We start from the raw sequence: 44324 nt of genomic DNA, 5'->3' as shown, positions 1-44324 counted from the left end.
GAAGATGAACCAGCTGCACCTTTCTTCTGTACACCCCGATGCCAAAATCGGGTCCAATGTGACGATAAGCCCGTTTTGTTTTATCGACAAAGACGTCGTCATTGGTGACAATACCTGGATTGGCCCAAACGTAACCATCTTTGATGGCGCGCGTATTGGCAGCAATGTCCGCATTTTTCCGGGAGCCGTTATTTCAGGGATTCCACAGGACCTAAAGTTTCAGGGTGAAGTCACTACCGCTACTATTGGCGATCATTCCACCATAAGGGAATTCGTGACGATCAATCGGGGTACTGCTGCTGCTGGAAGTACCAAAGTTGGTAAACATTGTCTGGTAATGGCCTACGCCCATATTGCACATGATTGTATTTTGGGTGATCATGTCATTTTAGCCAATAATGTAAACCTGGCTGGCCACGTCCAAATTGATGAGTGGGCGATTCTCGAAGGCCTGGTGGCCGTCCAGCAATTTACCCGCATTGGCGCCCATAGTTTCATAGCAGGTGGCTCCCTGGTACGCAAACATGTTCCACCATTTGTGAAGGCTGCTCGCGAGCCGCTTTCTTATGCAGGAGTCAACGTAATTGGTTTGCAACGCCGCAATTTTTCGCAAGAGCAAATCAACAACATCCACGAAATTTACCGCATTCTTTTTGTGAAAGGGGTACGCCTGACGCGTGCCATTGAGATCATCGAAGAACAGGTTGAACCTACCCTTGAGCGCAGCTATATCCTTGATTTTGTGCGCAACAAGCCCGAGATCATGAAAGGTTTGCGCCACATCAACGGCAGTGCCCTGACCAATGAAGGTTGAACTCAATCAGGTTGGTAAACGTTTCCGCCGCGACTGGGTTTTGCGCGGGGTAAACTTGCTCATCGAGCCAGGTAGTCGCATTGCCATTACCGGCCCCAACGGTTCTGGCAAGTCTACTTTGTTAAAAATGATTTGTGGGCACCTGACCCCGTCCAAAGGCAAAGTAGATTTTAGTGTAGATGATAAACAATTAGCACTCGATCAGGTGTATACCCAATTGGCTTATGCAGCGCCTTACATTGAATTGATCGAGGAATTTAACCTACAGGAAGCCATTGATTTTCACCGCAAATTCAAACCCTTTCAACAAAACCTGAGCACCAAAGACATCATTGCCTTGCTGGGATTTGAACGTTCCCGCACCAATGAAGTGCGCAATTTCTCTTCGGGTATGAAACAACGGCTCAAACTGGTGCTGGCCATTTGCTCGCAGGCCCCCCTCCTACTCCTGGATGAACCCACAACCAATTTAGATGCGCAAGGTACTGCCTGGTATGCAGATTTGATCAACCAGTTTGGGGGCCAGCGGAGTATTGTGGTGGCTTCCAATGTGGAGGCGGATTATGCATTTTGTACGGGGAAGGTGGATATTCGGGAGTATAAAAAAGGTTGAGGAGTTGAGAAGTTGAGGCTACCGCAGCGTTTTTGACATAGCCTATGTCTAAGTTGCTGCGGTAGCCTCAACTCCTCAACTTCCCTTCAGTAGATTTTCCAGAATCCCCGTCGCCACCTTCGGGTCAGCTTTCCCTTTCGAACGTTTCATCAATTCGCCCATAAAGAAGCCAATCAAGCCTTTTTTGCCTTTTTGGTATTCCTTTACCTTATCGGGAAACTGGGTTAAAATCTCAGCGGCTATTTTTTGCAAAAAGTCGCCGTCAGAAGTTTGGATCAAATTGAGCGACTCGGCCAAAGCGAGGGGGGCTTGCCCTGGATTGGCCAACATCGCCGGGAAAAGATTTTGGTAAGCAGCAGTATTGCTCACCTTCCCCTCTTCAATCAACTGAATTAAAGCGGCGAGCTGAGCCCCAACCAGTGGAAATTGGGCAATGGATACTTTTTGTTCCTGGCACCAGGGCAGAATGCGGTTGATCACCAAATTGGCCGCAGCTTTGTAATTTAGGCTGTGTTGCACCAAATTGAGGTAAAACAAGGCTGTGGCTTTTTCCTCAACCAGGATGCTGGCATCGTAATCGGAAAGTTGGTACTGAGTAGTCAACGTCTCATACAAAGCAGCTGGAAGCTGAGGCAATTCAGCTTTAACCCTGCTCAAATAAGCTTCAGAAAGTACTATGGGCGGCAAATCAGGCTCAGGAAAATAGCGGTAATCGTGAGCGTCTTCCTTTTCCCGCAACGGCGAAGTCACCCCTGTATTGGGGTCAAAATTGAGGGTTTGTTGTTTGACCTTTTGGCCAGATTCCATCAATCCAATTTGACGCCGCACCTCATAATCAATGGCCTGACGCGCAAACTTCATTGAGTTTACGTTTTTGACTTCGCAGCGGTCGTTCAAAATGGTGCTACCCCGCTCCCGGATGGAAATGTTTACATCACAGCGCAAAGAACCTTGTTCCATATTGCCATCAGAAACTTCCAGGTAACGCACCAACTGGCGCATGGCCGTCATAAACGCATCTACCTCCTCACCTGAACGCAGGTCTGGTTCAGTAACGATTTCCAGTAATGGTACACCCGCCCGATTCAAATCGATGAAAGAATGCCGGGGTGCCATGGTGTGGATCGATTTGCCCGCATCTTCTTCCATGTGAATATGGTGAATCCGAATCGATTTCCAGGTATTGCCCAACTTGATCGACAAAGTACCCCCAACACATATCGGCTGCTTATCCTGGGTAATTTGATATCCCTTGGGTAAATCCGCGTAAAAGTAGTTCTTGCGGTCAAAAGTATTGGTAGGGTTGATGCTACAGCCTAAAGCCAGACCAAGGCGGGTAGCCAATTCAATTTGTTGGCGATTGGCTTTGGGTAAAGTACCCGGATGCCCTAATGAAACAACACTGACCTGGGTATTGGGCTCGCCGCCAAAGCTGGCATCATCTGCACAAAATGCTTTGCTGTTCGTCGCCAATTGGACGTGTACTTCTAAGCCTATAATGGTTTCATAAATGCTGTTCGGCATAATTGAATTGGTTTTCGCGCCGCAAAGATAAAAAAAGCCGGATAAAGCGATCAGGAAGACTGGACAATGAAGTGAAAACGTAATTGTATTGTTGTGTTTATCTCAAAAAAAAACGCCCCGAAAGCAGGGCGCCAACAATAGAACACTGTAATACTTGAAATTTCCGTGCAAAAGTTTTAGCTTCGCACAATATCTTTCAGGGTTTGCTTTTGGAAGCATTAATTGTACTTGATAACGCTAAAGTAATCGTTAAATGAATGTAAGCCTACCTGTTTTTCTTAACTCAGGTAAATCTTTTACCAAAAGGGCTTATTTTTTATTAAAGACATTTTGCTTCTTGTTGCAAACTTTTTTGCAGGATTTTCCCTCCGCACTTGTTTTAAACGATAAAACAGGATCAAGGTGAAAGAATTGCGGCGCGGTAATGCCAGCAAATGCGTCATTTTGTGGATTTTTATACTTGCTTGCTGCATAGTAATAGTGCCAGTACAGGCCCAATCATTGCATGCCAAATTACCCACTGGTTCCTCTAAAGGAATAATCATCAAAACACAATTTACAACCATAGAAGCCTGCATCGATTCTGCCCCTCAAAGGGCGAACAAAGAACTTGCTGCAATACTTCCCTTACTTCAACAGACCAATTATGGGTTGTATTGGGGAAAATACCATGAACTGAAGGGAAAAATTGCCCAAAAAATGAATGAGCCTGAAAAAGCCATCAAAAGTTATTTCGAAGCTGCTGAAGCATTCAAAAAAAGCCGCAACTATTCAGCTCAAAGTGAGGTGTATCTGGCCCTGGGTGATGTTTTTCATCAACAATGGAACCATCAAAAAGCCATTGATTATTATCAGGCAGGGCTCAAGGTTTTGCACAACTACCCGAAGGAAGACCAGTCGGTTCAAATTCAAATCCTGGAGCAGCTGGGGCTTTGCAATTTAGAACTAAACAGTTTCCAGCCAGCCTTAAAATACCTAAAACAGGCTAAAGCTTTGGCCGAAAAAAACAATGCTTTACTTGATTTGTGCAAGATTTTGCAGGTAATGGCGCAAACCTACACTGAGCAACACCAATACGAACTAGCCCGTGAGGTCCTCCAACAGGCCCAACTTATTGCCGATCAGCAAAACCTTCCAGCTATAGCAATGGTTATTCTGGAAAAACTTTGCCAGGCCAGCCTGGAATTGGATGACCATCTTCAGGCAAAGGTTTTTGCATTCAAAAAAAGGGCTATTGCTCAAACACTTCGCGATACCAATAGTATCAACCTCAGCAACTACTTATTGGCCAAAGCATACCTTACGGAAAATTTGCTCGATTCCGCGCTCAACTACAATACGATAGCTTTAAATAGTGCCTTAAACCGAGGGCATGACACTACCGAACGAGACATTTGGATCCAGCAAGGAACAATTTTAGCAAGGCAAAATCAGGCCTACCCCGCCATCTTAGCCCTCGAAAAAGCACAAAATATAGAGGACAAAATTGCTTCTAATGCAGAACGTTTAAAAGCCGAGAGACTCCGTAACAAAATGAGCATCCGAAGGGCGGAAAAAGAAGTACAACAGTATTTTGAAACCCAATTCCGCCAGGAACGACTCATTCGTTATGGTATGTTTTCTGTCTTGTTTTTGTCTGCACTCGTTAGTTTGTATTTTTTGTTCAAAGTACGCTTTCGCCAAAAAGCCAATCGCTTGTTGAAAATGCAAAATGCCCAATTGGAATCTCAAAAAAACCAATTGGCACAACTCAGCCAGGTCAAAGACCAACTATTTGCTGTGATTTCGCACGATTTGCGTTCCCCCTTATGGGCCATTCAAGCGGTATTGGATACTTTGAATGAGCTTGACCTCTCTGCTGATGAACGGGCTCATTGGTGGGAGCGGCTCCACCAACAAACCGCCAAAACCAGTGTGTTGTTGGAGAACCTGTTGTATTGGGCAAAAATCCAAATGAACAGTTACCAACCGATCAAAGAAGAATTCAAACTTCGACCAATTGTAGAGGATCTAAGTGAATCGATCATATTCATTTTTGCAGAAAAGGAAGTCAGCATAAAAAATGACATCAGCCCAGGGTTTACCTTGTACAGCGACCCTGGAATGATCAGAATGGCGCTGCGGAACATCATTTCCAATGCCGTCAAATTTTCCCATGTCGGGCAGTCCGTCGAAGTTCACGCAAAAGAGGAAGAAGATGGTTGGGCGATTCAAATTGTGGATCAGGGCATTGGGATGAATGAAGACCAACTCAAAAAAGCATTAAATGGCCAGCTTTCGCGTTTTGGCACCAAAGGAGAGGTTGGTTCTGGAATGGGGTTATCCTTGGTGCGGCAGTTTATTGAAAATCAGGGCGGAAAATTGATTGGACAAGCCCAGGTGAATCAAGGTTGTGTATTTACCATCACCTTGCCATCACAAAGGGCGTAAAAAGTCCCCTAAACCCAAACGATAAACAACTTAAATTGGTGAAAACTGTACGCGTCTTGTCTCTATATAGTATCTACCTGCTTGTTCTTACTAGTGGGTTGATATTGTTTTGTGTAGAGGCTAGCGGCCAACTTACCCCATTTGACCCACAAAAGAGAGCCGACCTGGAAGCACGGCTGAACCAAGTGGAAATAAAGGCGGAAAGGGCTAAAGTGTTGCTGGATCTGCACGACCAATTGATGTACTCTGAGCCTATTCAAGCCTATACATACAATGACCAAGCTTTGAATTTGGCCAAAGCACTGCGCAATAATGTGCTTTTGTCCCGAGCTTACGGGAACAAAGGCAATCAGAGTTTTGATGTCGGAAACCTTGACCAGGCACTTCAATACTACCGCAAAGCCAGCAACCTGATCAAAATTGAAGAACATCCCCTCTTAGCTGCCCTCCACTATTCCAATATGGCCAACGTTCTTGCCCTAAAGGGGGATTATGCAACCTCGATGGAATATTCTTACACATCTATTGATTTGTGCAAAAAACATCCCGCTGGTTTAAACTTAAAGTGCCATACGCGTGCCAATTTAGCGGAAAGTTACACCAACCTCCAGCAATTTGAAAAAGCCGAATTTCTGCTACAACTCAATCTCAAAGAACTCCATTCGATCAGTTCCCCGACGGTATTGGCAATGACCCTGAATAACCTTGGGATCGTTTACCAAAAAAAAGAGCAACCTATCCAGGCCATTGATTACCTACAACAGGCCATTCAGGAATCAGACCCGATTGGCCTGCACTATTTCACCTCTGGCATTTGCGCCAACCTTAGTGAGCTCTACCTTGGCGAACAAGAACCCCAAAAGGCCTTACCTTTTGCCCGCCGTGCCCGTCAGATGAGCATTCAACACCGGGACGCACAAGTTCAAGCCGTTTCGAGTAGAAATTTGGCCAAAATTTTTTTAGCACTTAATCAATTGGATTCGGCCAAATATTATGCTCAATACGCGTTAAACATTACGATTTACAAGGGAATTCAAAGTCTACGCCCCTCAGTTCTGTCCACCTATGCCCAGGTTCTAAAACAACTTAAACAATACGATGCCAGCCTTAAGGCGCTACAGGAAGCCAGGCTGCTCAACGATAGTATTTTTTCAGAAGACTTAAAAATCGAATCCACTCAAAGGTTAGAAGCATTCTCCATGCTCGAAGCACAACAGAGCATGGACCATTTTTATGCCGACCGCATCAACCGGGCAAAATTAATCCGCTGGATTACTGGAATTGCCATTGTTTTGGCTTTTTTAATTGGTATTGGCATTTATTCCCTTTATCAACAACGCAAGTTGGTCAATAGAATTCTCACCAAAAAAATGGCCACAATCGAAGCGCAACGCAAAGAATTGTTTAACCTGAATTTGGTTAAAGATCAATTGTTTAGTGCCATAGCTACTGAGTTGCGTACTCCCCTAAGCACCATTCAGGGCGTATTGGCCAATCTAGGCCAGGGGGCCAATTGGGGCCATCAAAATCAAGAAATTTTATTGGGGCAACTGCAACAACAAACCATGCGGACCATCAATTTATTGGAGGATTTGATGTTCACCGCCCGGGTCCAGATGCAACAGTACCAACCCTTGCGGCAGGAATTTCAGCTCAAACCCCTTGCTGGAGATTTGGACAAAAACATTCGTTTGTTGAGCAACGGCAGTTATAGCCCCATTTTGTACCACATCCCACCCGATTTAAACTTGTATAGCGATCCCACTATGCTTAAAATGATCCTGCGCAATCTGCTCTTGATTGTAGCCGAAAGACCAGGCAAAAAAGACATGCCTGTTACCCTAAGTGCCTGGCGTGAAGGGGACAGGGTAAACATTCGAATTGCTGATGTTGAAGAAGTGGAGCACCGGCCGGATCATTCTTCCCATGCTGCCTCCAATCCAAAACCTTATTGGGATTTGCGACTTATCCGAACCTTTGTAGAAGGATTTGGCGGCGAATTAAAGGAGTGTCCGGAGGGGAAGGGGTATGATTTGGTGTTGTTGGATGCGCAAGGGGCGTAGACTGACCTACTTCAACTGCTCCAACAACCTCGACACATTATCCTTCGTAAAGGGCAACTGCGTCCCATTGCGCATCAACACCACACCATCTTCTTTCATGATGGAATTGACGTGCATAAGGTTGATCAAGTGAGAGCGATGCAGGCGGAAAAAGTTGTTGTTGCGCAGCAAGTCTTCGTAATGGCCAAGTGGCTTGCTGGTGATGTATTGCTTTTTATCGATGGTATAAAACTGTGAGTAGGGTCCAGAGGCTTCAATGTTGACAATTTCTTCCACGTCCAGCACGACTACCTTGTCCTGTGTATTCAAAACAAGGCGGTTAAAGCGGGAATTTTCAGACTGAATTTCCTTCATGGCGCTGCGCAATACATCCATTTGGGAAAACAGGTCTTCTTTTTTGACACGATTGATCTTGTTGATGGCCTCGCTCAATTCGTTGGCTTGTACAGGCTTTAGCAGGTAGTCTACGGCTGCGTAGCGGAAGGCTTTGAGTGCATAACCTTCGTGGCTGGTCACAAAAATGACCGGAGTGTCATTGGGGCGAAACAGGTCTAAAAAAGCAAAACCATCAATTTCAGGCATCTCCACATCCAGAAAAAGCAAATCCACCGAGTTTTGGCGCAAATAGACCAATGCCTCAATTGGTTTATTAAAAATAGCAGCTATTTCTATATCCGGGGCGACTTGTTGAAGTTTGCGCGACAGCAAGTCCGTGTACACTGGTTCATCATCTACGATTACCGTTTTCATCAAGTATTTTTAATGTATATGTAGTAGTAGGACAAAAATAAGCATCTTATTTGTAAAATGCAGCAAGCCTCTTCAGGATCCTGAAGAGGCTTGTATGTAAAAATATTATAAACCATTCAATATCAGTCCATAGATTGGTTTGCACCTTCTGCAGCTTTTACCAAAGTTTGATATTCTTTTGGTGAAAGACCATCCAAAACATAATGAATTGGGTTAACCTGTTTCCCTTTGAGGTGCACTTCATAGTGGCAATGTGGAGCAGTGGAAGTACCGGTGCTGCCTACTTTGCCCAGAGGTTGACCCCGTTTTACCCTTTGTCCGGCCCGTACTTCGATCGAGTTCATGTGGGCGTACAAGGTTTCGTAGCCGTAGCCGTGGGAAATAACCACACATTTGCCGTAGCCACTGTGGTATTCCGCTTTTTTGACCACCCCATCGCCAGTAGCCTGGATGGGGGTACCTTTGGGTGCAGTGAAATCAAGACCGTAGTGCATCCGGGGTACTTTGTACACCGGGTGAATCCGGTACCCAAAGCCTGAAAGCAAACCAACCATTTTGGCCAGCTTATCCGAACGTACAGGTTTGATGGAAGGAATGGAGGCCAGCATTTTTTCCTTGGCATTGGCCAGGTTGATGATGGTGTCCAGGGATTTGGACTGAATCACCATTTTTTGCTTCAAACTACGCACTTTGTCCAGTGCGTTGATGATCGAAGCTCCTCCATGCTTGAGGTCTCGGAAGCTCAGGTACTCATCATGACCACCGACCCCACCTTCCCAGATGTTTTGGTCGATTGGGTTCATTCCAAAAATAGTGCGGTAGGCATAAGCATCTCGATCGTTGAGGTGCTTCATTTCATCGTTGATGGCTTGTAGGTCACCCTCCAGTTTTTCGTAGTGGGTTTTCATCACCTCTATTTCTTGCAAGAGGAGTTTTTCCTTAGGGGATGGAAAGTACTTGTACAGTACGATCGAGAACAAAAAGGCAGTAAAAACTGCTGAACACAAAAATGTTAAAGCTCTTGATGCTATGGTAAGCCAGCTGATCTCTACTTTTTCAAATCGAAGTGTTTGAATGTTGTAGATGAACTTTTCTCTTTTTCCCATGACGCTAGTTATTGGTCAATGTGACTGAATTTGCGGAATTTTTCTCTTGATATGTTGCTCGAGATGGGACCGTAAAATAGCTTCCTTCGTGGTTCTTACTGGCGTGGAAATAGGATAAGCTGCGGCCAAATTAGTTCAGTGTGTTGATTCATCCAAAAATTTACATCTTTTTTTTTCCACATTATCAACACACCACTGTTGGTTCACACTTCTTTTTTCTGGCCATTGTAGGAACTTATGAAGGAAAATTGACCGTTTTTCAAAAAAATTTGCTTTTTTTTGCCTCACTTTTGGAGCAAGCAGAAGCAAATATCGAAACTGATTTCCAGATTGTGGCATTCTTTAAATTTTTTTTAACAGTTTCTTAACTAGAAAACGAGTTTAAAGAATTTTATATCTGATAATGCTCCATGTTTTTTGCTTTTAAATACAAAAACTTATGATGACCGCTCGCGAAATTCGCCAGGCTTTTCTCGATTTTTTCGCTTCCAAAGCACATAAGATTGTTCCCTCCGCTCCACTGGTGAACAAGGATGACCCCACTTTGATGTTCACCAACGCGGGAATGAACCAGTTTAAAGACTACTTTCTGGGCAATCAAACCCCGGAAGTTCGGCGCATTGCTGATACTCAAAAATGTTTGCGGGTATCCGGCAAGCACAACGACCTCGAAGACGTAGGCTACGATGGCACCCACCATACCATGTTCGAGATGTTGGGCAACTGGTCCTTTGGTGATTATTTCAAGGATGAAGCGATTGCCTGGAGTTGGGAGTTATTGACCGATAAATTGGGACTGGAGAAGGAGCGCCTTTATGCCACCGTATTTGAAGGAGATCCTGCCGCAGGTATCCCCGCCGACGATGAAGCCCTCGAATTCTGGTTGCGCGTTTTGCCTAAAGAACGGATCCTCTACGGCAATAAAAAAGACAACTTCTGGGAAATGGGCGACACTGGACCTTGTGGCCCTTGTACCGAAATCCACTACGATACCCGCAGCGACGAAGAAGTGGCCAAGACACCTGGCCGCGACCTGGTCAATGTGGATGGTTCAGGAGTAGTCGAAATCTGGAACAACGTATTCATCCAGTTCAACCGCAAAGCCGACAAGTCGCTGGAAGTACTGCCCGAACAACACGTGGATACCGGGATGGGCTTCGAACGCCTTTGTATGGTGATGCAGGGTAAAAAAGCAACTTACGATACGGATGTCTTTACGCATTTTATCCAATACATCGAAAAGGTATCTGGCAAAAAATACACTTTTAGTTACGAGCGCGACGCCAAGTCGGACATCGCCATGCGGGTCATTGTCGACCATATCCGCGCCATTGCCTTTACCATTGCCGATGGGCAATTGCCCAGCAGTTCTGGTGCCGGGTACGTGATTCGCCGCATTTTGCGTCGGGCTGTCCGGTATTATTATTCCTTTTTGGACATCAAGCAGCCCTTCCTACACACCCTTATCCCCATGCTGGCAGATGCCTTTGCCGATGCCTTCCCGGAATTGAAAGCCCAACAAGCGCAGGTGGCACGCATCATTGAGAGTGAAGAAACGGCGTTTTTGAATACTCTGGAAAAAGGTTTGAAACGCTTCGCTGATTTGGACAAATCTTCCGGCCAAATCAAAGGTGAAGATGCATTTGACCTCTACGACACCTTTGGTTTCCCCATCGACTTGACTCAGCTCCTGGCTCAGGAAGCCAACATACCGGTCGACATGGTGGGCTTTGAAGCTGCTTTGCAAAAACAAAAGGAGCGCTCCCGTGCCGATGCTGCCAAGGTAGTTGGCGACTGGGTAAGTGTGAACGAAGGTGAAGTGAAATTTGAAGGGTATGACACTTTGGTAGTCGAAAACACCAAAGTACTGAAATACCGTACTGTCAATGTCAAAAACCAGGATCAGTACCAATTGGTTCTGCAAACCACTCCTTTCTACGCCGAAAGTGGCGGTCAGGCAGGTGACCAGGGTTACCTCATCGTAGGCGCCGACCGCGTCAATGTACTGGATACCCAAAAGGAAAACGACCTGATCATCCATGTAGTAGACGAGTTCCCGGCCAACCTGCAACTGCCCGTCAAAGCGGTAGTGGATGCAGAGCTGCGTCAGGCCGTTTCCAGCAACCATACTGCCGTACACCTTATGCATGCGGCCCTGCACCGCATTCTTGGCCAACACGCGACGCAAAAGGGGCAAAACGTGGACAACCAGCGCCTGCGCTTCGACTTCAACCATTTTCAAAAGGTGAGCGATGAAGAATTGCGGCAAATTGAGGACATGGTCAACGAAAAAATCCGCGCCAATATTCCCCTCGATGAAAACCGCAACATGCCCATCGAAGAAGCCCGCAATTCGGGTGCGATGATGCTTTTTGGGGAAAAATACGGCGAGGTCGTGCGCATGATCACTTTTGATCCTACTTTCAGTCGCGAATTGTGCGGGGGGACGCATGTGCAGGCTACGGGTCAGATTGGTTTGTTTAAAATTCTCTCTGAAGGCGCCGTGGCTGCTGGGGTAAGGCGTATTGAAGCCATTACGGCCACCCATGCCGAAGCTTTTGTACGCAGTGAATTGCGCGAACTGGACGCCATCCGCAGCATCCTGAAAAGCAAGGGCGAAGCGGCCAAAGCCGTGGCAACTCTGCAGGACGAAAACAAGGAACTGCGCAAGGAAATTGAGCGCCTCGTGGCAGCTCAAGCCTTTGCCCTCAAGGATGGCCTGATTGCCAAAGCAGAAACACTTAATGGCGTACAATTCATCAGTGCCCGCTTATCGATCAACGATTCGGCTGCGCTGAAAAACCTTGCTGCTCAAATCGATAATGAACTAGGCAACGCTGTGATTGTGTTTGGTGCCGTGATCAACGATAAGCCTATGGTGATGGTTACCATCAGCAAATCGCTGGTGGAAGGCAAAAAACTACACGCGGGCAATATGGTGCGCGAACTGGCCAAAGAAATTGACGGCGGCGGCGGTGGGCAAGCCAATTTCGCTTCTGCTGGTGGAAAAAATACGGCTGGATTGGATCAGGCCGTGGCGAAAGCGAAGGAGCTGGTAGCTGGTGCTTAGAATCGCCAAAGACATACAAATAGAGCCCAAATGTGGAAATACTGCATTTGGGTTTTTTATTTTACTTCAACACCATCTGCGCAAAATAAGGATGATCCGGGTTCACAATCAACTCCTGTCGCTGTGGATGAATCAACACATCCATGTCCTCTAGGGGAATTGCGCCGAGTAACACCTCACTATCCCCAGGTAAAACCATCGCATTACAAATGGTGCGCCGGTTTTTAAATCGCAATTCAACCGAAGAAACCACATCATACTCTACAATCTCACCATTGGCCAATTGCCCCATACGTTTTTCGACAATGGGCAGTTGCAGTTGTTCCCGGATGTTTTCATTGATGCACAACATGTATGAGCCAGTGTCAACCAAAGCAGTCACCCACATTCGTTTCACTTCATCCTGATCAAGATAATTCCGACGAGCCAGGGCCAAATCGTCGCCATTGATGAGTTCTATTTCCGCGTGTACCAGTCCCATAATTTACTTTACATTTTTCGTTTTAAAAATACACTTTTTTATTTAATACAACAAATATTTTTATAAAATAATTAAATTTAAATGTGTCAAAACTTTGGAGAAGCCTTCTTCTTTTTAATTGACTTCTCCAAAGTCTCTATATATTCCTACCTCATCGATCCAACTTCACCAACTTCTGACTATACTGCCCACCCGGCGTCTGTAAGCGGAAGATGTACACACCCGGCGGCACCTCCACTCCCCCGTCGTTGTTTCCATCCCAGTGCAATTCCAAATCCTGCACCTTGCCTTTGGGCACATCGCTGAAGGTGCGTACTACTTGCCCAAGGTGATTGTATACAGAAATCTGGGCTTTGGAAAAATCAATCAACTCTTTAAATTTCAACTGGATCATGACCCTTTCACGAAAAGGATTGGGGCTGATTTTACTTAGGATCAGGCTGTCTTGAAGGTCGCGGGTGCTGACAATTTGCCCACCCTGGTTTAGTGATAAACATTTGAAACAGGGTTCTCCACCTTGACTAGGTTCAAGGCATAAAAAGGCGGTAAAATTTGAGAGCACGCGCGTTTGTATACTCTGCTCAACAAGGGCCTGAATTTTTTGAACATCGCCATACGAGGTTGAATAAATCGTCAATTTATCTTCTAAAGATTTAATGTATTGACCTGACCAAATAATCGTACCCGTACTATCTGTTTCCTCAGCCAAATCAAAAGGAATATTAACGGTTTCATATTCATGGGAAATTCCGGCCAGCTCGATAACAAATGGCCATTTCCCCTGATAACGGCCAATTTGCAAAATCGGCTTATTTTGATAGTATAGACCTTCCTCGTTGTTCAGATCATAACGATTGTAACAAAATCCAGCATCTAGGGAGGTATGTAAATCCAGCGGACCTTTTTCAGCAAGTGCAAGGTTCATCACCTCATTTGCGAGTTCTTCAAAACTACCGCAGCAGAATTTTTGTTGCCGAAAATCACCCTTCGTTTGGTAAGTCCAGCGCAAGTAAAAAAAAGCATTCCCGAAAGAATTGTAATTGGCGATGTAATAATAAGGCGTATTATGGGTAGCAAAGTCGGCGATAAAAAAGGGGATGTTCGCATTTCCTTTAATGTCTTCGAGTTCCTTTACCAAAGCATTCGCTGTATTAATCCCACCTTCTGTGCCAGCATTGGCGAAAACAATGACCTTACCTTCGTCGCCACTTGTTTTGATCACCTCTATTCCCTTGGCCAACAATCCCGGCAAGTTAAACCCACTGAGGTTTTCCGCAGCAATCCCATCAAAAATCCGATCAATTTCCCTTTCATCCGCACTGACCCAGTCCTTGGCAAGTACTTGGGGCACTACCCCTGCTAGGGCAACATTGAAAAAATCTTCCGGGCCTAATGTTTTTTTCAATTGCGACTTAATGGTAGAGAGTAATTGCCTGGCCGTAACCCCGGGAGAACGCTCCGCTTCATATTGAACCAAGACCATTACCCGCTGTGGCTTTTCTATCTGGTTAGCCTTTAAAAAATGTTCTGGCAATAAAACCATTTGATAAACTCCTTCCTGATCATTGCCCGAACGCGTCAAAAACACCCCATTGTTGAGCGGTGAATCAAGTGCAAAGGAAAGTTCACGATTGTCTAAACTAGCCTTGGGGATTCGTGTCGCAAAATAGTTGCCCAATACTGGATCAACACCAGGAGTGAACGCCAGCTCTGGATGGGAAGGCAAGCTTGGGTTTTTCCAAGGCGCTTCAACAAAAGCTTTAAGCTCAATTTCGGGATTGGAGCCCCAACTGCTGCGCAAAATATCTGCGGGCAGTACGGTTTTTACTTCTTCAGCAGTCCACTCCCCTGGCATTAAATAATTGATCTTGACTCTGCGACTTTTCCCCATAATCAATGGGTAAACGCGCAGTGAATAGACATTACCATTTTTGGTTAAAAGTGACGGATCTTTCCGACGATTCACGATATTCTCATAAACCGTAGTTGCAGACCACCGATCCATAATTTTTGCTTGAATAATTGTGCTGTCAACCCACAACCAGGAATCGTTGACAATCGCTTCTCGTGGTAAGGAAAAATTCAATCCAGCCTCAAGCTGGGTCCCCATTTGAAATGTACCCTCGGGCGCAGCTATCGTTAAATAAAGCCCAACTTCGGTGTAAATGCCCACGGGTCGAAGCGTAATGCTTGCCTGCTGAAAAACAGCCCGATGAGAAGCCCAGCCAAATTGTTCATTAAAATTCACCTGAGGGTCCCAAACGTTAAAAAAGGCAGTCTGGGCTTTGCTTGGGTATAGGCAAAGCATTCCCAGTGCAATTACCAGACAAAATCTCAGTAATTTCATGGCTTGAATGTATTTGTTAGTGTGCGATAATCAAGAAGATCGGGCGATCAGTAAGATATAGTCCTAAAAATAATGGTATTCTATTAACGGAAAAAGCAGATCATCACACTTGGCAATTTGGATTGCCAAAAGGGACTGGTAAGCAGTCGGGTATCAGACAATAGTCCAAAACAAAAAAGGATTCCAACCATACAGCCGAAATCCTCTTTTATGCAGAACCAAAAAACAATTATCCCTGAACCTGGGTAACGTTCTTTTGGAATTTACGCTCCTTGATACGGGCTTTTTTACCAATGAGGTCACGCAGATAGAACAAACGAGCACGGCGTACTTTACCACGCTTGGTTACTTGAACATCTACGATATTAGGAGAAGCGAATGGGAAGATACGCTCCACTCCAACGTTATTGGAAATTTTTCTTACGGTGAAGGTTTTAGTCGCTCCAGTACCTTTAACCTGGATCACATCACCACGGAAAGACTGGATACGCTCCTTGTCTCCCTCGATAATCTTATAGTTCACCACTACATTATCACCCGCGCGGAAAGCCGGAATCTCCACTTCTCTAGCTGGAGTCAATTGCTCATGAACAAACTTTATCGCATCCATCATGCAAAAATTTTACTTTTTTCTTTAGCCGTGCAAAGGTAAATGATTTTTAGAAATGAAAAGGGTTTTTGCCAAAAAGTTTTTTTTCTTGTAGAAACGCACGGCCCTGCGTCTCTTTTCTACGCAACCCATCCCCTACCCTACGTTTATACGATCAACGCACCAAAGTCACAAAACCCTTGAGTTCATAAGGATTCCCCCGTGGGTCGCGGTAGGTCACCAACACCACGTAGACGCCTGGAGGCGACTCTATCCCGGTGTTGAACTTGCGTCCATTCCAGCCTTGGTTGGGTTGATCGCTTTGATAGACCATTTCGCCCCAACGGTTCCAGATGGTAAAATTGAAGGCTTTGGCCCCCGCCATCACCCCTACCCCTTTAAACTCGTCATTGACCGAATCGCCATTGGGGGTAAAGGCATTGGGTAAAAAATAGCGTACTTCCGGTCGAATGTCCAGGATTTTATCTAGAGTGTCCAGACAATTCACCGAATTGACCACAATTTGCCGGACCTTGATTCGCCCGGTATCGATAACCGAAAAACTCGGACTTCGCTCCGTAAAATTCCGGCCATTGCTGAGTTGCCAATTCCAGCGGATGGCTCCTTGCGATTCATCAAAGAGGTTGATGACCGGGGTTAAGTTGGAAGCAATCGGGGGATCGATCATGAAACCTGCCTTTGGCGAAGGGCGTACTTTGATCAAATCGGGAAATACCGTATCCGTTTTACAGCCAATCGGAGAAGTAATTTCCAGAGAAACGGTAAAGATCCCCGCATCCTCATAAGTATAACTGGGGCTTATGACTCTAGAGCGCCCACCATCCCCAAAATCCCAATCAATTTTATAGGTAGAATCGATGGGAAAAGAAAGGTTGTTAAACTTGACCCTCAGTGGGGCACAACCCTCCGAGGCGCTGGGCGAAATCACCAGCAAGGCCGGGACAGGGAAGTAATTGATGGTTTTGGTCAACTTTTCAACACACTTGTTGGTATCCCGCACAGTCAAGGTAACCGGGATTTTGCCGGGACTTCGGTATTGGTGTTCGGGATTTTGTTGCTTGCTGCTGCCTTTATCCCCAAAATCCCAATTCCAACTGGTCAGGAACTTGCCGCCTGAAACCGATTTATCGGTAAATTTCACCGGCCCGGCTACACAGGTATCGTATTCATATTCAAAATCAGCATCTAATGCTGGATAAATGTTAACGAAGATTTTAGCCGTATCTCCACATTCCGTGCCTTTGTTCAGAATGAGCCGCCCATTGTAAGTACCAATTCCAGGGAAAAGAATAGTAGGTTCCCATTCGGTGGAGGTTAATTTGCGGTTGTTCAGGTCAAATTCCCAATCGAAGGTGCGGATAAAAGAACGGGGTGTACTCTCGTTGATAAACTTCACCTCGGTAGGCCCACAAGAGTTGACGAGGTATTCCTTGTCCTTGATTTTAATGTCCTCCTTGATGTCTGCGATCAGTTTGGGATCACATTTGGCCACGTTGAACTGGAAGTCTCGAAAAATTCGACTCAACAAAACCCCATTGCGGTATTCGGAGACACAAACCCCTACCACGTATTGCCCAATGGGATTGGGTTTTCCTGTTATCAAACCAGTTTGTGGATCAATGCTTAGGGCTGGATCGCCACCAATTGGACTGGTAGCAGAATACAATGGTGGGCGGAAAGGCACAAATTTGTAGGGTGGAGGGCAACCAGGACTGGGATAGGCACCATCACAAGTGTTGTAAATAAAAGGTTCGAGGTTATTTGCGCCCCCATCAAAAGGAGGACAAAATTCATACACCAGTTGATCTCCATCGGCATCCCGGGCCGAGTGGTCGTACTTGAGGTTAAAATTGGCACAAACTACGGTTGGAGGAAAGGTATTGAACTCCGGGCTATTGTTGCAAACCCGTTGAGCCTCGGGGGTAATTTCTACCATATAGGTCGCACCCCAGGTGTCGGGATTGACAATATTGGTGATGGTTTCGTTGCGACAACAACGTTGGTAACTGATGAAATAACTGTTGTCGGGGCTATTGGGCAAGCGAAGTCCAAAACGACTCAGGCGGAATATGTAAATCCCTTCTTCAGTACAAACTGCCGGTGGCTCCAGGCAGGGGTAATCGGGGCGGTCAATGTTTCTGCGCTCAGTCAGGGGTACGTTGAGTCTGGCCAAAGCACTATTTTGTCCATTGCAGGGTGCGGTAGGGCCACAACGGTACACACCAATAAATGCTACCGGGTCAATTTCCGCACAACGGGTGCAAAAACAATCGCGGTACACTTTGAGGGTAAATTCATAATCGCCATTCCCCAAACAGCGGTAAGTCATCGATCCACCAATGATGTGGCGGCCATACAAAGCAGCAGGGACCAGGGCAAAACAAAAAAGCACAATGCGGTTCCATCTCATAGTATTCTTCATATCCTGTCTCGTATCTTGGATTTGACTTTAGGCACACAGGGCCACTTGGCCATATTGTATACGAAAGTCACCATTTTTTTCCTTAAATTCTACCGCAAAAGGGTGATCGTACCTTGTTTAGTGACCGTTTTGCCAGCAGCAGACTGAAAAACCAGTTGATAAAGGTATACACCCTGCGCACAATTTTCTCCCTGATTGTTCACTTTGCCATTCCAGGCAGCTTCCGGGTCAGTGGTTTGAAACAAAAGATGCCCCCAACGTGAATAGACCCTGAACTCATAGCCGCTAAATCCCGGCAGTAACCCTAATGGTTTAAAGACTGCGTTTGCGGCGTTTCCGTTGGGTGAAAAGGCGTTGGGAACGTATAAGGCATCCACTGCTTTAATTTTAACCAGTTTGGTCACCGAATCCCGGCAAAACTGCCCGTTGCCGACGACCAGCTTTACCGGGTATTCCCCTTCAAAAGGAAAGGAAAAAACGGGGTTGCGTTCGGTAGTTTTCCCTTTACCTCCAAAATCCCAGTTCCAGTTGTCGGCTTGAGTAGACGTCTCGGTAAAAGTTACCTCGGGGTTGCGGGCACTAGGTTCTTCTGGGCTAAAAGTGAAGTCCACACTGGGTTTTTCAACTACTCTAATGGGGGCATTGGCATTGTCGCCTTGTACCATACAACTACCCGGAGCAGATAAGCGGTAAGAGACCACATAAGTACCAGGATTGAGGTAACTTTTGTTTACCCTAAAACCGGCACCTTTGGTCCCATCGCCAAAATCCCATTCCACCATATACCGAGGGTGGTTCATTACGGGAGGTACTTCCAGGGAAAGGTTCAATTGTCCGGTTTGGGTACATACTTCTCGTGTGGAAGCTTGTAAGCGCACAGCATTGGTTGGTGCCGGAAAATAGTCGATATTTTGTCGGGCCGTATCTCGGCACCCCGTATTGGTCAAAATGGCCAAACTCACCGGGTAACTTCCGGCCAGGGTATAATTGTGCCTGGGCGAGGTTTCAGCAGCTGTCATGTTGTCGCCAAAATTCCATTCTACACTGCGGTAAGTGGCGCCCTGGTTCAATAGGGAGGTATTGTTGAATTGGATAGGGGCAATGTCACAAGCGGGCAAAATGGCGTCAAACTGGGCTTTGACCGAAGGAAAAACCTGCACAAAAACCCGGGCGGTATCCGTACAAACGGTGCCTGGATTGAGGATCATCAAACCAGAGTAATTGCCAGGTGCCCCAAAATCAAAACTGGCATCTTTGGTGTCCCGTGCTTCCGTTTTGCCGTTGATGATGAATTCCCAACGGTAGGCGAATACTTTATCCAGGCCTGTACTGCTGTTGCTAAAACTCAGGTTGGGTTTGTTGCAGGATTTGACCCAAAAGCTGCCTTGCCCATTGCTGCTGTCCGATTTGACCATGGCATCAATGGTAAAATTACAGTTGCTGACCTTAATCTGGATGTCACGGCGAATCATGCCGATCAAAACTCCATTGCGGTATTCTTTTACACAAATGCCCATGGTGTATTGGCCGAGGGCACGGGGCAAGGCCCGCAAAATGCCAGTAGTGGAATCAATGCTTATGGTGCCTACATTCCCCAAAGGACGGTTGAAGGAAAAAGTAGGCGAAAAAGGCAACTCCTCGTAGGGGCCAGGCGTAGCTGGATCGGGCCTGATGCCTTGGGCGCTGCTGGCCAGATGCATATCGTTTTGTCCGCCGCCTAAGGGGCCACCACCGAGTAAAGGTGCACAGAGGTGATAAGTCAAACGATCACCATCTTTATCGGCTACTTGCAGTTGAATGGCCGAGGAGATGCCCACGCACAATTCGCTTTTGGGCGCTGCCGTAAATCTTGGGCTGCTGCTGAGGTTGCTTTGCGCTTGGGGGCTGATTTCCACCGTCAAGGTAATGCCTAAAGTGCCGGTGCTATTGGGAATGTTGTTGACAGACGCATTGCGGCAACATACCTGGTAGGTCAATGTGTAGGCTTGGTCCGAACGCACCAGTTCCAAAGTGTCGCTGTATACAGCCTCCTCTTCGCAAAAACCGGGTGGTACAATCAAACAAGGATTGCTTTGATCTGGCGGCACCTTGTTTATTTTCGGGCTGCTGATGCGCAAGTTGCGCAGGGGCCGGAGGTTGTTGCCTAAATAAATGGCAATGGGAACCGAACGATCAAAAGCCGCGCCACCGTTGCAATCACGCACCAATACCAACACCACCCGGTACAACAAGGTATCACTGCCAACCCGTCCACCTTTAAAGCCAACAAACTCATAATTGATTTCACCCCCGATAATATGACTACCCTTTAAGGTCGTGGAGCTTACCATTCCCGCCAAAATCAGGCATATAGTAAGCAATAAGCGGATAGGTCGAACCGTTAATGAGGTTTTGAAAAATAGCCTTGTACAAAAATTAGCACTCATTTTACACATGCGTCTGATTTTGAAAAACAGGGGACAAACCTGGAATGAACTACATGAAGATGACCTATACCAACGTAAAACAAATGGCGCAGCATTACGATTTTGAGGGCGTAGAAAAAATTTTGTCATCTGGAGGACTTGTACTGCTGCCGACAGATACCCTGTGGAGTATTGCTTGTTTGCCTAGCCAGACCGCTTCTCTCAATCGGCTCATTCAACTCAAACGCCAAAATTACGCAGATAATTTTGAGCTCATGGTCAATTCTATCTCCATGCTCAAGCATTATGTCGACCATTTGCACCCCCGCCTGGAAACCCTGCTGGCCTATCACTTGCGCCCGCTGACCATGATTTTTGACAATCCATCCAATTTATCTCCCCTGGCCTTGAATGCCAACGGGCAAATCCACATCCGCATCGTGCAGGACCCCTTCTGCGCCGGACTGCTGGAACAACTCAAGGAACCGCTCATCAGCACCTATGCACATACGCATGATGCAGTGCCTCCCATCAATTTTGGAGCCATCAGCTCCGAAATCATTCAGGGCGTGGATTATGTGGTAAAATACCGCCAAAATGATAAAAATATGGATGAATTGCCGGTGATGGTGAAGTTGTTGGAGGATCAGGAGGAGTTGGAGTTTGTACGGGAGTGAGTGAGTTGAATGGCGATCAAGTAAAAGTACTTTTGGCTTTTCGCCTTGCAATAAACTTCACATTTTCATTATCTTGTGGCTATGAAGTACCTGGTTGAAGCAGATGCCATAGCCCTGTTAAAAAATCTCGTAACTGCCTTGATCCCTTTTGCTCAAGCGCAGCAAGTGTCAGTTTATTTCCATGCGAAGCCAGAAGAATTACGGATTCGTTACCATCCTGAAGAAATCTGCATTGCGCTCAGCAGCTTACTTTGCCGCATTATTACCTTTACGCCTCAAAACGAATCGGTTAGCTTAAGTGCCAACTTGGTCAATACCACTCACTCCTTTTACTTGCAGCTCAAAATTCAAAACACAGGAGTTGACTTGTCCCGGATCGGGGAAATCACCAAATCATGTAAATTCCCCATTACTGTACATTCAAAAGAGGAAGGTGGAACCTCCTACGAGTTGCAATGGCAAATGGAACGGTATCCCGATCCTTCCATTGATAACCATAATCCTAATGTGAATATCCCGCCGCAAATCCGAGGCTTTTATGCAGAAATTAGAAAGCGATTGCAGTCTCATTTTACTCAGCTTGAGCATAAAATCAGCTCGATTGCAGCCCATAGCCCACAGGATGCCATTTTTCTACAAAAGGTAAATGCGGTCATTTTAGCCCACCTCGACAATGAAAACTTTGATGCCAATTATTTGAGTAAATCTATGGCTATGAGTCGAACTCAACTTTTCAGGCGCTTAAAAAATGTAATTCAGGAACCTCCCGCTCATTACATACGCTGTTTTCGGCTACAAAAATCTAAGGAGATGTTGGAAACCTCGGATTACAGTATTGGAGAAATAGCTTTTAAAACTGGGTTTAAAAGTCAAAGTCATTTTACACGCATTTTTAGAGAACGATTTGGTGTACGACCTTCTGCATTTCGACGGCATGACAAAAAAGATCGCAACAACTAGGCTAAACCTTGCAACAATTGGGCTAACACCAACACTTTAAAATAGTCTAATTTTGAAATAAAAAAATTACTATGGAAAATTTGATGCAAAACAAGGAATTTATCCTGGAGTATTTCAATGCCATTAGCGGTGTAGAGAAAACGCCCGAATTAGTGGGTCAATTCACCACCGACCAGCACCTTATCGAGCACATTGCTTTCTTCGACAGCGTTTTCCCCAAGTATGAGCTGTTCGCTGACGAAATTACAGCTGAGGGCAATCGCGTCATCGTTCGAGCACGAATGACTGGCAAACATGAGGGCGAATTCAATGGCATTCCTCCTACCTATCGTTCTATTGACTTCCCTTTTGCCATTGGTTATGAAATTGAAAAAGGAAAAATTGTGAGCCATTGGCTCATCGCTGACCAAATGCATTTGCTTGAACTTTTGGGTATCGAAAAAGCAGTAGCAGAATAATGAGTAGCTGCTCTATTTAGGCGACCAATGGGTTAATTTGCCTGGCGCTAGATTATATTATCACTTTTAAAAAATTGATTATGAAAATTTTATCAACAATTGCCACCTTGTTGATGGCCTACTCTTTTGGCGTTGCCCAAAACACTGACGAAGAAGCCATCAAAAGTGTAATCCAAACGGAAACGATTAGCTTTTACCACTGCGATGGTTCAACCTGGGAAAAAAGCATGTTGCCTGTTGAACACCAATCCTGGGTTGTCACCAATTTCAATGACCCTGGCAGCGCAGCTACCGGAAAGGGTCTGAAATTCATCAACAACCTGAAAAACTACCTCAACAGTCCAGGATGTAAAACGTCGGAGCCTAATATTCAATACAGCGATTGGAACATCCAGATCCGCGGCATGGTTGCCTGGGCAGCCTATAAAGAGCGTAGCACCATGGTTGATGGAACTGAGATTGACGCCTACAACCTCAAAATCCTCGAAAAACAGGATGGACAGTGGAAAATAGCAGCCACTAGTTCGGTTTGGGATTTTAATAAATCCAGCAAACCCTGGAACCCCAAGGCAGGTTCAAACAAGAATTAATGATAAACAACAAGTGACGAACCCCACCCCAAACCTGGGGCGACCGTTCGTCACTCGTCCTTCCTTCATTCGTCTTCTACTTCAACAGCACCATCCGCTTCGTCTCCACGAATTTTGCCGTCTCCAGGCTGTAGTACAACACCCCGGAGCCACGCAGCGCCGCCGCCTCTACATTCAGGAGATTCCAACCCTTGTTGTATTCACCTTGAATTTGGTAAAGCACTGCACCCTTCACATCCCGCACGGTCAGTTTGGTTTGGCTTGCTTCGGGCAGGTAGAAGCCGATCTGGGTATTGCCCTGGAAGGGGTTGGGCACGTTTTGCAACAAGACTACCTTTTCCGCTTCAGGTTGTTGAGCCGCTTCTACCATGTAGTCCAGTAGAGCCGGAGCAATGGGCTTTTGAGTTTGGAGCGGTTTGTCCAAACTGCTTTGTTTTTGCACCAACTCTTTTGGCTGAGAGGCAATCTCAGGCAGTTCAGTCTCTCTGAATCCAGGAGCTCCTTGCACGGTAACCACCACATCGAAAGAAGCGCCTAAAACATCGTCTCCGGTACCATTGTTGTCGCGCCAATTCGGGCCATTGGTATAAGGCACAATGGTGTACACAACCACCGCAGCTTGACGATTTCGGTTTTTCAATACATTTTCTTCAAATACCGAGCCGCGTGGGCGGGTATAGGGCGCCTCACTCACCCCATCTACACTATCCGGATTGCTGATGGCTTGCACCAGGTATTTTTTCCGCTTTTTGGGTTTAACCTGGTTGACTTTGATTTGAGGTGCGGTATTGTGTGGGATGGTTTCGCGGAAAGCAGTTGGTTCCGCCTCCGGACAACGTTTGCCCATGCTGTTCACTTTTACCACCACAGTAATGGGTTCGCCAATACACCCAGCAGCCTGGGAGCCCACCGGGGTGATCGTATAGGTCACTTCGGTGCGTTTGCGGGTCAGGTTGACCAGGAGTTCATCGATGGCGTTGACCCCAAAGGGCACTCCACTGCCACTTCCGAGCCCCACCCGGGCTACACCGTAGGTCGCTGTCCAATTGAAGGTTGCACCCGGTGCGGCATTGGGGTTGAGCACGGTGATATCGGCGGGGATGCCACTACAAATGGTTTTCCCACTGGCTACTGCATCAGGAATGCGGCCTATCACCACGGTAACTGGTTTTACGTCGAAGCACCCTGTGCTGGCGATCGTGCCTTTGATGAAATACACTCCAGCATCGGCGCCTTGAGGGTTAGCAAAAGGCAAGGTGGTTGCGGCATCCCGCCAATAGGTAAGCGTCAGCCCTGTGCTGGAACCCGCCGTAATCGCAGCCTCCCGCAAGTCGACCAAAGAGGTACATCGGGGAGCTGGGTTGTTGGTAATCAGGACTGGTTTTGCATTTACCGTTACTGTCACCTGAGCATTATTGGGGTTATTGCACCCATTGGCGCTCAAAGCGTATTGGTAAACGACGTTCAAGCTACCGGAGCTCGTATTGAGTAAATTTTCATTGATATTTCCACTGCCACTGGCTGCTGCATTGCTAATGCCGTTTACAGCCGCCCGAGTCCAGGTGAACTGGGTTCCGGCAACATTGCTGCTCGGTGTATAGGCAAAGGCCGTCCCGCTGCAAATGGCCGCCGGGTTGAGATCGCCGTTAAAGGTTGGAATCGGATCAATCGACTTGTTCACGGTGAAGGTAGCCGGGTTGGTACAAGCATTGGCGCTCAACGTAAACACATAAGAAACCGTGATTGCGGCATTGGTGCTGTTGGTCAGCGTTTCAGTGATTGGCCCAAAACCATTGGCCGCAGCATTGTTGATGCCACTTACCGCTGCCCGTGACCAACTGAATGTGGTACCTAGCGTAGCACTCGTAGGCGTATACGTAAAACTCGTACCACTACAGCTCCCCGCCAAGGCCAGATCAGAACTAAGGCTCGGCTGCGGATTCACCGTTACAACCACACTGTTGCTGATGGTATTGGCGCAGGAATTGGCGCTAAGCAGGTACACATAGGTGACATTAATGGGGCTGGATGTAGTATTGGTCAGGATTTCATTGGGGTTACCTGAACCGTTCGCTGATGCATTGCTGATGCCATTCACTGCTGCCCGACTCCAGGAAAACGTTGCTCCGGTCGTCGCACTGGTAGGTGTGTAAGCAAAAGTAGATCCGCTACAAATGGCCGGTGGGTTTATCGTACTACTCAGGGTTGGTTTGGGATTTACGGTCACCGTCACATTGTAGGTTGTTGTATTGACACAACCATCCACATTCAGAGTGTAGACATAGGTCACATTCACTGGTGTGGAGCCTGTATTGGTCAGCGTTTCATTTGGATTCCCCATTCCATTACCTGCTACATTGCTGATGCCGTTAACAATAGCACGGGTCCAACTGAATGTCGTATTGGGCACGGAACTGGTGGGAGTATAGGTAAAGATCTGACCACTACAAATGGCTGGAACCGAACTGGCACTGGTCAAGGTAGGAAGGGGGTTCACCTCTACCTCTACATTGTAGCCCACGGGGTTACTACAATTGTTGGCACTCAGTCGGTAAACGTACACCACCGTAACTGGTCCGTTGGTGGTGTTGGTCAATACTTCAGCTGGGTTTCCCGTTCCACTGGTAGCAGGTGTGCTGATGCCAGACACAGCGGCACGTGTCCAAGTAAAGCTCGTTCCTTGAGTCGAACTTTTGGGCAAGTAGCTAAAAAGGGTACCACTACAGATATCAGGGGCAATGGTTGTGCTGGTCAAAGTAGGCAATGGATTGATGCTTAATTCTACAATACTGGGTGAAATCGTAGAGCAGCCATTGGCCGTAAGGGTGTAGCGGTAAATCGCACTCAAGGGAAAGGTAACCTCGTTGGTCAAGGTTTCATTGATGGCACCATTTCCGCTGCTGGCAGTATTGCTGATGCCCTCCACAGCATTGCGGGTCCAGGCAAAAGTGGTATTGGCTAAATTACTGCTTGGTGAATAGCTAAAGGTACTACCACTACAAATGGCCGGAACATTGACTGAACTGGTCAATCGTGGGCTTGGCTTTACACTCACCGTTATATTAACAGGATTGGGGTTACTACAATCAGCCGAGGTGATGGTAAACGCATACACTACGTTGATGGCCGCAGTGGTAGTATTTTCCAAAATTTCGCTTACTTCGGCTGTACCATTGGCGGCCACATTGGAAATGCCGTTCACTGCGGCCCGGGTCCAGTTAAAAGTAGCATCGAATGACCCACTCAATGGGGTGTAATTGAACGTACTGCCACTACAAATGGCTGGTGGGTTAATTTCGCTGATTAGGGTTGGAAATGGTTTTACACTTACCACCACATTGAAGGTTTGTGGGTTGCTGCAGCCATTGGCACTTAAGGTATATACATAGGTTACTCCTATAGGCAAACCTGTAGTATTTGTCAAAGTTTCATTCGGATTCCCGGTACCAGTGGCGGCAGCGTTGCTGATGCCATTTACGGCGGCACGGGTCCAGGTGAAGGTGGTGCCTTGTATTGCACTGGTCGGGTTATAGCTAAAAACTGTACCACTGCAGATAGCGGGAGGAGTACTGCTGCTACTCAAAGCTGGCGGCTGGTTGACCAAAACGGTGACGTTTGTGGCGGCAGGGTTGGCACAACCCGCAGCACTCAAGGAGTATGCATAAACCACATTGATTGGACCGTTGGTCGTATTAACCAATGCTTCATTGGGGTTACCTGTCCCACTCGCCGCAGCATTGCTGATGCCCGATACCACGGTGCGCGACCAAGTAAAAGTGGTGCCTTCAGTTGCACTGCTGGGTGTATAACTGAAGCTTGTGCCACTACATATCGCAGGCGGTGTAAGGCTACTATTCAAGCGGGGAATGGGTTTGACCCGTAATGTGACATTCCTGGGGTTTGGATCTGAACAGCCACTGGCACTCACCGTGTAGGCATAAATGACCGTTACGGTATCCGCAGTGGTGTTCACCAAGGTATCCCTAGCCGCCCCAGTTCCATTTTTTGCGGCATTGCTAATTCCATTCACTGCGGCTCTGGTCCAAGTGAATGTGACGTTGCTGCTACTGCTGGTGGGGGGGTAAACAAAAGGAGTACCACTACAAATTGCAGTTGGAGTCAGCGTGCTACTGAGCAAAGGGCTCGGATTCACGGTTACAGTGACATTCACCGGAGTCGGGCTGGTGCAGCCTCCCAGTGTAGCGGTGTACTGATAAACTACATTTACCGGATTGGTAGTGGTATTGGACAGAATTTCATTGATTCTGCCTGTATCGGTTCGCGCCGCGTTGCTAATACCTGTTACTGCGGCACGGGTCCAGTTGAACGTTGCTCCTGCCCGATTGCTAATAGGGATATAGCTAAAGTTCGCACCACTACAAATTGCGGGAGGAGTGAGGCTACTGGTCACCTGCGGGATCGGACTTACTTTTAGTTTCAAAGTGGGGGGCATAGGGTTGCTACACCCATTGGCAATCAAGGCAAAAACATAAGTCACTGTAACTGAGGTATCACCACTGTTGTTTAGGGTTTCACTGATGGCCCCGGTACCCATACTGCCAGAGTTGCTGACTCCATTTACAAAGGCGCGGGTCCAGGTGATGGTGGTTCCCGTAGTAGAACTACTTGGCGTGTAAGTAAATGGGGTCCCCGTACATTGCATTAGCTGGGCCGTTGGGCTAGTCAGTTTGGGGATTGGATTAACCACGACCTGTATGCGAAAAGTATCCGGTTGAAGACAGCCTCCTGCACTTAAGTTAAAAAACTCGTAGGTCACCATCACCGGGTTCGCCGTCGTATCATTAAGGGTTTCGCTGATGGGGCCCATTCCGGTGCTTGCTGGGTTGCTGATCCCTGGTACTGCTTTGCGGCGCCATTGGAAAGTTGTGCCTGGCACATTGGTTGTGGACGTATACGCAAAACTAGTCCCGCTACAAACGGCAGGCGGGCTTAGCGTACTGGTCAGGACGGGTAAGGTTTTTAAATGTACAATGAGGGTATCGCTGTCAGATACTGGCATGCTACAGGTATCCCGTACGATACAAATAATGGTATCCAAATGGGCTAGCGTATCAATGGTAAGTATGGTATCTGTACCAACCAGATCTCCATTCAAATACCACTCAAAAGTAGCGGTAGAATCTGCTACCAAGGCATTGGCTTCAAATCTAATCGAGTCCCCCGGACAGATGGTGTCGCCCGGAATGGCATCAATGAATACAAAGGTCGTTGGGCAATCCGTGAACACAAAACCGGGTAGAGTCAAGGTATCTCCCCGGACAATCACTGCCACTTCTCCAGAAGCACCGACACCCACTACTGCCTTGATTATAAGGGGGCTAACAACCTGAAAAAAGCTGGCGGCAGTATCACCAAAGCTGACCTTGGTGGCTCCAGTCAGGTTATTTCCGGTAATGGTGATGGTGTCACCTGGTCCTCCGGTCATGGGGCTAAAAGAAGTGATGGCGGGAGGGAGGTCGAAGGTGGTACGGAAAACAGAGACGGTATTGGCATTCTGGTTTACCACCGCAAAATCCGGTATATTGTCTCCAGTCAGGTCGACAATTACATTGGCAAAAGGTGCTGCTCCAGTTGCCAAATCCACCTTGGGTGCCAAACTGATGTTTCCGTTCGTGCTATTGTTTTTAAAGATGGATACCGTGGATGGGGTCATGGTCGAAGTAGCATTGTTGGAAACGGCTACTTCAGCTTTGCCGTCACCATCCAGATCACCCACTGAAATACGAATAGGGGTAGTACCCGTAGTAAAATCTACTTTGCTTGCAAATCGGACGGTATCTACCTTACTGGTGTTGCGCAATATGGTCAATTTTATACCTTGGTCAACTACCAATACATCTAGTTTCCCATCTCCATCGATATCCCCTAGAGTTGTTCCAAAAGGGAAACTTCCTGCATCAAAATCAACCTTGGCCGCAAAATTGATATTACCGGATGTGCTGATGTTGCGCAAAACCGAAATAGTACTATTTTGAGCATTCCCAGCGACAATGTCTAATTTTCCGTCACCATCAATGTCTCCAATGGCCAGGGTAAATGGTTGGCTTCCTACTGTAAAGGTGATCTTGCTGGCAAAAGAGAGAGTACCAATCTTACTGGTGTTGCGGAGGACGGATATGGTTCCTGCAGAGGAGTTGGCAATGGCCAAATCGGGCTTTCCGTCCCTATCCAGGTCTCCGACGGCAACAGCCTGTGCAGCACCACCTGCACTTGAATCAATGCGGGCAGCAAAGCTCATTTCATTGCCGCTTGAAGTGTTCCTGAATAAAAACACCTTACTTGCCGTTGAACTGGTTGCTGCAATGTCCAATTTGCCATCACCGTCTAAATCATCAACTGCTACTCCGGTTGCACCCGCGTTCAGGGTTAAATTGAAACGTGGGCTAAAGGATACTGCGTTGCCGGTACTGTTGTTGCGGTATATCCGGATCGATTGTGTCACGGAATGAGCGATCACTAAATCAGGCTTACCATTACCATCCATATCGCCAGTGGCTAAACCACTCGGGCGGGTTGCGGTCACGGAATCCACCTTTGCCGCAAAGGACATGGCATCAATGCTCAAGCCAGAACTAAACGTAACTTTAAAAGGCAAGGTGCTTTGGGCACGCAACCCACTGACTGTATTCAACACCGTAATGGGTTGGTAATTGGTTCCAACTGGCACCGTAACCGTCAGTGTAGTAGCAGTTGCTGCATTTACAGTAGCTTTTACCGGGCCGAAATAAACCACATTATTAGCGGCAATGGTGTTGAAGTTGGTTCCTGTGATGGTAACGGAGCTACCGATGGGCCCAGAACTTGGAGCAAAGCTAGAGATGCTTGGAACTTGGGCAGAGAGAAAACCCCCTATCAGGCATGCCGATAGGAGAATGCATAGTTTTTGGATCATAGTATTCATGGTGATATAATTATCAATAGACTTGCGTTTTAATGTGCCACTCAAAAAGAAGCATCATTTCAACAAGTACAATTCCCATCCGGCAAAAATAACTTTTTCTATTGTTATGGTGTTTTTTTCCTCATCTAATCTGGTTGAGGGTTGAAAAAAAATAACAAACATAGGTTTTTTTCTTATTCATTTTCAAGCATTTCCCACAGTCGAATCACCTCTGCAGCGGGTTTTACGTCGTGTACACGTAGTATTTTGGCCCCTTGTTGTAAGGCAACCATATGCAAGGCAGTAGTACCATTTAGCGCTGCTTCCGGCTCAATTTCCAGCAAGCGATAAATCATGGATTTGCGGGACAAACCAGCCAAAATGGGGGCATCCAAAATTTGGAACACTTGCAAGTATTTTAACAAGGTGTAATTGTGGGTTAGGTTTTTGCCAAAACCAAAACCTGGGTCAAGCACAATATCCTTCACCCCCAAGGCGCGCAATTTGCCTACTTCCACAATAAAAAAGTCGAGCACTTCAGTGACCACATCTTTGTATTCAGGATTCCTTTGCATGTTACCTGGATGCCCTTGCATGTGCATGAGAACATAGGGCAAACCCAATTCAGCTACCGTTGGATACATACTGGCGTCGAGCCGACCTGCTGAAATATCATTGATGATGCCAACCCCCAGCCCTGCTCCTACCCTCGCACTCTGGCCATAAATGGTATCGAGCGACAAGATTGCCTCCGGAAAACGTTTCGCTAGTGCCTCAACAACTGGAGCTACACGTTCTACCTCCTCTTCAGCACTGATGAGGGTCGCCCCTGGGCGGGAGGACATGCCCCCAATGTCCAAAATTTGGGCACCTTCACTCAGCATTTTTTCTGCCTGTTGTACAATAACATCCAAGGCAGTGAACCGGCTGCCTGCATAAAAACTATCCTCTGTTACGTTGATGATGCCCATGATGACGGGTTGGGAAAGATCCAAGAGGCGTCCGGCGCAATTGAGGGTGCTTTGTGGATTGAGCATTGAATTTCGATTTTGTTTGGGCGGCCCTATATGGTCGCCCAAAAAAGGGGCAACCACATAGGGTTGCCCCGACAAATTTATTACTTTTGACCAAAATCTACTGTTATGTCTGAAGGTGTTGACTCCCGTTTGCGCATCAGCCAAACTTTTTTGGCCATCCTGGTCATTGCATTGTTTGCCTTGATTGCTTACAAATATTTGCCCAAAGGAAGTATGAGTGGTGATGTCACCACTGTGCCCAAAGAATTTCAGTTGAATTATTTACCTGCTGATTTTAATTTCGACATCGACGAAGAGGATGCCCTGGCCATTCTGACCAACCCCAAACGCTATCGGCGGGAATTCAATCAACTGGTGTACGACATGAACATGGCTATCCTGAACCATACTGCCAATCGTATGGGTTTGAGCGAGTCGATAAAAAAACAGCTGCCCAACGAATACGACAAACACCACGACTATTTGCGCAACTTGTACTACGATGAATTTTTAGCCATCAAAGACACCACCAGTAGTTTGTACCAAACCTGGTACGACAATGGGTTCAAAAATGCCGCCAAAATCTGGTACGAAGTAGCCGCCAAATACACCTGTTACCTGGTCAATAACGTCATGGGAGGACTCATTCCCATGAAAGATGGAGCTTTTTATGCCAAGGGCAAAAGAGTAGACACCCCCTGCGGCATTGCCCTCACTGAAGCACTGTCTCCCTTGATGAAACAGATCGAAGAAAGGGCTGCCATCGAAGACTTTGGCCGATCACGGGGACTTTTGCAGGAACGGGTGGAAAAAGTCGTTTCGGAATTGGCCACTTACGAAATCCGGGACAAAAAAGGCTTGACCAAACAATTCCAGACTAAAGTTTGGGGTTTTGCGGTATCTTCTACCGACGTCGAAATCACGGCAATTAGCATTTTAAAGATTGGTTTTAAACTCGACGATTATTTCGACATCAAACTCAATGGAAAAAGTAAACTGGTTACCGTTACCTTGCCAGAACCGATTATCCTTTCCCACGAAGTGTATCCCAAAATGGACCGCATGAGCATTGGTTGGTTGCGGGAAATCAAAGGTGACGATTTGAACAAAGCCTTTAATGTATTGCGTGAAGAATTTCGCCGCGATGCATTGAATGCCGATGCCATGGATAAAGCCAAAGTCCAAGCTCGGGAAGTGCTCAATACCATGATGGGGCCCTTGGTCAGTTCTTTGGGTTCCAAATACAAATTGCGCGTAATGTTTGAAGAGGGCGACCCCACACCCCAGGAATTTAAGCCTCGGGACCCTTTTGGTGATCCTACCACCGAACAATAAATCAAGTTTTGTCGTTCATCTGAAGTTCTATTTAAACGTAGTCTAAATAAATTTTGTCCAAAAGAAAAAAATTGATACCTTCGCGGTCATCTTAGTGGAGCAAAAATAAGTGTGCATTTTTTTGAGGAAAAAGGATCAAAAAGGCGCTTGAAATGAACCATTTACGCTTTCACTCCTTTGGCAAAAGGAACGCTTATTTTTTATCGCCCAATAGTTACCGAGTATGAAGCAATATTCCGTATTACTGGCAGATGAACAACCCTTGGCTCGATTGGCTCTTCGCCAATTGTTGAATCAATCAGGGCATTACCAGATTGTAGCGGAAGTCGGTAATGAAGAGGAAATGATTGCCTCGCTCCGGGTCAACAAGCCGGACTTAGTAGTGCTAGACTATAGCCAATCCGAAAGCTTTCGCCCAAGCTCAATTGCAAAAGTCAAAATCGTTTCACCCAAAACCCAGATATTGGTCATTAGTGCCGATACCCGCAAGGACAATATTGCCCAAGTATTGGAACTGGGAGTTACCAGCTTTTTAACCAAAACCTGTGGCCTTAATGAAATCCTCGAAGCGGCCCAGGCTACCCTCAAGGGAAACAAGTTTTTTTGCAGTCGGGTAATTGATTTTTTGTTGGAAAAATCCCTGGCCAAAGAGACAGAAGTCAACTGTGCTCCTACCCCACTCTCGGCCCGTGAAATTGAAATTGTTCAACTTTCTGCTAAAGGACTGATTGCCAAAGAAATTGCAGACACCCTCAACCTGAGCACACATACCGTTTATACTCACCGCAAAAATATTATGAAAAAATTACAAATCAGTTCCTCCTCCGAATTGGTGCTGTATGCAGTAAGTAAGGGTTTGGTACAAAATGAAATTTGAGCTTTTTTTTGTTAACCTTCCTCCTTTCTTCCAGGAATTGTTGATTTTTTGGATAAAAACTCGCAACTTGCCTTGCTATAAGGCAATCAATATGAAAAAAAAATCAATTACGCTGTACTTGCTGATGTACGCTCCGCTTTGGGTAATGGCACAAACCTATGTTGCACCTCCCCCCTTGCTGCCCAACCCAGGTAACAATGCCAACAACATTCCCATCAAAGAGCCTGTTTATGCTCCGGAGACCAATAACAACATCAATAACACAGCTACACTTACCCAGAATGGTAGAAACCACCTTGTCAAAAAAGGAGAAAGCCTCTACCGCATCGCTAAATTGTACAATGTCACCGTGGACGACATTAAAGCCTGGAATTACCTCCAGTCTGACCTGATCGCTGCAGGCGCCAAGCTCAGCATTGGTACACCAGCGCCCTATGTGACCAACAACAATGTCCCAGCACAATACAACCAAATGGCTGAGCGCTCAGTACCTGGTTGGCAAACCGGATTGCAAAACCATACCTTGCTCGCAGGGGAATCTCTTGCTGCCATTGCCAATTATTATGGCCTGACCGAAGCTCGTCTGCGCTCCATGAACAATCTTGGGCCGCAAGACCTTGTACCCGCTGGTTTTGTGCTCAATGTCAACCCTTGCCAGAGCAATACTTCCTTGGGCAACAGTCCTCCTCCTGCTTCCTACGAGCAACCCAATACCCCGGGAAGTTACACTCCAGGTAATGGTCAGGATTTCAACTCTCCCGTTCCCAAATACACTCCCCAGAATCGTTTCGCCAACCCCAACACTCCGAATAGCTACGACCAGATGGGCAACACAACAAACAATTCTGGCAATTATACCTATCGACGCGAAGACCAATACGACCCTAATGCAGCCAATTCTTCAGCTATTCCCAATGCTTACGATTACAGCGCTCAGGGTGGCATACCAAACAATCCGAATACTAATTTTGGTACTCCAGGAGTACTGATTTATGAAAATGGACGACGGGTTCATGTGGTAGGCAGCAATGATACCCTAGAAACAATCGCCGATCAATATCAAGTGTCGGCCGAACGCCTTCGTTATCTCAACAAGATGGGCGCGTTCGATGTAGTTCGGCCAACTCAAAAATTGCTCTTGGAATAATTTGATCAAAAAATATACAAATAATGCTTGATTGAGCGTTTTTTCTTTCCATTCATGGCTCAATCAAGCATTGTCCATTTCTGCTTGCCTAGACTAGCACTTCTAAGGTTAAATTAATGTAAATTTTTTTCTTCGGAGGCTTTATCTCCTTTCTTAAGCGAATCAAAAAATTTTACTACGCAAAAAGCAGGAAAAAATTTCATTTATTCTTAAAAACAATATTTTTACTATAAAATTAACATAGACTTGTTTCTTATAATCGATTGATTTTTAATCAGAAAACTAACACTGAGTTAATACTGATTTCAAAACTGTACGTTAATTTTGCGCCGTGATTTTATTCTCACTCATTCCATCACCAAATTAATTTAGTTTATGAAGCTTGCTAACCTGTTTAAAGCGCTTTGCACAGTGGTTGTACTACTTGCTGCGCAATTTGGTGCTTTTGCTCAGGTGACTACTTCTGCGATGACCGGTATCATTACCGACACTAAAGGAGAAGCCCTGATTGGCGCCAACGTGGTTGCAGTACACGTACCTTCGGGTACAAATTATGGTACCGCTACTGACCTGGACGGTTCTTACCGCATGCCAGGTATGCGTGTAGGTGGCCCTTATAAAGTTACGGTGACTTATACCGGTTTTGCTGACCAAGTAAAAGAAGGAATTTACATCAGCTTGGGAACTGCTGCAACGCTGAATTTTGCGTTGGAAGAACAAGCAGTTCAGCTGGATGACATTGTTATTAGTGCTGGTAAAAACTCAGTTTTTTCTAGTTCTCGTACTGGTGCAGCTGCCCAGTTCGACTCCAAGGCCATCAACAGCTTACCTACCATTGGCCGTACCATTGATGACATCACCAAATACAACGCCTACAGCAATGGCCGTTCTTTTGCTGGCCAGGACAGCCGTTTCAACAACATTACCATTGACGGTTCTGTGTTCAACAACGGTTTTGGTTTGGGTTCTTCTGCTCAGGCTGGTGGACGTACTGGTACCACCGCAATTTCTTTGGATGCAGTAGAAGAAGTACAGGTAAACATTGCTCCATTTGACGTACGCCAATCTGGCTTCGTGGGCGCTGGTGTCAATGCAGTTACCCGTTCTGGAACGAACGAATTTTCCGGTTCAGTTTACCACATTTTCCGCAACAGTGATTTGGTTGGGGAAAAAGCGGATGGTATCACCCTTTCTCCCAAGCCTTTTATCGATGAAAAAACTACTGGTTTCCGTTTGGGTGGACCGATCGTCAAGAACAAGTTGTTTTTCTTTGGAAACTATGAGCAGTTCACAGGTACTAACCCGGCACTGTCTTGGCAGTTAAACAGACCTGGTGCAACAGGTAACGTATCTCGAGTAACTGAAGCAGACTTGTTGGATTTGGCAGATTTTATGAAGACCAACTTCAATTACGACATGGGGGCTTTGGACAACTTCAACAACGATGTAACCAGTAAAAAAGCACTGATCCGCTTGGATTACAACATCAGCCAAAAGCACAAAGCTTCTTTGCGTTACTCTCACCACAACTCAGAATCTGAACAAGTCATCAGTGGTTCAAACAGTAGTAACACTGCGGGTAACGGTAACCGCCAAAACTCTGCACTAGCTATTTCTGCTGAGAACACTGGCTACATCATTCAGGACAACACCCGTTCTGTCGCTTTTGAATTGAACTCTGTGTTGAGCAGCAAAACATCGAATAACTTTGTTGCTACCTTCAACAAACAGATTGAAGACCGTAAGTACAGAACCGATCCGTTCCCAACTGTTGATATCCTGAAAGACGGTACAACCTACACTACTGTAGGTTTCGACCCGTTCACACCAAACAACAAGTTGAACTACAGCACGTTCAACATCACCAACAACTTCAACATTTCTGCCAAGAAGCATTACTTTACCTTAGGGCTTTCTTATGAGTATTTTGAGTCAAACAACGTATTCTTCCCATCTTCTAATGGTGTATACGTTTACAACTCAATTGCTGATTTCAAGACTGCTGCTTTAGCGTTCAAAAATAACCCATCAGCAACTACCTCACCTGTAGCCTTCAACCGCTACAACCTGCGTTATTCCTTGTTGCCAGGGGGAATTGAACCATTGCAAACCTTGCAAGTGGCTACCTACAGTGCCTACGCTCAAGATGAATTGCAAGTTTCAAAGCGATTCAAATTGGTTTATGGCATTCGTGGAGACGTTTTCACCTACGACAATGCTACTGCTGCTGACTTCTTCAACCCTGTTGTTGCAGGCTTGACTTTCAAAGACGAGGACGGTAATAACCTGAAAATCAACACTTCTACCTTCCCTAAGCCTGCGTTGTTGCTTTCTCCACGTTTGGGTTTCAACCTGGATGTTGACGGCAAACAAAACACCCAGTTGCGTGGTGGTACGGGTATCTTCGTATCTCGCATTCCTCAGGTATTGGTATCCAACCAGTTGGGTAACAACGGTGTAAACACTGCATTGATCAACGTAACGGGTGCGGCTACCACTGCATATCCATTTACCACGGATCCTAGCCGTTTTGCACCAACAAATACCGACATCACCAAGTTGCCACCTTACGTAATCAACGCTTCTAAAGAGGATCTGAAATACCCAGTATCCTGGAAAACTAACTTGGCAATCGACCAGAAATTGCCTTGGGGTTTGATCGGTACCCTCGAAGGTATTTACAACAAGACCCTGCAGGGTTTGCGTTACATCGATGCCAACCTGAAAGGGCCAGATCGTAAGTTGAACGGTGCAGATACTCGCGGTCGATTCCCAGCATCCGGGGTAGCCAGCTCTGGATCAGGTGCTGCCAACACGGTGGCCATTGCCCGCTTCATCAACCCAACTATTTCCAACGCGTTTATTTTGTCCAACACCAACGAAGGTTACGCTTACTCTTTCACTGCCAAGTTGGAAAAACCAGCAACCAATGGTTTTGGGGGTATGATTGGTTATACTTATAGCAAAGCAACCGACTTGCAATCAGTAGGTAGTACCGTACAAGCCAACGCTCCAACTGTAGGTGGTCAAAATTACCTGGAGGCGAGCTTCTCTGACAATGATCTGCGCAGTCGTTTTGTAGGGTATCTGAGCTATCGCCTCAATTATGGTGGCAAATTTGGTGCCGCAACTGAATTCACCTTGGGTATGGTAGCTGCTTCTGGCTCAAAAATCAACTACATCTACGGAAACGACCTGAACGGTGACGGTCAGACCAACGACCTGATTTTTGTACCCAACAAAGCAAGTGACCTTACTTTTGGTAGCTTGACCGCCGGTGGTAAGACCTTTACCCCTGCTGAACAACAGGCTGCATTTGATAAATTCATCGATGCTGACGAATACCTAAAAACACGCCGCGGTCAATACGCTGAGCGCAATGGTGGCTATTTGCCAGCCTTGACTCGTTTGGATCTTACCGTTATGCAGGAAGTCTACATCAAAATCGGAGGTAAGAAAAATACCTTCCAATTCAGAGCAGATATCCTCAACTTTGGTAACATGCTGAATAATGCCTGGGGTGTAGGTAGCTCAATAACTTCAGGAAACTTTAGCTCTGCCAACCCACTTTCTGTAGCCAGTGTTGCTGCAGATGGTACACCTACCTTCCGGATGACTACTCGGGTAGTAAATGGCCAAACCATCCTCTTGGATACTCCATTCGTGAAAAGCATTAGCTTGGGCAACGTTTGGCAAGCACAATTGGGTGTACGTTACATCTTTAACTAATAGATGGACTAATTTCCATCTTTAGCATAAAAAAGGGGCTGCTTCCAGTGGAGGCAGCCCTTTCTTTTTGTGTGTGCAGTTTTATAAAAAACACAAATAATTGACTTGACTTTATTTTAAAATATTTCGTAACTTTGTTTAAAGTTTTTTCTCCATGGAGCGAATAGATAGAATCGAAAAGGCGATTGAGGAATTGGTGGCGGCTCAGAATAAGTTGAGCGCACAACAGGCTAAAACGGACGAGCAGTTGGCTAAAACGGATGCACAATTGGCTGAAACCGATGTACAGTTGCTTGAGTTAAAGGAATATCTTAAAGAAAGTTATGCCCGAGCTGAAATCGGGATGGCTGAGTTGCGCGAATCCCAAAAAGAAATGCAGCGCCAATTGGGTGGTATCGGCAATACCAATGGTGAATTTGCAGAAAACTTTTTTTATTCATCGCTACAGCAGAAAATGGAATTGGGCGGAGTCAAATTCGACCACATTGAAAGAAATGTAAAAGGCAGATTTAGAAACCTGACCGATGAGTTCGACATCGTTTTATACAATGGTGACAGCATCAGCATTTTGGAAGTCAAAAACAATGTCAAATCCTCCAATGTCAAACAATTAATGACGACTAAGCTTCAAAATTTCAAAACACTCAATCCAGGGTACGCCGATGCCAAAATTTACCTGGGCATAGCAGGTTTTACTTTTGAAAACGAAGCCGTCAAAGCTGAAGCCAAAGCAGCAGGATTTGTAGTACTGGAGGTACAAGGAGACCATCATGAGGCCGATACGAGCAGCATGAAAGCCTATTGAATCGCGATGTGTCGCGACGTTACGACCTGTGCGGCAGAAACACCTCTGCCATCATACACCTCGTACTCCCCCCACCATAAGTTTCAATGGTTTTGATCGGACTATGTAAAATCTGGGTATGTTTTTCAATTTTCGCAATTTGTTCCGGCCTTAAGGATTCGTAAGCCTGAGTCGACATCACCAGAAAGGTTTGGCCGCTCGTGTTGCGCACCTGGAGCATATTTCCTGCAAAAGACATCATTTGATCCAGACTCAGGTTGATGACTTCTTTGCCCGTTGTGTCAAAATAGGACAACAAATCTGATTTCTCCTGAACATCCCGAATGCTATCCAGCACAATCACCACAAAAGTTTCACCCAGTGCCATCATTACGTTGGTATGGTAAATGTCCTGCCCCTGGCCATCCACAGCATGAAAAAGGACCGGGGTATAGCCTGTGATACGAGAAAATTCCTCCAACAATTCTGGGTCTGTACGCTGACTCAAACAGGCATACACCAAACGATTGGGGCGATCCAGGATCATACTGCCAGTGCCTTCGAGGAATTTATCCTGTGCCTCATGGCTCTCCATCCGCACATGGTTGGTAATGGCGAATTGCCGGGATAGGTCATTGAGCACATCCTCGCGGCGCTCCAGACGGCGCTTGGCCGCGTACATCGGATAAGTGATGATCAGGCCATCCTGGTGAAAGGTGACCCAGTTGTTGGGAAAAACGGCATCGGGAGTAAGGGGGGCCGCAGTGTCTTCCACTACAATTACATTGACACCTGCCGCACGGAGTTTGGCCACAAAAGTGTCGAATTCAGCTTTGGCTTTTTCTTGAATTTCGGCAGCACTCAGGCTTTGGTCATTGACCTGGAAGGCATTGTTGGATGCCGTTTCCTCATTAAATCCAAAATGGGCTGGACGTACCATCAAGATGGTATCGGTGGTTTGCTGGATGCTTTGCATATAAAATAGGTATCTGATCAGGCTAAGCGATTCTAAAAACGTCTGGTTACAAAAATAGGAAAAAAAGGGTTCAGGAACACACAAACTTGCCAGGGTCACCAAGAAGTGGCCCGGCTTTTCATGGCATGGGCAGTCTCACGCCCAAGGTAGTGGTCTATGCCCCGGTGAGCCACGTATAAAATTGGGGTAAGACAAAGTGCCATCAAAAATTTGTAGGAATATTGGATGGTGGCGACTGCAAACAATTGGTTCCAGGTCCAGGGTTCTACATTGCCTACCAATTCCGGGCCCCATTTAAAGGCAATGCAGAGCACCACCATACTGTCGAAAAACTGGGAAACTACGGTTGATCCAGTAGCCCGCAACCAGATGTTTTTCTCCCCGGTCCATTTTTTGATGCGGTGAAAAATAAACACATCGGTCAATTGGCCAACGGTAAAAGCGGTAAGCGACCCAATAATGATCAACATCCCTTGCCCAAGAATTACACTAAAAGCGTCTTGCATATTGGGCACTCCCCGGCTGGCATTTTGTTCCAACCACCAATCGGCAGGTACCAGGTGAATGGAGGCGAAAATCATAATAAATGCATAAGATATGAGGCCGATTGCCAAAAAGGACAACAATTGGACGCCCCGTTTGCCGTAATATTCATTGATGATATCGGTCATAATGAATACAATTGGCCACAGCAAGACGCCAGCCGAAAATTGCAGGGCGTCTTTTTGGCCAAATAAATTGAAATTGAAGGGTTTAATCCCCAGGGTGTTTTCGAGTGCGAATATTTTCACACCGATGAATTCTGCCACCAGGGCATTGGCAACAAAAAAACCACCCAAAATGATGAACAAGCGAGAGGACCGGTTAGTAATTACATCCACTGCATCCAACTTTAAATGAGTAATGACTTGTATAAATGCCCAAGTCGTCTTTAAAGTTTACTCACTTTGTTTTAATTCAGCAGTTTTCGCCAATCAATTGCCATAATAAATGACCCCGGTAGTTGGGGTTTCTTTTACTTCGATTGATTTAAGTTGTGTCAGTTTTGGTTTGAGGCGATCCCAAATCCATACCGCAATTACTTCTGCCGTTGGGTTTTCCAAACCAGGAATGTCATTGAGCATTTTGTGGTCCAGGATTTTTTCCAGCGGTTTCCAGGCATTTTTTACGTCGGCAAAATCGACCACCCAGCCCAAATGAGGATCCAGTGGACCCTCCAAAAGGATTTTCACATAATAGGTGTGCCCGTGCATGTGCGCACACTTGTGTCCTGCTGGAACATTGGGCAAAAAATGGGCTGCATCAAAGCTGAATTCCTTGTACAATTCCATGTTTGGATTTTTTGAGGCGCAAAGATAGAAAATAGCTATCAGCACTCAGCTATCAGCACTCAGCAAAACGGCTTGCTGCTTGCTCATTGCTGACTGCGGATCGCTCTAAAACACATACTTAATCTGAGCACTCAATTGAGTTTTCCGTGGCCCGTTGATCAATTCCAAACCAGTTCCAATTTCCGTTTGGTTGGACCAGAAGGTTTGGGCGAAACGGGCTTCTATCGTCAGCGCAGATACGGGTCGGTAGCGCAAGTTCAGGTACACTCGTGATCCCCGATTGTAATAAGGTGGAATGGAAAAGGTATTGAGCAGGTCGTTTTCATAATAATAAAAGCGCACGTTATAACTATCGGTATCAAACAATGCAAACCGGGTATTGAAAGAAAGAGGAAAGCCAATCGGCTGCACAATCACATCCTGCAATACCGCAAATCCGAACTCTCTCGCCCCCACCCCATCATCCCAATACCCCCAATCAGCACGGGTGCGCAGTTCCAGGGCTTTGCTCACCTGATTGCTGATATAGGTGCGCAACTGCACCAGCCTGGTAGGCGTAAGGACATTATAGGGCGTTTCGTTGCCAAAAGCGTTTTCTTCTTTGTTTTCCTGACGCAACTCAACAAAAGCGCGCATCCGTCGGCGTTTTTCGTAAGTGAGGCGCAACCTCCATTCCGTACCTCGTGAGGGTGCATCTACCTGAAAACGCAACCAGGGATGCCGCCACACATCATAATAAGCATTAACAGTCCAGCCGGTGCGAGGACGGATTTCCAGCCCCATGTACACTCCTTCTTCGTTGCGGCCTCCATCGGTTTCGCCAAAAGCAGCTGCGCCAAGCGCCTGAAAATTGCGCGGATACCGGCGGTACACCAGTGCCGCGTCCATTTTCCGATCCAGGGTCACCAGCAAGCCATTCATGGTTGCAATGGCACCGTTATCACTCCAGGCAGTTTCCCCAAAAGCATTCAGATTGCCCCAGCGAGCCGAATAATCTACACTGGTGTTAAGTAGGGATTGCCCTTGGAAATAATACCGGTTGTAAGGTTGAGGATTGAGGGTCAAAGCCCGATCAAAACGATGGTACACACTGTTTAGCCCCAAGCGGTAAGCGCCACTGTGGTATTGGAGCGACAAACCACTCATGTTTTGGCGTACACTGTTTTTATCTTCAATTTCGCGAATGGTTCGATGAAATCCGGCGTCGATGAAGGAGCTAAAACTGGCAACTTCCTCATCCAGGGTATCTACCCCATTCACATTGCCGTCGCGCAGACGGCTGGAATAAAAAGCGGTTGCCTCAAATTTATCGCTCAAAGCATAACTGATCCCCGCTCCCCGCAGGTAATTGGCTTCATTGGCCGAGGCATAAGGACGTAGATTGCGCGCATTGCGCTTGACCAAAGTAGAAGCCGCACTTTTGCCGGTACTGAACCCCGAAAACAAAATCAAACCCTGCCCAAAACTGGCATTAAAATCCCCCAGTGCCAATGACTTTAATTTTTTGCGGTAATTGTTCAGAAAAAAGTGTGCAGAATAAAAATCAAAGCCTTGTCGGTTGTTTCCTTTAAAAAAAGCCTCGCCCCTATCTTTCTCAGCAGTAATGCCAAAACTCAAACGATTGTAATAGGTATGCCTCCAGCGTACAAACAACTGGTTGGGATCACCCAGGTAAGACTGGTCGGACTCTGGGTTGGCATAACCAGCCTGCTTTTCCAGTACCCGAGACCAGCGCATCTGAACCTCGTTGCGGCCATCACCTACCATTTCTAAAATGGAAGCCTGAAAATCATCCAAATCTCCACCAGTAGTCAGGTACGGAATGATGCGGCGAATAAACGCCAAGTCAAAGCCTGGAATTACCTGCAATTCATATAAGGCCAGAAGTGGTCCCGCAATCTTTCGGTATTGCAAAAGGTTGTTGATTTGAATGTCATTCAGCAAACCTAGTTCCCGTAAATCTGCTTCGTCACAACGATTGATGTTTAGCGGTCGTTTTTGGAAAGTAGCCAAAAGATCAAACTGGCCATTCAAATCAAAATCACCAGATTCTGCTCCACTATTTTGCAAAAAATCTTCCAGTAAATCCGTTGGTACAGGATCTAAAGAAATGCTGTCCTGCCGTTGAGCAAACAAGGGCAATGATACAATCAATAAAAGAAATAAAATTGGTACATTGCGCATAGGGAATGGTGATTATAAACTATTCTACAAAGATAAAGTAAGCTGTTTAAGTACTGGCGACAATCTGGATGAAAAGTGATTTTTAGTCTACTGTGGCGAAAAAAGCAAATTTTTTACCTTGAATTCACTTATTTTTAATAAAAAAATAAGCCATTCAGGGTACTTGGGCATAAAAGCATAAATCAATTTTAATAAATTGAAAATCAAATAATTAACATGCTATATTTCCCCATAATAGTGCGCTAGCCATCACATTGAAAGCAAAAAATAAGTAGTTTTCGCCAGGAGCAGCAAGTACTTTTACATTAACAAATGAAGCCAAGGTCAACAGACCAGAACCAAACAAGCAAATAAGCGCTACTCGACAAACCCCGCCTGCCCTTAGCCAAATTACCACTTTAAAGAACAAACATTGATTGAACTTTCACTTGTGTGGGCAAGTGTTCCCAATTCAAACAATGAAATTCCACTTCAAACCCGGCAGGAAGAAGTGGCTCATAAGTCAGCAGTGACTTTGAGTATCAAGGCCGGATTTTCAACTAAAGCTATTTCTTTTTGATTGTTGACCCAATCAGGTCGAGCACAAAAACAAAAAAGGCCTCCGAGATTTGTGGGAATCTGGAAGCCTGCGAAAGAAAACGGTAATCCATTTTCAACTAAAGCTGAGCAAAGGTAAAACATCTTGCGCATTTTCTCAAATGATTTTTGAGAGGATGAGAATGGA

30 protein-coding genes are annotated in these 44324 nt (G+C 46.2%); 15 read left to right on the top strand and 15 right to left on the bottom strand.

Annotation, left to right across the window (positions count from 1 at the left end; translation table 11 throughout):
* Nucleotides 1-4: 4 nt before the first annotated feature.
* Both lpxA and SFV55_RS00545 read left to right on the top strand, forming a co-directional pair.
* On the top strand, nt 5-814 hold the full coding sequence (gene lpxA, locus SFV55_RS00550; RefSeq protein WP_413776674.1) for an acyl-ACP--UDP-N-acetylglucosamine O-acyltransferase: 810 nt from the start codon (nt 5-7) through the stop codon (nt 812-814).
* On the top strand, nt 804-1427 hold the full coding sequence (locus SFV55_RS00545; protein WP_320027487.1) for an ABC transporter ATP-binding protein: 624 nt from the start codon (nt 804-806) through the stop codon (nt 1425-1427). The genes lpxA and SFV55_RS00545 overlap by 11 nt, the downstream gene beginning before the upstream one ends.
* A 75-nt stretch (nt 1428-1502) precedes the next feature.
* On the opposite strand, the gene gatB is transcribed toward SFV55_RS00545, so the two are convergent.
* The gene (gene gatB, locus SFV55_RS00540) at nt 1503-2951 is read right to left on the bottom strand and encodes an Asp-tRNA(Asn)/Glu-tRNA(Gln) amidotransferase subunit GatB (protein WP_320027486.1); all 1449 of its coding nucleotides are present in this window, start codon (nt 2949-2951) and stop codon (nt 1503-1505) included.
* Nucleotides 2952-3353: 402 nt separating this feature from the next.
* Here gatB and SFV55_RS00535 point away from each other — a divergent pair, with 402 nt between their 5' ends.
* On the top strand, nt 3354-5381 hold the full coding sequence (locus tag SFV55_RS00535) for a tetratricopeptide repeat-containing sensor histidine kinase (RefSeq protein ID WP_320027485.1): 2028 nt from the start codon (nt 3354-3356) through the stop codon (nt 5379-5381).
* Nucleotides 5382-5437: 56 nt separating this feature from the next.
* A complete protein-coding gene (locus tag SFV55_RS00530; protein WP_320027484.1) occupies nt 5438-7444 on the top strand; it encodes a tetratricopeptide repeat protein in 2007 nt (668 codons plus the stop codon).
* A 6-nt stretch (nt 7445-7450) separates the two neighbouring features.
* Here the strand turns inward: SFV55_RS00530 and SFV55_RS00525 are convergent, their stop codons facing one another.
* Both SFV55_RS00525 and SFV55_RS00520 read right to left on the bottom strand, forming a co-directional pair.
* Entirely contained in the window at nt 7451-8194 is a 744-nt protein-coding gene (locus tag SFV55_RS00525; RefSeq protein ID WP_320027483.1) for a LytTR family DNA-binding domain-containing protein, read from the bottom strand.
* Nucleotides 8195-8316: 122 nt separating this feature from the next.
* Nucleotides 8317-9300 (bottom strand): M23 family metallopeptidase, encoded by a 984-nt coding sequence (locus SFV55_RS00520; protein ID WP_320027482.1) that lies wholly within the window; start codon nt 9298-9300, stop codon nt 8317-8319.
* Between the two features lie 140 nt (nt 9301-9440).
* Between SFV55_RS00520 and SFV55_RS00515 the strand changes: the two genes are divergently transcribed.
* The gene (locus tag SFV55_RS00515; protein WP_320027481.1) at nt 9441-9668 is read left to right on the top strand and encodes a hypothetical protein; all 228 of its coding nucleotides are present in this window, start codon (nt 9441-9443) and stop codon (nt 9666-9668) included.
* A gap of 74 nt (nt 9669-9742) precedes the next feature.
* Nucleotides 9743-12370, top strand: coding sequence for an alanine--tRNA ligase (alaS, locus tag SFV55_RS00510; RefSeq protein ID WP_413776673.1), 2628 nt, complete (start codon nt 9743-9745; stop codon nt 12368-12370).
* Between the two features lie 61 nt (nt 12371-12431).
* Here the strand turns inward: alaS and SFV55_RS00505 are convergent, their stop codons facing one another.
* The 5 genes from SFV55_RS00505 to SFV55_RS00485 form a co-directional block, all read right to left on the bottom strand.
* Nucleotides 12432-12851, bottom strand: coding sequence for an aspartyl protease family protein (locus tag SFV55_RS00505; RefSeq protein WP_320027479.1), 420 nt, complete (start codon nt 12849-12851; stop codon nt 12432-12434).
* A 151-nt stretch (nt 12852-13002) separates the two neighbouring features.
* A complete protein-coding gene (locus tag SFV55_RS00500; RefSeq protein WP_320027478.1) occupies nt 13003-15198 on the bottom strand; it encodes a VIT domain-containing protein in 2196 nt (731 codons plus the stop codon).
* A 229-nt stretch (nt 15199-15427) separates the two neighbouring features.
* Nucleotides 15428-15808, bottom strand: coding sequence for a 50S ribosomal protein L19 (gene rplS, locus SFV55_RS00495; protein WP_320027489.1), 381 nt, complete (start codon nt 15806-15808; stop codon nt 15428-15430).
* Between the two features lie 154 nt (nt 15809-15962).
* A complete protein-coding gene (locus SFV55_RS00490; protein WP_320027477.1) occupies nt 15963-18230 on the bottom strand; it encodes a PKD domain-containing protein in 2268 nt (755 codons plus the stop codon).
* A gap of 89 nt (nt 18231-18319) precedes the next feature.
* Nucleotides 18320-20590 (bottom strand): PKD domain-containing protein, encoded by a 2271-nt coding sequence (locus SFV55_RS00485; protein ID WP_320027476.1) that lies wholly within the window; start codon nt 20588-20590, stop codon nt 18320-18322.
* Nucleotides 20591-20709: 119 nt separating this feature from the next.
* On the opposite strand from SFV55_RS00485, the gene SFV55_RS00480 reads away from it, so the two are divergent.
* The 4 genes from SFV55_RS00480 (at nt 20710) to SFV55_RS00465 (ending at nt 23320) form a co-directional block, all read left to right on the top strand.
* Nucleotides 20710-21312 (top strand): L-threonylcarbamoyladenylate synthase, encoded by a 603-nt coding sequence (locus SFV55_RS00480; RefSeq protein WP_320027475.1) that lies wholly within the window; start codon nt 20710-20712, stop codon nt 21310-21312.
* An 81-nt stretch (nt 21313-21393) separates the two neighbouring features.
* Complete coding sequence (locus SFV55_RS00475) at nt 21394-22272, top strand: helix-turn-helix domain-containing protein (protein ID WP_320027474.1); 879 nt, start codon at nt 21394-21396, stop codon at nt 22270-22272.
* A 71-nt stretch (nt 22273-22343) separates the two neighbouring features.
* Entirely contained in the window at nt 22344-22730 is a 387-nt protein-coding gene (locus SFV55_RS00470; RefSeq protein WP_320027473.1) for an ester cyclase, read from the top strand.
* An 80-nt stretch (nt 22731-22810) separates the two neighbouring features.
* A complete protein-coding gene (locus SFV55_RS00465) occupies nt 22811-23320 on the top strand; it encodes a hypothetical protein (protein ID WP_320027472.1) in 510 nt (169 codons plus the stop codon).
* A gap of 76 nt (nt 23321-23396) precedes the next feature.
* Here the strand turns inward: SFV55_RS00465 and SFV55_RS00460 are convergent, their stop codons facing one another.
* Together SFV55_RS00460 and folP are read right to left on the bottom strand one after the other, a co-directional pair.
* The gene (locus SFV55_RS00460) at nt 23397-30242 is read right to left on the bottom strand and encodes a PKD-like domain-containing protein (RefSeq protein ID WP_320027471.1); all 6846 of its coding nucleotides are present in this window, start codon (nt 30240-30242) and stop codon (nt 23397-23399) included.
* 173 nt (nt 30243-30415) lie between these two features.
* Nucleotides 30416-31258, bottom strand: coding sequence for a dihydropteroate synthase (folP, locus tag SFV55_RS00455; protein WP_320027470.1), 843 nt, complete (start codon nt 31256-31258; stop codon nt 30416-30418).
* Between the two features lie 105 nt (nt 31259-31363).
* On the opposite strand from folP, the gene SFV55_RS00450 reads away from it, so the two are divergent.
* From SFV55_RS00450 to SFV55_RS00430, 5 genes are all read left to right on the top strand, one after another.
* Complete coding sequence (locus tag SFV55_RS00450; RefSeq protein WP_320027469.1) at nt 31364-32572, top strand: DUF4230 domain-containing protein; 1209 nt, start codon at nt 31364-31366, stop codon at nt 32570-32572.
* Nucleotides 32573-32795: 223 nt separating this feature from the next.
* Nucleotides 32796-33449 (top strand): response regulator transcription factor, encoded by a 654-nt coding sequence (locus SFV55_RS00445; protein WP_320027468.1) that lies wholly within the window; start codon nt 32796-32798, stop codon nt 33447-33449.
* A 91-nt stretch (nt 33450-33540) separates the two neighbouring features.
* Nucleotides 33541-34596: a LysM peptidoglycan-binding domain-containing protein gene (locus SFV55_RS00440; protein WP_320027467.1), complete on the top strand. Its 1056-nt coding sequence runs from the start codon at nt 33541-33543 to the stop codon at nt 34594-34596.
* A 375-nt stretch (nt 34597-34971) separates the two neighbouring features.
* Nucleotides 34972-38325, top strand: coding sequence for a TonB-dependent receptor (locus tag SFV55_RS00435; protein ID WP_320027466.1), 3354 nt, complete (start codon nt 34972-34974; stop codon nt 38323-38325).
* A 154-nt stretch (nt 38326-38479) separates the two neighbouring features.
* Complete coding sequence (locus tag SFV55_RS00430; RefSeq protein WP_320027465.1) at nt 38480-39130, top strand: hypothetical protein; 651 nt, start codon at nt 38480-38482, stop codon at nt 39128-39130.
* 19 nt (nt 39131-39149) lie between these two features.
* Here the strand turns inward: SFV55_RS00430 and ctlX are convergent, their stop codons facing one another.
* The 5 genes from ctlX to SFV55_RS00405 form a co-directional block, all read right to left on the bottom strand.
* Nucleotides 39150-40085 (bottom strand): citrulline utilization hydrolase CtlX, encoded by a 936-nt coding sequence (gene ctlX, locus SFV55_RS00425; protein ID WP_320027464.1) that lies wholly within the window; start codon nt 40083-40085, stop codon nt 39150-39152.
* 95 nt (nt 40086-40180) lie between these two features.
* Nucleotides 40181-40957 carry a queuosine precursor transporter gene (locus SFV55_RS00420; RefSeq protein WP_413776672.1) on the bottom strand — a complete coding sequence of 259 codons (777 nt, stop codon included), beginning with the start codon at nt 40955-40957 and terminating at the stop codon, nt 40181-40183.
* Nucleotides 40958-41059: 102 nt separating this feature from the next.
* Complete coding sequence (gene queD, locus SFV55_RS00415) at nt 41060-41416, bottom strand: 6-carboxytetrahydropterin synthase QueD (RefSeq protein ID WP_320027462.1); 357 nt, start codon at nt 41414-41416, stop codon at nt 41060-41062.
* Nucleotides 41417-41521: 105 nt separating this feature from the next.
* Nucleotides 41522-43600, bottom strand: a complete 2079-nt coding sequence (locus SFV55_RS00410; protein WP_320027461.1) for a helix-hairpin-helix domain-containing protein — start codon at nt 43598-43600, stop codon at nt 41522-41524.
* Nucleotides 43601-44095: 495 nt separating this feature from the next.
* Nucleotides 44096-44324: hypothetical protein (locus SFV55_RS00405; RefSeq protein ID WP_320027460.1), on the bottom strand; the 229-nt coding region annotated here is incomplete at its 5' end.

The organism is Haliscomenobacter sp., assembly GCF_033763495.1.
Taxonomy (GTDB): Bacteria; Bacteroidota; Bacteroidia; order Chitinophagales; family Saprospiraceae; genus Haliscomenobacter.
This window is presented reverse-complemented; position numbering and strand designations above follow the sequence as displayed.

Excerpts from the sequence above, each read along its gene's own strand:
- lpxA (WP_413776674.1), top strand. The coding sequence starts at position 5 with ATGAACCAGCTGCACCTTTCTTCTGTACACCCCGATGCCAAAATCGGG.
- SFV55_RS00545 (WP_320027487.1), top strand. The coding sequence starts at position 804 with ATGAAGGTTGAACTCAATCAGGTTGGTAAACGTTTCCGCCGCGACTGG.
- gatB (WP_320027486.1), bottom strand. The coding sequence starts at position 2,951 with ATGCCGAACAGCATTTATGAAACCATTATAGGCTTAGAAGTACACGTC.
- SFV55_RS00525 (WP_320027483.1), bottom strand. The coding sequence starts at position 8,194 with ATGAAAACGGTAATCGTAGATGATGAACCAGTGTACACGGACTTGCTG.
- SFV55_RS00520 (WP_320027482.1), bottom strand. The coding sequence starts at position 9,300 with ATGGGAAAAAGAGAAAAGTTCATCTACAACATTCAAACACTTCGATTT.
- alaS (WP_413776673.1), top strand. The coding sequence starts at position 9,743 with ATGACCGCTCGCGAAATTCGCCAGGCTTTTCTCGATTTTTTCGCTTCC.
- SFV55_RS00505 (WP_320027479.1), bottom strand. The coding sequence starts at position 12,851 with ATGGGACTGGTACACGCGGAAATAGAACTCATCAATGGCGACGATTTG.
- SFV55_RS00500 (WP_320027478.1), bottom strand. The coding sequence starts at position 15,198 with ATGAAATTACTGAGATTTTGTCTGGTAATTGCACTGGGAATGCTTTGC.
- rplS (WP_320027489.1), bottom strand. The coding sequence starts at position 15,808 with ATGGATGCGATAAAGTTTGTTCATGAGCAATTGACTCCAGCTAGAGAA.
- SFV55_RS00490 (WP_320027477.1), bottom strand. The coding sequence starts at position 18,230 with ATGAAGAATACTATGAGATGGAACCGCATTGTGCTTTTTTGTTTTGCC.
- SFV55_RS00480 (WP_320027475.1), top strand. The coding sequence starts at position 20,710 with ATGAAGATGACCTATACCAACGTAAAACAAATGGCGCAGCATTACGAT.
- SFV55_RS00475 (WP_320027474.1), top strand. The coding sequence starts at position 21,394 with ATGAAGTACCTGGTTGAAGCAGATGCCATAGCCCTGTTAAAAAATCTC.
- SFV55_RS00470 (WP_320027473.1), top strand. The coding sequence starts at position 22,344 with ATGGAAAATTTGATGCAAAACAAGGAATTTATCCTGGAGTATTTCAAT.
- SFV55_RS00465 (WP_320027472.1), top strand. The coding sequence starts at position 22,811 with ATGAAAATTTTATCAACAATTGCCACCTTGTTGATGGCCTACTCTTTT.
- SFV55_RS00460 (WP_320027471.1), bottom strand. The coding sequence starts at position 30,242 with ATGAATACTATGATCCAAAAACTATGCATTCTCCTATCGGCATGCCTG.
- folP (WP_320027470.1), bottom strand. The coding sequence starts at position 31,258 with ATGCTCAATCCACAAAGCACCCTCAATTGCGCCGGACGCCTCTTGGAT.
- SFV55_RS00450 (WP_320027469.1), top strand. The coding sequence starts at position 31,364 with ATGTCTGAAGGTGTTGACTCCCGTTTGCGCATCAGCCAAACTTTTTTG.
- SFV55_RS00445 (WP_320027468.1), top strand. The coding sequence starts at position 32,796 with ATGAAGCAATATTCCGTATTACTGGCAGATGAACAACCCTTGGCTCGA.
- SFV55_RS00440 (WP_320027467.1), top strand. The coding sequence starts at position 33,541 with ATGAAAAAAAAATCAATTACGCTGTACTTGCTGATGTACGCTCCGCTT.
- SFV55_RS00435 (WP_320027466.1), top strand. The coding sequence starts at position 34,972 with ATGAAGCTTGCTAACCTGTTTAAAGCGCTTTGCACAGTGGTTGTACTA.
- SFV55_RS00430 (WP_320027465.1), top strand. The coding sequence starts at position 38,480 with ATGGAGCGAATAGATAGAATCGAAAAGGCGATTGAGGAATTGGTGGCG.
- ctlX (WP_320027464.1), bottom strand. The coding sequence starts at position 40,085 with ATGCAAAGCATCCAGCAAACCACCGATACCATCTTGATGGTACGTCCA.
- queD (WP_320027462.1), bottom strand. The coding sequence starts at position 41,416 with ATGGAATTGTACAAGGAATTCAGCTTTGATGCAGCCCATTTTTTGCCC.
- SFV55_RS00410 (WP_320027461.1), bottom strand. The coding sequence starts at position 43,600 with ATGCGCAATGTACCAATTTTATTTCTTTTATTGATTGTATCATTGCCC.